Source organism: Herminiimonas contaminans (genome assembly GCF_015645465.1).
In the GTDB taxonomy this organism is placed as follows: domain Bacteria; phylum Pseudomonadota; class Gammaproteobacteria; order Burkholderiales; family Burkholderiaceae_D; genus Oxalicibacterium; species Oxalicibacterium contaminans.
Genome location: NZ_JADOEL010000001.1, coordinates 57672 through 115342, shown reverse-complemented (window position 1 = coordinate 115342; position 57671 = coordinate 57672). Strand labels below are relative to the sequence as shown.

53 protein-coding genes (1 of these 53 only partly in view) are annotated in these 57671 nt (G+C 55.6%); 27 read left to right on the top strand and 26 right to left on the bottom strand.

Annotation, left to right across the window (positions count from 1 at the left end; all coding sequences use genetic code 11):
- Positions 1-203 precede the first annotated feature (203 nt).
- On the top strand, positions 204-1094 hold the full coding sequence (locus IXC47_RS00510; RefSeq protein ID WP_175625236.1) for a DMT family transporter: 891 nt from the start codon (positions 204-206) through the stop codon (positions 1092-1094).
- Between the two features lie 226 nt (positions 1095-1320).
- Positions 1321-2529, top strand: coding sequence for a D-alanyl-D-alanine endopeptidase (gene pbpG / locus IXC47_RS00505; RefSeq protein ID WP_370458606.1), 1209 nt, complete (start codon positions 1321-1323; stop codon positions 2527-2529).
- Between the two features lie 70 nt (positions 2530-2599).
- Here pbpG and IXC47_RS00500 read toward each other — a convergent pair whose 3' ends face one another.
- Complete coding sequence (locus tag IXC47_RS00500; RefSeq protein WP_175625238.1) at positions 2600-3382, bottom strand: IclR family transcriptional regulator; 783 nt, start codon at positions 3380-3382, stop codon at positions 2600-2602.
- 238 nt (positions 3383-3620) lie between these two features.
- On the opposite strand from IXC47_RS00500, the gene IXC47_RS00495 reads away from it, so the two are divergent.
- On the top strand, positions 3621-4022 hold the full coding sequence (locus tag IXC47_RS00495) for a diacylglycerol kinase (RefSeq protein ID WP_175625239.1): 402 nt from the start codon (positions 3621-3623) through the stop codon (positions 4020-4022).
- 77 nt (positions 4023-4099) lie between these two features.
- On the opposite strand, the gene IXC47_RS00490 is transcribed toward IXC47_RS00495, so the two are convergent.
- A complete protein-coding gene (locus tag IXC47_RS00490; RefSeq protein WP_195874390.1) occupies positions 4100-4654 on the bottom strand; it encodes an NADPH-dependent FMN reductase in 555 nt (184 codons plus the stop codon).
- Between the two features lie 58 nt (positions 4655-4712).
- Positions 4713-5762, bottom strand: coding sequence for an NADP(H)-dependent aldo-keto reductase (locus tag IXC47_RS00485; protein WP_195874389.1), 1050 nt, complete (start codon positions 5760-5762; stop codon positions 4713-4715).
- A gap of 208 nt (positions 5763-5970) precedes the next feature.
- Here IXC47_RS00485 and IXC47_RS00480 point away from each other — a divergent pair, with 208 nt between their 5' ends.
- From IXC47_RS00480 to IXC47_RS00440, 9 genes are all read left to right on the top strand, one after another.
- Complete coding sequence (locus IXC47_RS00480) at positions 5971-6975, top strand: sulfate ABC transporter substrate-binding protein (RefSeq protein ID WP_175625242.1); 1005 nt, start codon at positions 5971-5973, stop codon at positions 6973-6975.
- Between the two features lie 24 nt (positions 6976-6999).
- The gene (ssuE, locus tag IXC47_RS00475; RefSeq protein WP_124573421.1) at positions 7000-7590 is read left to right on the top strand and encodes an NADPH-dependent FMN reductase; all 591 of its coding nucleotides are present in this window, start codon (positions 7000-7002) and stop codon (positions 7588-7590) included.
- 147 nt (positions 7591-7737) lie between these two features.
- Positions 7738-8718 carry a sulfonate ABC transporter substrate-binding protein gene (locus tag IXC47_RS00470; RefSeq protein WP_195874388.1) on the top strand — a complete coding sequence of 327 codons (981 nt, stop codon included), beginning with the start codon at positions 7738-7740 and terminating at the stop codon, positions 8716-8718.
- A 53-nt stretch (positions 8719-8771) separates the two neighbouring features.
- Positions 8772-9920 carry an FMNH2-dependent alkanesulfonate monooxygenase gene (ssuD, locus tag IXC47_RS00465; RefSeq protein WP_195874570.1) on the top strand — a complete coding sequence of 383 codons (1149 nt, stop codon included), beginning with the start codon at positions 8772-8774 and terminating at the stop codon, positions 9918-9920.
- A 9-nt stretch (positions 9921-9929) separates the two neighbouring features.
- Complete coding sequence (ssuC, locus tag IXC47_RS00460) at positions 9930-10760, top strand: aliphatic sulfonate ABC transporter permease SsuC (RefSeq protein ID WP_195874387.1); 831 nt, start codon at positions 9930-9932, stop codon at positions 10758-10760.
- A 9-nt stretch (positions 10761-10769) separates the two neighbouring features.
- Positions 10770-11603, top strand: coding sequence for an ATP-binding cassette domain-containing protein (locus tag IXC47_RS00455; protein ID WP_195874386.1), 834 nt, complete (start codon positions 10770-10772; stop codon positions 11601-11603).
- A 45-nt stretch (positions 11604-11648) separates the two neighbouring features.
- Entirely contained in the window at positions 11649-11867 is a 219-nt protein-coding gene (locus IXC47_RS00450; RefSeq protein WP_124573425.1) for a TOBE domain-containing protein, read from the top strand.
- A gap of 80 nt (positions 11868-11947) precedes the next feature.
- Positions 11948-12793, top strand: a complete 846-nt coding sequence (locus IXC47_RS00445) for an EAL domain-containing protein (RefSeq protein ID WP_195874385.1) — start codon at positions 11948-11950, stop codon at positions 12791-12793.
- Positions 12790-13341, top strand: a complete 552-nt coding sequence (locus IXC47_RS00440) for an RBBP9/YdeN family alpha/beta hydrolase (protein ID WP_195874384.1) — start codon at positions 12790-12792, stop codon at positions 13339-13341. Before IXC47_RS00445 ends, IXC47_RS00440 begins: the two co-directional genes overlap by 4 nt.
- Positions 13342-13356: 15 nt before the next feature.
- Here the strand turns inward: IXC47_RS00440 and IXC47_RS00435 are convergent, their stop codons facing one another.
- From IXC47_RS00435 to IXC47_RS00420, 4 genes are all read right to left on the bottom strand, one after another.
- Positions 13357-13725 (bottom strand): c-type cytochrome, encoded by a 369-nt coding sequence (locus IXC47_RS00435; RefSeq protein ID WP_175625248.1) that lies wholly within the window; start codon positions 13723-13725, stop codon positions 13357-13359.
- Between the two features lie 73 nt (positions 13726-13798).
- Positions 13799-14926: an aminotransferase class V-fold PLP-dependent enzyme gene (locus IXC47_RS00430; protein WP_175625249.1), complete on the bottom strand. Its 1128-nt coding sequence runs from the start codon at positions 14924-14926 to the stop codon at positions 13799-13801.
- Positions 14927-15123: 197 nt separating this feature from the next.
- Entirely contained in the window at positions 15124-16278 is a 1155-nt protein-coding gene (locus IXC47_RS00425; protein WP_195874383.1) for an ACT domain-containing protein, read from the bottom strand.
- A gap of 218 nt (positions 16279-16496) precedes the next feature.
- Positions 16497-17408 carry a LysR family transcriptional regulator gene (locus IXC47_RS00420; protein WP_195874382.1) on the bottom strand — a complete coding sequence of 304 codons (912 nt, stop codon included), beginning with the start codon at positions 17406-17408 and terminating at the stop codon, positions 16497-16499.
- 107 nt (positions 17409-17515) lie between these two features.
- On the opposite strand from IXC47_RS00420, the gene metE reads away from it, so the two are divergent.
- The 4 genes from metE to IXC47_RS00400 all read left to right on the top strand — a co-directional run bounded on the left by metE (position 17516) and on the right by IXC47_RS00400 (position 21922).
- The gene (gene metE, locus IXC47_RS00415; protein WP_195874381.1) at positions 17516-19807 is read left to right on the top strand and encodes a 5-methyltetrahydropteroyltriglutamate--homocysteine S-methyltransferase; all 2292 of its coding nucleotides are present in this window, start codon (positions 17516-17518) and stop codon (positions 19805-19807) included.
- Positions 19808-20009: 202 nt separating this feature from the next.
- Entirely contained in the window at positions 20010-20465 is a 456-nt protein-coding gene (locus IXC47_RS00410) for a hypothetical protein (protein WP_195874380.1), read from the top strand.
- A 35-nt stretch (positions 20466-20500) separates the two neighbouring features.
- Positions 20501-21400 carry a DUF2145 domain-containing protein gene (locus tag IXC47_RS00405; RefSeq protein WP_195874569.1) on the top strand — a complete coding sequence of 300 codons (900 nt, stop codon included), beginning with the start codon at positions 20501-20503 and terminating at the stop codon, positions 21398-21400.
- Between the two features lie 12 nt (positions 21401-21412).
- Positions 21413-21922 (top strand): AAA family ATPase, encoded by a 510-nt coding sequence (locus IXC47_RS00400; protein ID WP_195874379.1) that lies wholly within the window; start codon positions 21413-21415, stop codon positions 21920-21922.
- A gap of 61 nt (positions 21923-21983) precedes the next feature.
- Here the strand turns inward: IXC47_RS00400 and IXC47_RS00395 are convergent, their stop codons facing one another.
- Both IXC47_RS00395 and IXC47_RS00390 read right to left on the bottom strand, forming a co-directional pair.
- Positions 21984-23195 (bottom strand): MFS transporter, encoded by a 1212-nt coding sequence (locus IXC47_RS00395; RefSeq protein WP_230089322.1) that lies wholly within the window; start codon positions 23193-23195, stop codon positions 21984-21986.
- A gap of 55 nt (positions 23196-23250) precedes the next feature.
- Positions 23251-23922 (bottom strand): TetR/AcrR family transcriptional regulator, encoded by a 672-nt coding sequence (locus IXC47_RS00390; protein ID WP_230089321.1) that lies wholly within the window; start codon positions 23920-23922, stop codon positions 23251-23253.
- Positions 23923-24048: 126 nt separating this feature from the next.
- On the opposite strand from IXC47_RS00390, the gene IXC47_RS00385 reads away from it, so the two are divergent.
- Positions 24049-24855, top strand: a complete 807-nt coding sequence (locus IXC47_RS00385; RefSeq protein ID WP_195874377.1) for a ParB N-terminal domain-containing protein — start codon at positions 24049-24051, stop codon at positions 24853-24855.
- Between the two features lie 79 nt (positions 24856-24934).
- Positions 24935-25588, top strand: a complete 654-nt coding sequence (locus IXC47_RS00380) for a response regulator (protein ID WP_195874376.1) — start codon at positions 24935-24937, stop codon at positions 25586-25588.
- A 12-nt stretch (positions 25589-25600) separates the two neighbouring features.
- On the opposite strand, the gene IXC47_RS00375 is transcribed toward IXC47_RS00380, so the two are convergent.
- Positions 25601-27400, bottom strand: coding sequence for an ATP-binding response regulator (locus IXC47_RS00375; RefSeq protein WP_195874375.1), 1800 nt, complete (start codon positions 27398-27400; stop codon positions 25601-25603).
- Positions 27401-27500: 100 nt separating this feature from the next.
- Between IXC47_RS00375 and IXC47_RS00370 the strand changes: the two genes are divergently transcribed.
- The 3 genes from IXC47_RS00370 to IXC47_RS00360 all read left to right on the top strand — a co-directional run bounded on the left by IXC47_RS00370 (position 27501) and on the right by IXC47_RS00360 (position 34620).
- Positions 27501-31352 (top strand): two-partner secretion domain-containing protein, encoded by a 3852-nt coding sequence (locus tag IXC47_RS00370; RefSeq protein WP_195874374.1) that lies wholly within the window; start codon positions 27501-27503, stop codon positions 31350-31352.
- Positions 31353-31423: 71 nt separating this feature from the next.
- Complete coding sequence (locus IXC47_RS00365; protein WP_195874373.1) at positions 31424-33121, top strand: ShlB/FhaC/HecB family hemolysin secretion/activation protein; 1698 nt, start codon at positions 31424-31426, stop codon at positions 33119-33121.
- A gap of 128 nt (positions 33122-33249) precedes the next feature.
- Positions 33250-34620 (top strand): putative bifunctional diguanylate cyclase/phosphodiesterase, encoded by a 1371-nt coding sequence (locus IXC47_RS00360; protein ID WP_230089320.1) that lies wholly within the window; start codon positions 33250-33252, stop codon positions 34618-34620.
- Here IXC47_RS00360 and IXC47_RS00355 read toward each other — a convergent pair.
- From IXC47_RS00355 to IXC47_RS00345, 3 genes are read right to left on the bottom strand one after another with little or no spacing between them, the layout of a single operon-like run.
- Entirely contained in the window at positions 34613-35653 is a 1041-nt protein-coding gene (locus tag IXC47_RS00355) for an XdhC family protein (protein ID WP_195874372.1), read from the bottom strand. The genes IXC47_RS00360 and IXC47_RS00355 overlap by 8 nt on opposite strands.
- Before the next feature lie 17 nt (positions 35654-35670).
- Positions 35671-38007 carry a xanthine dehydrogenase family protein molybdopterin-binding subunit gene (locus IXC47_RS00350; protein WP_195874371.1) on the bottom strand — a complete coding sequence of 779 codons (2337 nt, stop codon included), beginning with the start codon at positions 38005-38007 and terminating at the stop codon, positions 35671-35673.
- Between the two features lies 1 nt (position 38008).
- Positions 38009-38470 (bottom strand): (2Fe-2S)-binding protein, encoded by a 462-nt coding sequence (locus tag IXC47_RS00345; RefSeq protein WP_195874370.1) that lies wholly within the window; start codon positions 38468-38470, stop codon positions 38009-38011.
- 169 nt (positions 38471-38639) lie between these two features.
- Here IXC47_RS00345 and IXC47_RS00340 point away from each other — a divergent pair, with 169 nt between their 5' ends.
- On the top strand, positions 38640-39554 hold the full coding sequence (locus IXC47_RS00340; RefSeq protein WP_195874369.1) for a LysR family transcriptional regulator: 915 nt from the start codon (positions 38640-38642) through the stop codon (positions 39552-39554).
- Here IXC47_RS00340 and IXC47_RS00335 read toward each other — a convergent pair.
- From IXC47_RS00335 to IXC47_RS00295, 9 genes are all read right to left on the bottom strand, one after another.
- Positions 39551-40150: a nucleotidyltransferase family protein gene (locus tag IXC47_RS00335; RefSeq protein ID WP_195874368.1), complete on the bottom strand. Its 600-nt coding sequence runs from the start codon at positions 40148-40150 to the stop codon at positions 39551-39553. The genes IXC47_RS00340 and IXC47_RS00335 overlap by 4 nt on opposite strands.
- The gene (locus IXC47_RS00330) at positions 40147-40779 is read right to left on the bottom strand and encodes a response regulator transcription factor (RefSeq protein ID WP_217703441.1); all 633 of its coding nucleotides are present in this window, start codon (positions 40777-40779) and stop codon (positions 40147-40149) included. The genes IXC47_RS00335 and IXC47_RS00330 overlap by 4 nt, the downstream gene beginning before the upstream one ends.
- Entirely contained in the window at positions 40776-41846 is a 1071-nt protein-coding gene (locus IXC47_RS00325; protein ID WP_195874367.1) for a sensor histidine kinase, read from the bottom strand. Before IXC47_RS00325 ends, IXC47_RS00330 begins: the two co-directional genes overlap by 4 nt.
- Before the next feature lie 111 nt (positions 41847-41957).
- Positions 41958-42683, bottom strand: a complete 726-nt coding sequence (locus tag IXC47_RS00320; protein ID WP_195874366.1) for an MgtC/SapB family protein — start codon at positions 42681-42683, stop codon at positions 41958-41960.
- A 34-nt stretch (positions 42684-42717) separates the two neighbouring features.
- Complete coding sequence (locus IXC47_RS00315; protein WP_175625268.1) at positions 42718-43077, bottom strand: hypothetical protein; 360 nt, start codon at positions 43075-43077, stop codon at positions 42718-42720.
- A 13-nt stretch (positions 43078-43090) separates the two neighbouring features.
- On the bottom strand, positions 43091-44407 hold the full coding sequence (locus IXC47_RS00310; RefSeq protein ID WP_195874365.1) for a TolC family protein: 1317 nt from the start codon (positions 44405-44407) through the stop codon (positions 43091-43093).
- 13 nt (positions 44408-44420) lie between these two features.
- Entirely contained in the window at positions 44421-47561 is a 3141-nt protein-coding gene (locus tag IXC47_RS00305; protein ID WP_195874364.1) for an efflux RND transporter permease subunit, read from the bottom strand.
- Complete coding sequence (locus IXC47_RS00300) at positions 47554-48774, bottom strand: efflux RND transporter periplasmic adaptor subunit (RefSeq protein WP_230089318.1); 1221 nt, start codon at positions 48772-48774, stop codon at positions 47554-47556. Before IXC47_RS00300 ends, IXC47_RS00305 begins: the two co-directional genes overlap by 8 nt.
- Positions 48771-49070 carry a hypothetical protein gene (locus IXC47_RS00295; protein ID WP_175625271.1) on the bottom strand — a complete coding sequence of 100 codons (300 nt, stop codon included), beginning with the start codon at positions 49068-49070 and terminating at the stop codon, positions 48771-48773. Before IXC47_RS00295 ends, IXC47_RS00300 begins: the two co-directional genes overlap by 4 nt.
- A gap of 553 nt (positions 49071-49623) precedes the next feature.
- Between IXC47_RS00295 and IXC47_RS00290 the strand changes: the two genes are divergently transcribed.
- From IXC47_RS00290 to IXC47_RS00270, 5 genes are all read left to right on the top strand, one after another.
- Positions 49624-51048 carry an acetamidase/formamidase family protein gene (locus tag IXC47_RS00290; RefSeq protein WP_195874363.1) on the top strand — a complete coding sequence of 475 codons (1425 nt, stop codon included), beginning with the start codon at positions 49624-49626 and terminating at the stop codon, positions 51046-51048.
- 95 nt (positions 51049-51143) lie between these two features.
- A complete protein-coding gene (locus IXC47_RS00285; RefSeq protein WP_175625273.1) occupies positions 51144-51353 on the top strand; it encodes a XapX domain-containing protein in 210 nt (69 codons plus the stop codon).
- 43 nt (positions 51354-51396) lie between these two features.
- Entirely contained in the window at positions 51397-51588 is a 192-nt protein-coding gene (locus IXC47_RS00280) for a DUF1427 family protein (RefSeq protein ID WP_175625274.1), read from the top strand.
- 298 nt (positions 51589-51886) lie between these two features.
- Positions 51887-53338 carry a DUF1254 domain-containing protein gene (locus IXC47_RS00275; RefSeq protein WP_195874362.1) on the top strand — a complete coding sequence of 484 codons (1452 nt, stop codon included), beginning with the start codon at positions 51887-51889 and terminating at the stop codon, positions 53336-53338.
- Between the two features lie 62 nt (positions 53339-53400).
- Positions 53401-54816 (top strand): DUF1254 domain-containing protein, encoded by a 1416-nt coding sequence (locus IXC47_RS00270; protein ID WP_217703442.1) that lies wholly within the window; start codon positions 53401-53403, stop codon positions 54814-54816.
- A 59-nt stretch (positions 54817-54875) separates the two neighbouring features.
- Here IXC47_RS00270 and map read toward each other — a convergent pair whose 3' ends face one another.
- The 4 genes from map to IXC47_RS00250 form a co-directional block, all read right to left on the bottom strand.
- Positions 54876-55667 (bottom strand): type I methionyl aminopeptidase, encoded by a 792-nt coding sequence (map, locus tag IXC47_RS00265; RefSeq protein WP_230089317.1) that lies wholly within the window; start codon positions 55665-55667, stop codon positions 54876-54878.
- Entirely contained in the window at positions 55667-55894 is a 228-nt protein-coding gene (locus IXC47_RS00260) for a ParD-like family protein (RefSeq protein ID WP_175625277.1), read from the bottom strand. The genes map and IXC47_RS00260 overlap by 1 nt, the downstream gene beginning before the upstream one ends.
- A gap of 87 nt (positions 55895-55981) precedes the next feature.
- A complete protein-coding gene (locus IXC47_RS00255; RefSeq protein WP_230089316.1) occupies positions 55982-57412 on the bottom strand; it encodes a Cu(+)/Ag(+) sensor histidine kinase in 1431 nt (476 codons plus the stop codon).
- 1 nt (position 57413) lies between these two features.
- Positions 57414-57671 carry the 3' end of a heavy metal response regulator transcription factor gene (locus tag IXC47_RS00250; protein ID WP_175625279.1) on the bottom strand. Its footprint extends 426 nt past the window's final position, so the window shows 258 of its 684 coding nt (coding positions 427-684); its start codon lies beyond the right edge, outside the window; the stop codon is at positions 57414-57416.

Below are 57671 nucleotides of genomic sequence, written 5' to 3'. Positions count from 1 at the left end.
TGGGTTAAAATTCTGTTGTGCGTCGCAACATGAACTCATTTTTAGTCATTGCAAACGGCATGTCAAGCACTTTTTGTTGCGTTGCACAAAATAAATATCCAGCCTGGAAAACAAAGGTTTCAGCTGCAGTAAGGCCGTTTTCCCGGTAGGGGACGGCACCAAAGATAATGCAGGCGCACATAGACGCCGCACAGAAAGCAGAAATGTCCACAGAAGCACGCAGTACCCCTAGTCCCTGGCTCGCCGCCATGCCGTTTTTCTTCGTACTGATCTGGAGTACGGGCTTCATCGTGGCGAAATTCGGCCTGCCTTATGCGCCGCCGCTGACCTTCCTCGCCTTGCGCTTCATAGGCGTACTCATCATCCTGCTGCCGCTGGTCTTGCTGCTGCGTGCGCCGTGGCCGGTCGGCAGCATGCGGCACATTGCGGTGGCCGGCATCCTGGTGCAGGCGGGTTACCTGGCAGGCGTCTGGTGTGCGATCAAACTCGGCATGCCGGCCGGTTTATCGGCGCTGATCGTCGGCATGCAACCAGTACTGACGGCGTTTGCTGCGCCGCTGATCGGTGAGAAGGTGCGGCCGCGCCAGTGGATAGGCCTGATCTTCGGCCTGTGCGGTGTGGCGCTGGTGGTGGCTAACAAGATCACCGTGATTGGCCTGACCTGGGGCAGCATCGCACTGTGTGTGATGGCACTGCTGTCGATCACGATAGGTACCATGTACCAGAAGCGTTATTGCCCGCATTTCGATCTGCGTACCGGTACGATTATTCAATTCGCGGCGTCTTGCGCCGTGGTGGTACCGCTGGCAATGATCTTCGAGGATTTCTCGCCTGCCTTGCAGACCGTAGAGTGGACCCCCAGCTTCATCGGCGCCTTGCTCTGGTCTGTGGTTGCGCTTTCCATAGGCGCGATCTTCCTGTTGTTTGCCTTGATACGTAAAAGCGCAGCGACCCAAGTCACCAGCCTCCTGTATTTGACGCCGCCGACCACAGCCTTGATGGCTTGGGCGGCGTTTGGCGAGGTTTTCAGCCTGATCGGCATCGCAGGCATGTTGCTTGCTGTGATAGGGGTGGCTTTTGTAGTGAAAAAGTAGGTTTTTTCAGGCGTTTCTCCTATGAAATTCGTTGTTTCAAGGAAACTAATTTTTATCGAAAATCAGCTTATTTCTCATAAAAAATGCACCAAATGTGTGAAAAAAAAGATATCGATAGTTAGAAAATAGATTAATGAAAACAGCTAACTATCTAATTCTCTTGCACATTTTTAGAGATTTGCTAAACTGCAAGCCATATTTCATCGTACGTTTTGGGGAGTCGCAGATGCTTAAGTCCGCGCTGGGGATACTTTTTTCATCATTTATCGTTTTCAACGCCCCCACGGCGCTGGCTAAAGAGCCGAGTTCTGCTGCGACTAAAAAGTCTGCTGCCAAGAAGGCGGCACCAGCTAAAACAGCTTCCAAAGCGCCTGCTAAGACCGCATCCAAAAAGACCGCAGCGAGTAGCAAATCCGCAGCCAGCAGCAAAAAAACTGCAGCGCCAAAAAGTACTGCCAAAGCCAGCAGCAAAAACACCAAACAAGCACGCAACACCACTTCGCTTAACAGCAATGAAAAGCTGGTAAAGAAAGAAGTCGTCGTGCGAGGCAAAAAGAAAGTCATCTACCAACGCGTAGCGAAACCAGTCATGACCGTAGTGCCACCAGTGCTGACAGCTGGCGACATCGCTGGTCTCAACATGACGCGTGATTCCCTGGCACTCGCATCGAACGTAGCGCTGGTACTGGATCAATCGACATCGGCAGTATTGTTTGAAAAAAATGCGAACGTGACTTTGCCGATTGCATCGATCACCAAACTGATGACCGGCCTGGTCGTGGTTGAAGCACAGCAGGATATGAATGAAATCCTGGAAGTGACGGACGAAGATATCGATCGCGAAAAAAATAGCTCGTCGCGCCTGCGCGTAGGTTCGCAATTGTCACGTGCAAACATGCTGCACATTGCATTGATGAGCTCGGAAAACCGTGCTGCATCGGCACTCGGTCGTCACTACCCGGGCGGCATCCGCGCTTTCGTCGCAGCGATGAATGCAAAAGCACGTGCGCTCGGCATGAGCGGTACGCATTATGTGGATTCGACCGGCCTCTCCAGCAACAACGTGGCAAGCGCTGCCGACCTGGCCAAGCTGGTGATCGCAGCTTCCAATCACTCGATACTGCGCCAGTATTCGACCGATACCAAATATGTAGTCGAACCAGGTGGCCGTGCCCTGCAATACGCAAACTCGAATCGTCTGGTCAATAATCCTGATTGGGAAATCGGTATCCAGAAGACCGGCTACATCTCTGAAGCAGGTCGCTGCCTCGTGATGCAAGCCAACATCAATGGTCGTCCTATCGTCATGATCTTCCTGGATTCCAAAGGCAAGCTCTCCCGTCTGGGTGACGCAGCGCGCATACGCAAATGGCTGGAAACCCAGCATCCGCAACCGCAAAATATTGCAGGTAAGCGCAGAGCGGTTGAGAGTTAAGCGCAATACATAATAAAAAAGGCGAACTACGGTTCGCCTTTTTTATTTGCCGCTCAATTCGCTGCGGTCTTTAGTTCGCTTCGCTATAGCCCAGTGCTGCTGAAATCTGCTTCGCAGTTTCCATCAGGTCAGCCAGCCATTCCTCCTGCAAGCGATCGGCCGGGGCCGAGATCGAGAGACCTGCTATCAGCCTGCCAGTGTCGTCATGGATGCCTGCCGCCATGCAGCGTACGCCCAGCTCCAGTTCTTCATTGTCGCGCGCATAGCCGTGCAGACGTACCTGATTGAGTTCGCCTTCCAGCTTCTTCAGGTCGGTAATCGAGTTTTTGTTGTGACCGGCGAGACCGGTGCGGGTCGCATAGGCTTGCACCATGCGTGGCTCATCGATAGACAGGAAGAGCTTGCCGGTCGAGGTCAGGTGCAAAGGGGCACGTCCGCCGACTGCACGTACCACCTGCATGCCGGAACGCTCGGAGAAGGCGCGGTCGATGTAGATGATTTCATCGTTCTGCCGTACCGACAGGTTCACGGTTTGATTGGTTTTGCGATGCAGGTGACGCATCAGGTCGAGTGCCGCTTCGCGCACATCGAGGCGACTTTTGACGATATTGCCCAGCTCAAGCAAACGCATACCGAGCCGGTAGGTGCCGGGTTCGGAACGATCGACAAAGCGTTTGATAACCAGGTCGTTGAGGATGCGATGCGCAGTGGAAGGATGCAAGCCAGTCACGCTGGAAAGCTCTTTCAGGCTGACTGGATCCGGGTACAGTGCCAGGGCATCCAGTAGCGCCACCATGCGTTCTATGACTTGAATCGAGGTTTTGTCTGTCTCTGCATTAATTGCTGTTTTCATGTTCTGGTTTGTGCATTGCAGTCCAGACTTTATATCACATTGTGAAAGATGACAAAAGTCTACTTTCATTTAATTGCGTGGTAACAAGCTTGCTTAACGCCATGTTCACGTCCGGGCGGTGACAATTGACAACTTTGCGGCGCTTGTGCCCAACCTGGCTTGCACCGATAATCGCTGCAGTCTGTTGCGCTGCATTATTCCGCCGCCTGGGCGTTTTTCCACCTACACCGTGTATCGCATGATCAATCAAGAACCACCAGTTAGTGAATTCAAAAGCAAAAGCGGCCTGAAGCGAATTTTTTCCGCGTTCGGCTATTCGATCGCTGGATTCAAGACTGCTTGGAAAGGTGAGCACGCATTCCGCCAGGAGTTGATCGTTGTAGTGATCGCAACGATAGCAGCATTGCTGTTGCCGGTGTCCGCATTACAGAAGCTGGTGTTGATAGGTGTATTCGTGCTGGTGCTGATAGTTGAATTATTGAATTCGGCGATAGAGGCCGTCGTGGATCGCGTCTCGCTGGAGCGCAATCCCTTATCGAAGAATGCCAAGGATCTGGGCAGTGCTGCGGTGATGTTGGCTTTGTTGCTGGCGTGTGCGACCTGGCTGGTGATTTTGTGGCCGGTATTCGTTGGCGCATGAAGCGATTTTAAGCAGCCCCCCAATAAAAAACGGCGTAACAAGGCATCTTCCTTGTTACGCCGTTTTCAGTTTACATATCAAATATTGCGTTCTATCCAGAGATCAAAAGCGATCAGGAATTTTTTCAGGAATTCAGCGGTCGAGGGCTCCGTGATATCACCTTTGTCGTCGAAGAGCTTGCCGCCGTTACCGATGTAGGCTTCTGGCTGCGGCATGGTTGGTACATTGACCGATGCCAGTACCTGACGCAAATGATGGTTGGCACCAAAGCCACCGACTGCACCCGGCGAGACGCTGACCACAGCACCGGGTTTGCCGCTCCACGCACTTTGACCATAAGGACGTGAGCCGGTGTCTATCGCGTTCTTTAGCACGCCAGGAACCGAGCGATTGTATTCAGGCGTTACGAACAACACGGCATTCGCCGATTTGATCTTGTTCTTGAAATCACTGACGGCTGGTGTAGGTGTGCCTTCATGATCCTGATTGAAAAGCGGCAGATCGCCGATTTCCACTATGGTCAGTTTCAATGATTCTGGTGCCAGCTTGGCGAGTGCCTGCGCCATCTTGCGATTCATCGAATCCTTGCGCAGGCTGCCGACAACAACAGCGACGTTATAAGTTTTACTCATGACCTTCCTTTCGTGGGAGAAGTACTGCGTTGACTTATTTACTCATGCATGTCCGACATCATGCTGCGGGATTGGCATGTCGGTTATGAATTTCTTCGATACCGTCCAGTACTGCTGCATCGAGTTCGAGATTGATGCTATCCAGATTGCTCTGCAATTGCTGCAGCGTGGTTGCACCGATAATCGTACTCGTTAAAAACGGTCGTGTGTTGACATATGCCAGTGCCATCTGCGCCGGGTCCAGGCCATGTTTGTGCGCCAGTGCGACATAGGCCGCCACCGCGGTTTCCACTTGCGGTGCCTTGTAGCGCACGAAGCGCTCAAACAGGGTGATGCGGCCATCAGCAGGGCGTGCACCGTTCAGGTACTTGCCGGACAGCACACCGAACGCGAGTGGCGAGTAGGCCAGCAAGCCTATCTGTTCCTGATGCGAGAACTCCGACAAGGCGATTTCAAAATAACGATTCACCAGGCTGTACGGATTTTGGATGCTGACTATGCGCGGCAAGTTCAATTGTTCTGATGCGCGCAGGAATTGCGCGAGTCCCCACGGTGTTTCATTCGACACGCCGATGTAGCGGATTTTCCCTTGTTTGACGAAGTCAGCCAGCACTGACAGCGTCTCGGCAATCGGTACCGTGTCTTCATCCGGGTGGTGTGTGTAATTCTGCCGACCAAAAATATTCACAGTGCGATCCGGCCAGTGCAGCTGATACAGGTCGATGTAATCCGTTTGCAGGCGTTCCAGGTTGCCGTGCAAGGCTTCGGTCAGGCTGGTACGGTCAAAACTGTTTTGGCCATTGCGTACATGTTGTGGCTGGTGGGGCAGTCGGGCAGGGCCAGCGGCTTTGGTGGCGATGATCAATTGATCACGCTTGCCGGATTTCTTGAGCCAGCTACCGAGATAACGTTCGGTCAGACCCTGTGTTTCCGGCTTGGGCGGCACCGGGTACATCTCGGCGGCATCGATCAGGTTGACGCCAGCAGCGATCGCCATATCCAGTTGCGCGTGGGCTTCTGCTTCGGTGTTCTGTTCGCCCCAGGTCATGGTGCCTAGTGCGATATTGCTTACTTTGATATCTGTTTTTCCAAGTTGCTGATACTTCATTGCGCGCATTCCTTTCAGGGTGGTCTTTTTTAGTCTAGCAACAAATGAAGAATGGGGTGCAAGCTGGAAAAGACGGGATTCTTCAGCAGAAGGCGAGATATTCCTTATGCATAAAACGCATAAGGAACGAAGAAACAATTCGTTTTGTTTTTGTCGGCAGCAATTTAATCTTCAATCTCCAGAAACGAAATCGCTCAAGGGGAAGAAAATGTTGCTGAAGAAATTGCTAGGAACCGCATTCGCAATCGCGCTGGTTGCGCCTAGCGTACATGCTGCTGAAGTGTCGTTGTTGAACGTTTCGTACGATCCGACGCGTGAACTGTATCAAGAGTTTAACAAAGCTTTCGCCAAAGAGTGGAAAGCCAAGGCCGGTGACGACCTCAAACTGAAAGCGTCGCATGGTGGTTCGGGCAAACAGGGCCGCGCGGTGATCGATGGTCTGGAAGCAGACGTTGTAACTCTGGCGCTGGCATATGACATCGATGCGATTGCAGAGCACGGCTTGCTGGCCAAAGACTGGCAAAAACGCCTGCCGCACAATAGCTCACCTTACACCTCGACCATCGTATTCCTGGTCCGCAAAGGCAATCCTAAAGGCATCAAGGACTGGAACGATCTGGTCAAACCAGGCGTATCAGTGATCACACCAAATCCAAAAACATCGGGCGGCGCACGCTGGAATCACCTGGCAGCATGGCTGTATGCATTGAAACAACCAGGCGGTACTGAAGCAACTGCGACCGACTTCATCTCGAAGCTGTACAAAAACGTACCAGTGCTGGATTCCGGTGCACGCGGTTCGACCACTACTTTCGTTGAACGCGGTATCGGCGACGTCTTGCTGGCATGGGAAAACGAAGCCATCCTGGCAATCAAGGAACTCGGCCCGGACAAGGTTGAAATCGTTGCTCCGTCCGCCAGTATCCTGGCTGAACCACCAGTTGCAGTTGTCGACAAAGTTGTTGATCGTCGTGGCACACGCAAAGTTGCTGAAGCTTACCTGAAGTACTTGTACTCGACCGAAGGTCAGGAAATCGCAGCGCAAAACTACTATCGTCCTATCGATGAAAAAGTAGCGAAGAAATACGCAGCGCAATTCCCGAAACTGAAGTTGTACACGATTGCGGACGTAGGTGGCTGGACAGCAGCACAGAAGAAACACTTCTCTGATGGCGGCGTGTTCGACCAGATCTATCAACCAGGTAAAAAATAATCTGCATCATTCTTTGGAACAGAAATGAATATTTTGTTGCTCGCGGGTAGTCCTTCAACACCATCACGTTCTACCCGCTTGCTGCATCACGTAGGCGAAAGACTGGCACTGCTGGGACATCGTTATGTGAAGCTGCATGTACGTGATTTGCCTGCCCAGGCACTGGTGCATGCAGATTTCAATGATGAGTTGTTGCGGGTGGCACGGGAACAAGTCGCGCAGGCGGATGCAGTTGTGATTGCTACGCCGGTCTACAAGGCGGCGTATAGCGGAATACTGAAAGCCTTCCTCGACTTGCTGCCACAGGATGGCTTGCGTGGAAAGCTGGTCTTGCCCCTGGCGACAGGTGGCAGCCAGTCTCATATGCTGGCCCTCGATTACGGTTTGCGTCCTGTGTTGTCGGCGCTGGATGCCAAGCATGTATTGCCGAGCATTTATGCGACAGACCTGCAGATCAACTGGTCTGCAGAGCAGGGCTTGACTCTGGACCCGGCGATAGCCAAGCGCGTAAGCGATGGCATAGAGAACCTCTCTGCCAGCTTGTCTGCGCTGAATGAAGTAGCACTCAACGAGTTCGACTCGATTCCTTTCTCCAGCGTGCGTTGCAGTGTTTGATCGAGCGTTAGTTTGAACGCTGCTGCGCAGTTAGCCAAAGCAGCAGTTTAGCCGCACAAATATCTATCCGGTAGTTTGAAAAAAATCGGTGCTACGGCACCGATGGGGAAACTTTTTCTCAAAATTTTGCATAACAAGGAAAACGACATGAGCAATGCGAACGATAAGCGTCAGGCCAAGCGCCGCACCCTGGGATATTTGTCAGCGGCAGCAGTAGGTGCACTCAGCATCGGTTTGCCGAATTTTGCTGGTGCACAAAACAAAACGGTATTACGTATTGGTTATCAGAAGTACGGCACGCTGGTCATCCTGAAAGGCCGCGGCTCGCTCGAGAAGCGCCTGGCAGCAGAAAACATAGAAGTGAAATGGACAGAATTCCCGGCCGGCCCGGTCTTGCTGGAAGGCCTGAATGTAGGCAGCATCGACTTCGGTACCGTCGGTGAAGCGCCACCTATCTTTGCCCAGGCTGCAGGTGCGGACCTCGTGTATGTCGGCAATGAGCCGCCTTCGCCTACCAGCGAAGCCATCATCGTGCCGAAGAACTCGACACTGAAAACCGTGGCCGATCTCAAAGGTAAAAAGGTCGCATTGAACAAAGGTTCGAACGTGCATTACCTGCTGGTCAAGGCACTGGAAAAAGCAGGTCTCGATTACAAGGATATCGAAACCATTTTCCTCGCTCCGGCCGATGCACGTGCAGCGTTTGAGCGCGGCAGCGTCGATGCATGGGTGATCTGGGATCCGTTCCTGGCCGCAGCAGAAAAGCAAATCGGCGCACGCGTACTGACTGACGGTAGCGGCATCGTTGCGAATCACCAGTTCTTCTTGGCATCGCGTGGCTACGCAGAGAAGAACCCCAAAATTATCTCCATCCTGCTGGACGAACTGGATCAGGTAGACCAGTGGAGCAGCAAGAACCTGAAAGAAGTCACGAATATCCTGGCAGCCCAGACCGGCCTCGACCAGCCTAGCGTGGAACTGGCAGCGAGACGTTATTCATATGGCGTCAAGCCAGTGACCGCAGAAGTCATCGCAGAACAGCAAAAGATTGCCGATGTATTCAGCAATCTGAAACTGATCCCGAAAAAAATTACAGTCAAGGATGCGCTGGTTTCGGCCAAGCGTTAAGTAATGCAGCACGGCGCTAGCGCCAGTTTGTTTGAAGGAATGAGATCATGAGTTTGAATGTATTTTGGTTTTTGCCGACACATGGCGATAGTCGTTATCTGGGTACCTCCAAAGGTGCGCGTCAGGTTGATTTCGATTATTTGAAACAGGTCGCTGTATCGGCAGATACGCTGGGTTACGACGGCGTATTGCTGCCGACCGGTCGTTCGTGCGAAGACGCATGGGTGGCCGCATCGAGCCTGATCGGAGTAACCAAACAATTGAAATTCCTGGTCGCGGTACGCCCGGGTTTGAGTACACCAGGTCTGGCCGTGCGCATGGCCGCTACTTTCGATCGTTTGTCGAAAGGCCGTTTGTTGATCAATGTCGTGACCGGCGGTGATCAGGCTGAACTGGAAGCTGATGGCCTGCATGCGAGCCATTCCGAGCGTTACGAAATCACCGATGAGTTCCTGAAAGTATGGCGCGCCTCCCTGTCTGGTGAGGGCGGTGATGCAGGCTACGATTTCGCCGGCAAGCATATACAGGTCAAGGGCGCGAAGACCTTGTACCCGCCAGTACAAAAACCATATCCGCCGCTGTACTTCGGCGGCTCGTCACCAGCAGCGCATGAATTGGCTGCAGAACAGGTGGATGTCTACCTGACCTGGGGTGAACCACCGGCTGCCGTGGCGGAAAAAATTGCCGACATGCGTGCACGTGCCGCTAAACACGGTCGTACCTTGAAGTTCGGCATACGCCTGCACGTGATCGTGCGCGAAACCAATGAAGAGGCATGGAAAGCCGCCGATGAATTGATCAAGTACGTCGATGACGATCTGATCGCGCGGGCACAGGCTTCGTTCAACAAGATGGATTCGGAAGGCCAGCGCCGCATGGCGGCATTGCATGGCGGTAAAAAGGACAAGCTCGAAGTATCACCTAATCTGTGGGCCGGGGTCGGACTGGTACGTGGTGGCGCAGGTACCGCCTTGGTGGGTGACCCGGAAACGGTCGCCGCACGTATGCAGGAATATGCCGATCTCGGTATCGAAACCTTCATCCTGTCCGGCTATCCGCATTTGGAGGAGTCATATCGCTTTGCCGAATTGGTATTCCCGTTGCTCGGTAAAGGCCGGGAGCGTTCGGGTGAGGCGGTCTTGACCGGCCCATTCGGTGAAGTTATTTCCAATGACATCCTGCCTAAAGTTTCACAGAGCTAAGGAATCCTGATGAGTGCCGTTCTCCCTAATCTCGCTACCGGCAGCACTGCCGCAGCCAGGACGCCATCAAGCTGGCGTGCCAGCGGTCTGAAAAAGCTGGTGCCGTGGATAGTACCTGTACTGTTGATCAGTGTGTGGCAATTTGCATCGCAAATCGGCTGGCTCTCCAGCCGCATCTTGCCGGAGCCGTTTGCAGTAGCGAAAGCAGCATGGGAGCTGGCACTGTCCGGCGAGTTGTGGACCCACGTCAAGGTTAGCTTGTGGCGTGCCACTACCAGCTTCGCGGTCGGTGGCGGACTGGGTTTGTTGCTGGGTTTGCTGACCGGTACCTTCAAGACGGCAGAGACATTGCTGGATACCACCTTGCAGATGATACGCAATATTCCGGCGCTGGCTTTGATACCACTGGTCATCCTGTGGTTCGGCATAGAAGAAACCTCGAAGATTTTCCTGGTCGCAGTGGGGGTGTTCTTTCCTGTGTATCTGAATACCTTCCACGGCATACGCTCGGTCGACAAAGGCTTGATCGAGATGGCCAAGAGTTATGGCTTGTCAGGCTGGTCGTTGTATCGCGATGTGATTCTGCCAGGTGCCTTGCCTTCGATCCTGGTTGGTGTGCGCTTTTCGCTGGGTCTGGTGTGGGTATTGCTGATCGTGGCAGAAACCATCTCGGCGCAATCCGGCATCGGTTACATGACGATGAATGCGCGTGAGTTCCTGCAAACCGACATCGTGCTGGTAGGCATCCTGCTGTATGCCTTGCTGGGAAAGCTGGCTGACGTGGTATCGCGCACGCTGGAAGGTTACTGGTTGCGTTGGCATCCTGGTTACCGTCACTAAGGACAGTCCATGCAAATTAATCAAACAGAACAGCAAACGCTATCTACTGCGCCGGAGACGCGCCGTGGCATCCGCGTTGCGGTTGAGAGCCTGTACAAATCCTATGGCGGTCGTGAAGTACTGAAAGCGATCGAACTGACCTTGGAGCCGGGCGAATTCGTCGCTGTCGTTGGTCGCAGTGGTTGCGGTAAAAGTACCTTGCTGCGCCTGGTGGCTGAACTGGAAACAGCAGACAGCGGCACGCTGACTTTTGGCGATGGCAAGACAGCGCCGGAAACCCGCATCATGTTCCAGGACTCGCGCCTGCTGCCATGGAAGCGTGTGCTCGACAACGTCGCACTCGGTCTGCCGAAGAAAGACGATGCGCTGCAAGCCTTGCGTCAGGTCGGGCTGGAAGAGCGTGCCGGTGAATGGCCTGCCGTCCTCTCCGGTGGCCAGCGTCAGCGCGTGGCGCTGGCACGTGCGCTGGTGCATGACCCTGAATTGTTATTGCTGGATGAGCCGCTGGGTGCACTCGATGCATTGACGCGTATCGAGATGCAGCAATTGATAGAAACCTTGTGGCAAAAGCGTGGCTTTACGGCCTTGCTGGTGACGCACGATGTACAGGAAGCGATTGCCCTGGCAGATCGCGTGGTGCTGATCGAAGACGGTCGTATCACACTGGATGAACGCATACCGCTGGCACGACCACGTGCGCGTGGTAACGCTGTTTTTGCGCAGCTGGAAGAAAGAATTCTCGCACATGTATTGCAGATTCCGCCTTCGGCTGACGCTGATGATTCTTCCCTGGGCGATGTTTCGCTGCTGAAAACAGTGAACCAGTTTGCCTGGGCCGTTTAACTTGTTTGATCGAAATACATTTTTAACCCACACGAAGGAAATAGCATGAGCATCGAAAAAATCAACGCACGTAATCAATTCAAAGGAAAAATCAGCACCATTATCGAAGGCCCGGTCGTCTCGGAAGTCGATGTGGAAACACCAGCCGGTATCGTGACTTCGGTCATCACCACACGCTCGGTCAAGGATCTGGAATTGAAGATCGGTACTGAAGTGGTGGCACTGGTGAAAGCGACTGAAGTGTCGCTCGCCAAACTGTTATGAACCTAAGGCGCTTCTGAAAGCGTGCCTGCGATGGGCGCAGGCGCTTTCAGATGTCTCCTTGATGATCAAGGAAGAGCAGTATGACTTTCCCCGCCTTGCAACAATACTTATCGCGCCTGCATGCGGCGCCCCAGGCCGACAGTAGCTTGTGGCTGGACCAGCAGGGACGTGCCCACGGACGCTACTTCAATTCCACGCTGACCAGTGCCTTCCAGCCGATACGCACGCCAGAATCAGGCGGCATCATCGGTGTGCAGGGTTTCATGCGCAGCTATTCCAAGAATGACACCGGCCTGAGTATCTGGAAATTGCTGGATACTGGCGCCACCGATGAACAATCGATAGAACTGGATAGATTGTGCCGCCTGCTGCATGCGGTCAATTTCTATCGTCAGCCGGAAATGGTGGATTACGACCTCTACCTCAGCGTGCACGCGCGCCTGCTGGCAGCGGTCGATAGCAATCACGGCATGTCATTCCGCCGCATACTCGATGTACTCGGTTTGCCGCACAAGAAAATCGTTTTGCAATTGCCGCTGATCCAGCCGGATCAGGCCTGGCTGCTGAACTATGTTGCTGACAACTATCGCCGCAATGGTTTCCGCCTGGCAGTGAATGCTGCGAATGCGCGCCAGGGGCTGGATCTGCTGGAGCAGGTGCAGCCGGATGTGATTAAGGTTGACGTGCGAGAAATCACCGATGAAGCCGCTACCCTGGACTTGCTCAGCGTGGCAGGTGAGAAGAATGTGAAGCTGGTTTTCAAACGTGTAGAATCAAGCCAGATTTACGACAAGCTGCGCAAGCTGGGTGCCCAGGCACAACAAACCATACTGGCGCAGGGTTATTTGTGGGATCAACCCAAGGCTAGCTTTGCGCAGGATGCGAGCGAGCCGGAAGCAATTGCGACGGCAGGCCTGGAATCATGACCCTTCCTTATTTATCCGATTATCGCGTACTGGTGGTGCCGGGCTTGCACGGCAGCGGCCCCGAACATTGGCAATCACGCTGGGAACGTTTGTATCCCGGCTTCCAGCGCGTCGTGCAGGACGATTGGTCGCAACCCGACCTGACACGCTGGGCGCAGCGCATGACCGAAGTCCTGAGTGAGTCGGATCAGCCTACGCTGATCGTCGCGCACAGCTTTGGTTGTCTCACCACCATGCAGGCAGCGAGTCATGGTCGCTTTGACCTGGCAGGAGCCTTGTTGGTCGCACCGGCCGATCCGGAAAAGTTCGGGGTCGATGACATCTTGCGCGATGCGCGCCTGCCATGTCCGTCCATCGTCATCGGCAGCAGCAATGATCCGTGGATGGCAAGCAATCGTGCGGCTTACTGGGCTGATATCTGGGGTTGCGGTTTCCTCAGTGCGGGTGCACTCGGACATATCAATGCGGAATCCAATCTGGGTGATTGGGAGCAGGGCTTGCGCCAGTTACAGACCTTGCTGGACATGGTGCATCCCAGCTGCAACTAGTTTGCTGACGCCTGTTTATTTGAAGGTTTGCAGATAAGCCAGCAAGTCGGTCAGCTGCTTCTCATCACTGATGCCGAAAAAGCGCATCTTGTTACCCGGCACTACATCATCTGTCGATTTAATGAAGGCACGCAGGTTGGCCTCGGTCCATACCACGCGCGAAGAACTCATCGCCTTGGAATACTTATAGTCTTTGGTCGTGCCTGCAGTACGTCCCACGATGCCATTCAATTGCGGACCAAAGTTGCCGCGTGCAGATGGTCCTACCTGATGGCAATTCGCACATTTGGCAAATACGCGTTTGCCAGCGGCGACGTCACCTGCTGCGTGGCTGGTAGAAGCCAGTACGCTGAGCGCGAGCGACATCAATAAATTCTTGTACATGTTTGGATGGGAACTATCGCATGCGTGATGGCTGAATTCCATCACGCATGATCGATAGCGAGGTACGCAGGTTTTAGCCTAAGGTGTCCAGAGCTTTGGACAGATTGGCTACCGTGCGTTCGATGTTGTGCAGCTTGTCGAGGCCGAACAGGCCGACGCGGAAGGATTTGAAGTCTGGGCGTTCATCGCATTGCAATGGCACGCCAGCTGCGGTTTGCAAACCGGCTGCGACAAATTTCTTGGCCGACTGGATGCCGTCGTCGTTGGTGTAGCTGACGACTACGCCTGGAGCCTGGAAGCCTTCGGCTGCCACGCTCTTGTAGCCTTTGGAGGTCAGCAGTGCGCGTACCTTGTCGCCCAGCTCCTGTTGTTCGGCACGGACTTTGTCGAAACCATATGCAGCGGTTTCTTCCATCACGCCACGCAGGATGGTCAGTGCATCGGTCGGCATGGTGGTGTGGTAAGCCACTGCACCTTGCTCGTACGATTCCATGATTTGCAGCCATTTGCGCAGATCGCAAGCGAAGCTGGTGCTTTGCGTGGATTCGATTTTTTCGCGGGCGAGGGAGCTCAGCATGATGAAGGCGCAACCAGCGGAAGCGCTCCAGCCTTTTTGCGGTGCGCTGATCAGGACGTCAACGCCGGTCGCTTGCATGTCGACCCAGATGGTGCCGGAAGCGATGCAGTCGAGTACGAACAAGCCGCCTACCGAATGCACGGCATCCGAAACCTGGCGCAGGTAGTCGTCTGGCAGCATGATGCCGGAAGCGGTTTCTACGTGCGGTGCAAATACGACTGCCGGTTTGATTTCTTTAATGGTCGCAACGACTTCAGCGATAGGTGCCGGTGCGAATGGTGCTTGTGCCGAATCTTCCAGCTGGCGTGCTTTCAATACTGTGGTCGCGGCAGGGATGCTGCCGGTGTCCAGGATCTGGGTCCAGCGATAGCTGAACCAGCCGTTGCGCAGGATCAGGCATTGCTGCTTGGTTGCGAACTGACGGGCAACCGCTTCCATGCCGAAGGTACCGCTACCTGGCATGACGATGGCGGATTGCGCCTTGTAGACATGTTTTAAAGTCTTGGAAATGTCACGCATGACGCCTTGGAAGCGTTCGGACATGTGATTGATCGCGCGATCTGTGTAGACGACGGAGTATTCAAGAAGACCGTCGGGATCGACGTTGGGTAATAGACCTGGCACGTTTGCTCCAGCAATAATAAAGAAATTCGGCCTGAACAGGGATTACCTGGCCAGGCCACAAAAGGCATGAAATGCCGAAAAGGAGAGATTTTACCAAAGTAGCGCGCTGAACTCTGGTTAATGCTCAGAATGTCCGCCGAATTACAACTTAATTAGTTATTTGGCATGTCGGAATGCCAATCCGGCGGATTTCAGTCTCAGGCTGCTGCAGGCTTCTCACCGAGGGCGATATCGACTGTCATTTCGTGGGCCAGTGCGCCCAGTTCCTGACGCAGCTCATCGATCGACAGCTTGCCTGGTACCAGCAGGTGCGCACCGATTTTAAAGGTTTGCTTGCCGGAGACACCACTGCGTACGATTTCGGTGTGGATGCTCTCGATGCTGATATTGCGCTCGGCCAGCATCTTGGTCAGGCTGCTGACGATGCCGACGCGGTCGTCGCCGACCAGCTCAAGCTCGACGCTCTTGATCGAGTCGGACAGATTGGCACCATCGCTCTTCGCCACGACTACTTGCAGGCCGCTGGAATCCAGGCTGCGCAATGCGTTGGTCAAGGCTTCAGCATTTTCGCGTGGCACTTCGAAGTGCACCATACCGGCGAATTCACCGGCCAGGCGTGTCATACGGCTGGCGGCCCAGTTTGCGCCGTAGCGTTCTGCACGTTCTGCCAGCGAACGCACGATGCCGTGACGATCGGTGCCGACGATGGAAACGATGAGGGCTACGGTATTGGATTCGACTTCTTCTGCCAATACGACCGAGCGACGGATCATCGGTGCCTTGGTGGCGAAGCGCTGGTCTTGTTCAAACGCTGGCAGTGCATTGTGTTCCGCTGCGTAGTGGATGACCTGGCTCAACAGTTTCAGGCCCATAGGTGCGAGTGCACGCTCCCACAGTTCACGTGCGCTTTCGCCTTTTTCGACGAAGCACCAGTCTTGCGCCGCGATCGCACCTGCATCCCAACCGTCGGCCAGGTGATAGATGGAGCCGCCAGCGATAGGGTCGCCTTCGAGTATGGTCCATTCGACTGCGGCTATGCCACGGTGTCTAGGCAACAGGGAAGGGTGATAACCGATACCGCCGAGGCGGGCGCGGGCCAATGCTTCATCGCTGACGCGGGCATGGGTGTGGGCGGCGAGGATGACGTCGGTACCTTCGGCAATGGCTTCACCCGGCACGAAGCGCGGGTTTTCCATGATATGCAGCGGTACACCGGCAGCGCGCGCTGCTTGTGCCAGGCGGTCATCTTCCGACGGCGCGACGATGCTGGTGAATTCGATACCTTCTTCCTTGCGCAGCGTCTCAAATACCAAGGCGCCGAAATAGCGCGAACCTACCAATGCACATTTCATTTTTATCTATTCCTCAATTTATCTAAAAGCGTTAAATACAAATTTGAAACACGGCGTGCAAGCTGCGATGCACTGCCTTTAAAACGGTAGTCGTATGACGTATGAACTGCTGCCTGAGGCTACTGGATCTACAGAGAAATCTCACTATACAGCGCGCAAGGATACCAGAAAGGGATCGCCGGTAAGCCACGTCACAGTTGACCATACGGCAAGCAGCCTTACGATTTTTCGCCTTTATTAAACGACGCCACCGGCTCCCGCGCCTGCGCAATAAAGGCTTGCAGGTAGTCGGTATCGAGGTCGGCTTCACGCGCGCCGAGGAAAATCTGTTTGGCAATACCGTCCGCTCCCAGACGTACCGGTACCACGTCCATTTTGCTGGCGTATTCCTGCACCAGCCAGCGTGGCAATGCCGCCACACCACGACCGCTGGCCACCATCTGCAGCATGATGTCGGTGGTCTCTATGGTCTTGTGACGCTTCGGTGTGATGCCCGCAGGCAGCAGGAACTGGTTGTAGATGTCGAGCCGGTCGGTGGCAACCGGATAGGTGATCAGGACTTCGCTCATCAGTTGCTCAGGTTCGACATACTTTACTTTGGCCAGCGCGTGCTTACGCGGTACCACCAGCACTTGTTCGTAGTCGAATACCGGTTCGAAGTGCAGGCCGGGTTTGTACAGCGGGTCTGGTGTGACCAGCAAATCGATTTCATATGCAAACAAGGCACCGATGCCGCCGAACTGGAATTTCTGTTTCACGTCGACATCGACATCCGGCCAGGCCGTCAGGTAAGGCGACACCACTTTCAGCAGCCATTGATAGCAGGGGTGGCATTCCATGCCTATGCGCAAGGCGCCGCGTTCGCCTTGCGAAAACTGACGCAGCCGTTCCTCGGCCAGCGTCAGTTGCGGCAGCACGCGATTGGCGACCGCCAGCAAATATTGCCCCGCTTGCGTCAGGCGCAGCGCACGTCCTTCGCGCACCCAGATATCGGTGCCGAGTTGCTGCTCCAGTTTCTTCATGCTGTGGCTCAGCGCGGATTGCGTGACGTGCAGCACGTTGGCGGCTCCGGTCAGGGAGCCTTGTTTTTCTACTTCGAGGACGACGGCGAGGTGGATGCGCTCTAACATGGTCTAATTCAATGCATGAGTGAAATTCATGTATGTCTGAGATAATACCATTTTACTTCATGAATTGCGCATCCTATTATTCTCGTTCTTGTTTTCTGGAGCGAACCATGACCACCATACACAACCTCGGCTTTCCCCGTATCGGCGCAAAGCGTGAATTGAAATTTGCACTCGAATCCTACTGGAAGGGCGAGTCCTCGCGCGACGCCCTGAAAGATCTGGGTGCACAACTGCGCAAACGCCACTGGGACAACCAGGTCGGTCTGGATCTGGTGCCGGTCGGCGACTTTGCGTTCTACGATCAAATGCTCGACATGAGCTTCACGCTGGGCAACCTGCCTGAGCGTGTGCGTGGTTTCCACGGCGACGCGCTGGACAACTACTTCCGCGTTGCGCGTGGCCGTTCGGCACAAGGTGCAGAAGACCACAGTGCTTGCTGTGGCGGTGTCGCGGCAGGTGAAATGACCAAATGGTTCGATACCAACTATCACTACATCGTGCCTGAGTTCACAGCTGCAACCGAATTCAAACTCGACACCACACGCTTGCTGGAACAACTGGCAGAAGCCAAGGCGCAAGGCGTCAAAGGCAAGCCAGTCATCATCGGCCCTATCACTTACCTGGCGCAAGGCAAGGCCAAAGACGATCTGTACAAACTGGCTTTGCTGCCACGTTTGTTGCCGGTGTATGCGCAATTGCTGGATGCACTCGCAGCACAAGGTGTGGAATGGGTACAGATCGATGAACCTATCCTCGTCACCGAGCTGGACACCGATTGGCAAAACGCATTCAAGGCTGCCTACGATCAATTGAAAAACAGCCGCGTCAAATTGCTGCTGGCGACTTACTTCGGTCAATTGCTGGAAAACCGTGCGCTGGCTGCGAGCCTGCCGGTTGCGGGTTTGCACGTCGATGCGATCAATGGCCGCGATGACGTATTGCCGCTGATCGATTTGCTGGGCGCTGACAAAGTGCTGTCGCTGGGCGTGATTAACGGCCGTAACATCTGGAAAACTGATCTGACTGCCGTGCTGGACTGGGTAGAGCCACTGGCCAAGCGCCTGGGTGAACGCCTGTGGATCGCACCGTCGTGCTCCTTGTTACACGTACCGGTCGATCTGAACAGCGAACAAAAACTGGATGCAGAGATCAAGTCCTGGCTCGCCTACGCGATTCAGAAGCTGGATGAATTGCGCGTGCTGGGTAAAGCGCTGCGTACTGGTCGTGACTCGGTGCAAGCAGAGCTGGCTGAGAACAAGGCAGCGCTGGCAGCACGCCGTGCGTCACCACGTGTCAACAATCCGGCCGTGCAGGCAGCGATTGCGAAGATCGATGCAGGCCTGGGCAAACGCGACAGCACTTATGCGTTGCGTGCGAAGAAACAGGCAGCATTGCTGAAGCTGCCTGCGTACCCGACCACGACTATCGGTTCCTTCCCGCAGACCGCTGAAATTCGTCACGCCCGCAGCGAGTTTAAAGCTGGCCGTCTGGATGATGCGAGCTACAAGATCGCGATGCAGGCTGAGATCGAACGCAGCGTGCGTGAACAGGAAACACTGGGCCTCGACGTGCTGGTGCACGGTGAAGCCGAGCGTAACGACATGGTTGAGTACTTTGGCGAACAACTGCAAGGCTATGCCTTCAGCCAGTTCGGCTGGGTCCAGTCCTATGGTTCGCGTTGCGTGAAACCGCCCATCCTGTTCGGCGACATCAGCCGTCCACAAGCGATGACAGTCGAGTGGAGCACCTATGCGCAATCGCTGACCGAGAAACCGATGAAGGGCATGCTTACCGGCCCGGTCACCATGTTGAACTGGTCTTTCGTGCGTGACGATCAGCCACGTTCGGTATCGTGCAAACAACTCGCGCTGGCGATTCGTGACGAAGTGCTGGATCTGGAAAAAGCCGGTGTACATGTGATCCAGATTGACGAAGCTGCGTTGCGCGAAGGTTTGCCGCTGCGCAAGTCGCAATGGCAGGATTATCTGGACTGGGCGGTGGAATCGTTCCGTATTACTGCAAATGGCGTGGAAGATGAAACCCAGATCCATACCCATATGTGCTATTCGGAGTTCAACGACATCATCGCGTCTATCGCTGATATGGATGCAGATGTGATCACCATCGAAACATCACGTTCGGATATGGAGTTGCTCGATGCATTCGACAACTTCAACTATCCGAACGAGATCGGACCTGGTGTTTATGACATCCACTCGCCGAACATTCCGACCCAGGAGCACATGGTGCAACTGATGAAGAAAGCGGCAGAGCGTGTACCGGCAGAGCGCCTGTGGGTGAATCCGGATTGCGGTTTGAAAACACGTCAATGGGCCGAGGTGCTGCCAGCACTGAACAATATGGTGGCAGCAGCGAAGACACTGCGCGCTGCAGCCTGATCGCAGGTGTTCGATTGTAGTTCTTACAAAAAGCCCGCTGACAGCGGGCTTTTTTCTTTCTAGCTAAATTTAACGGAGATTTAATTCCGCCAGGACGCCGGACAATATAAGATCTAGGCATAGCTTGCTTTGCGAACTCTGCTGCACACTGTGTGGTCAGAGAGCTTATCCCGGTTCGATGAAATCAGAAGGAGTCTCCATCATGAACTTCCCAGTTAGTTTGCGTCTTGCTTGCCTTGCTGCAATAAGCGGTCTCGCCTTCACAGCACATGCTGAGAGTCTGCCGTCATCGGCGTCGAGTGCGGGTTCCGCTTCCAGCGGCAGCGTCTCTGCGTCGCTGCATGAATCCAGCGACAGCTCGAGCAAGGATGAAAAGCGCGCCGACGGTGACTACCGCATCATCGACGTGGCCGAAGCACCGGAACGCGCTGATTTCCGTCGCGTCACCATGCAGGCCGATGCCTCACAGCAACGCATCGTACTCGACCTGCCTGCCAATATCCTCGACAAGCAAGGCCTGGGTCGCGGCGACCTGGTCTATGCACAGAACCGTGTATATGGACTGGAGTTCGCTCGTAGCGATACGCGTGAAGCTTTCTATCTGGTGCTGGCCGACAAATGGCATGAAGAACTCACACCGCGCATAGTTGGTCTGTGAGGTTCGGGCTATCCCTTGTAAGCGCGTTAGCCCTTATTAGCGCGCTTATAGTTACCAGCACTGTTACCAGCGTCGCATATGCCGCTTCCGGCTCATCAGCCGCATCCAATTTCTGTGATCGCGCACATCAACTCACCGCAGCACAGCAAGACCGCATCCTGCGCTTTGCTGGTGTTGTACGTGAAGAGTTAGCTGCTGTTAATTCCGATACGGTCCTGATCAGCCGTTCCGGCCTCGACCTGTCACGTTTCCAGATACGTTATTCGCATGCTGCCATTGCGTGGCGCGATGAAGACAAGGTGTGGACTGCGCGTCAGCTCTACTATGCGTGCGAAGAAGAACGTCCGCGTATTTTTGACCAGGGCATGGCAGGCTTCGCGATGGGGATAGACAATCCATCGCTAGGCTATATCTCTATCGTCAAGTTACCCGAGCAGGCGGCGCAGCGTTTGCGCCAGGCGGCACTGGATAAACAGCGCGCGCTGCGCTTGCTGGCAGCGACCTATAGTGCCAATGCTTATGTCTATGCGCTGAACTACCAGAACTGCAATCAGTGGGTCATGGAAACACTGGCGGCAGGGTGGGGCGATCTGCCTGACGGTGTAGACTTGCGTGCCCGCGCACAGCTCTGGTTGCAGCAGGCGCACTATGCGCCGGAGCCGACAGCTGTCAATTCGCATTGGCTGATGTTTGCCTCCAGCTTTGTTCCCTTGCTGCATCTGGACGATCATCCGGCCGAGGATAGGTATGCACTCAAGCTGAAAATCAGTTTGCCCGCCACCGTCGAATCCTTTGTCCACCAACAGTACCCCGACAGCGAACGGGTAGAGATCTGTCATGACGGCAAGCAAGTCGTCGTACATCGTGGCTGGACGCCTATCGCCGATGGCTGCGTACCCGCAGCGGGTGATCGGGTCGTCCCGCTTGATAGTTAGAACTCATTTCATATGCGCATACTTATTACCGGTGCCGCCGGTTCAGGCACTTCGACCCTGGCTGCGGCCGTTGCTGATGCGACGCAGGCCAGCTGTATAGAGACCGACGATTATTTCTGGTTACCCACCGCTCCGCCGTACCAGCACAAGCGTGATGCGGTGGAGCGCGCGGCGGTCTTGCTGCACGATATACGTAGTCATCCGAATACGGTGGTCGCAGGTTCGCTGATCGATTGGGGGCAGGAACTGGAGCATGCATTTGATTTGATCGTCTTCCTCTACATCCCAACCGAGCTCCGACTGGCACGTCTGAAGGTGCGCGAAGAACGTCGCTTCGGTAAAGCTGATCCGGCATTTCTGGCCTGGGCAGCACAATATGATGCTGGTACTGCAGAAGGTCGCAGTCTCGAGCGGCATAATTTATGGCTGAGTACGCGCAAGTGCGAGGTGCTGCGACTGGAAGGTGACCTGTCACCAGAAACGCGCTTGCAACGGGTGTTGACGGCAAGCGCAGAAAAATAAAAAAGCGAACCCGCGGGTTCGCTTTTTTAACGTACTTACTGCTTGAATTAAAACATGTACTTCACTCTTTTTCCGTTGCGAAGTACAACAAGCCTATCACCGGCAACGACAATCCGACCCACGAAGCCAGTTCCCAGCCGCCGTGTGCATATGCCCATGCACCAACTGACGAACCCAGTGCGCCGCCGAAGTACCAGATGATCATGTACACGCCGCTGACACGGCCGCGTATCTCACTACCTAGGCCGAAGATCACACGCTGACCCAGTACCAGGGTCGCGGTAGCGCCAAAGTCCAGCATGATGGCAGCGACGACCAGCAAGGCCAGCGCCAGTGGCGATCCGGCTTCTGCAATATGCGTGATCAGGAAGGCGATGGCGACGGCCAGCATGCCCAGCGCGGTAGCAGGTTTGGTCCAGCCGCGATCGGAAGCACGTCCGGCAATTGGTGCTGCGATGGCACCGGCGACGCCAGCCAGCGCAAACAAGGCAACACCTGTTTGCGACAAGTGGAAGACCGGGCCAGTCAGTAGCAGAGGCGTGACGGTCCAGAACAGGATGAACGCGGCGAACTGGAAGAAGTGATAAATCGCGCGTCTGCGCAAGACCGGGGTTTGCCGTGCCAGCGTCAGCATCGAGCCGAGCAAATGCCCATAGCTGAATTTACCTTGTGGCCTGCGGGTCGGCAAAGCGAAGTGCAATGAAATCGCCAGCAGTGTCATGACCGCCGCCGACACAATGAATACCGTATGCCACGAACTATGATCAGCGATCAGGCTGGATATAGGACGCGCCAGCATGATGCCCAGCATCATGCCGCTCATCAGGTTGCCGACAGTACGACCACGAACACTTTCCGCTACCAGGTGTGCGGCGTGCGGTACCAGGATGGGGACGGTGACGGAGCCTAGTCCGAGCAATATGCATGCGAACAAAAATCCTTCTGCCTTGGTCGCCAGTGCCGCACCGATCAGGGCAAGTATGCTGACCGCCATCACGCTGATGGTGAGGCGCTTGGTTTCTATCAGGTCGGCCAGCGGCACGACGAAGATGAGGCCGGTGATATAACCCAGTTGTGTCAGGGTCACGATCAGACCCGCTGCCTGCAAGGAGAGACCAAGATCCACGCTGATCAGGCGTATCAGCGGTTGTGCGTAGTAGACATTCGCGGCGATCAGGCCGCAGGCCAGCGCCAGTAAAAATGTCAGCCACGAGGGCAGGGCTTGGGCGGTGACAGGTATCGTGCCGGGTAATGTTTTGCTTAACATGCTCATCCTATCAAATACTTTAAATAAGGAAATAAATATTTCCTAAATTGTCAAAAAAAAATTAATCGAGGGTTTTCATCGCTGCATCGACCACAGCCATTAACTCTTTGCGGGTACGACCTGCCTTGCCGATCACGATGAGACCCTGCATCAGGCACAACATCAGTCGCGCGGTTGCTGCATTGTTGCTGCTGGCGGCGATGCTGCCATCTGCCTCACCTGTCTTGAGTAACTCGGCGATGATGACTTCACGTCGTTTGAAGGAGTCTTTGGCACGATTGGCGATTTCGTCGTCGAAGGTGGCCAACTCTACCGTGGTGCTGACGATGAGACAGCCTTGCTGTATGTCTGCATCGCAATTCGACACGCCTGCATAAAACATCAGCGCGGCGCGCAATTTATCGCGGCCGGATTTTTGCGCGGCGATCATGTCACGCAAGGCGGCTTGCCGTATCGATAGTTGCCGGTCGATCGCAGCGAGGAAGACTCCGCGCTTGTCCTTGAAAGCTTTGTAGATACTGCCTACCGTCAGCTCCATGGATTCCGCGATGTCATTGATGGACGCGCCGTGGAAACCCCGCGCGCAAAACAAAGGGATGGCTTTGTCGAGTGCGTCATCCATATCGAATTCGCGTGGGCGGCCGCGCGGATTGGACAAGTTGCTGGAGTGGGTCGATGGTTTCATGACGCGATTATGGAAGTGATCGTTTCCGAAGTCAATATCCGGTGTCAAATATTTTCCGGATTGTTGAAACAGTAACTATCCGGGTTGGTGACTGATCGTCGCTGCTGTGGAATTACTTTGCGACATCGTCGTGCCTGTGTGTAAACTACCGCCTTACTCATTTTTTGCTGAACCATGACCACCATTACCGTCAACGAAGAACTGAAAGCCTATATAGATCCATTGACCAGCGACGAATATGCGGCGCTGGAGCGTAGCTTGCTGGCGGAAGGTTGCCGTGATGCGCTGGTGTTATGGGGTGATTTGCTGATCGATGGTCACAATCGTTACGGTATCTGCCAGAAACACGGCATTGCCTTTAACACGAGACAAAACGAAACCTTCAAGTCGATGGACGATGTCCACCTGTGGATGATAGATAATCATCTGGGGCGACGCAGCGTATCTGACTTCCAGCGCGGCATACTGGCTTTGCGCAAGAAGGAGATCCTGTCGGCGCGCGTGGCGCAGGTGAAGGAAGCCGCGCCTGCTGAGGCAGATGCGGAAGCCAGCACTGCAAGCGCAGCCGAGCCACCGTTGAAACGTGATGTCATCGCCAAGGAAGCACGTATCAGCAGCGTGACGCTGGGCCAGATAGAAAAAATCCAAAAGACTGCAACGCCAGAACTGGTGCAGGCGGTAAAGACCGGTGTGGTGTCCATCAATGCCGCCGCCGCGATTTCTTCGCTACCGGAAGAGAAGCAAAAAGAAGCGGTCGCCGGTGGCAAGAAGGAATTGCGTCAGGTTGCACGCCAGGTGCGTGAAGCAAAACTGCCACCCAAGCCCGAGCCGGTACCACCACCAGATGATGCGACACCGGATCAAATCACCATTCATAAACTGAATCTGAAAATCGCTGAACTGAACGAAGAACGCGATCAGTTGAAAAAGAAAGTGCAGCACCTGACCATCGCACTCGCTGAAGCACGCGGCGGACAGTAAGCAAATCAGGGCGCAGGCATAGTTCCAATTAAGCGATAATGCGAGTCAGCTAAGGCCAGCGCAAGCCAAGGAGACGCCAGTGTCATCTGTATTACTGATCGACGATCATGCTATGTTCCGCGAGGGACTGACGCTGGCATTGGTGCAGGCTGATCCGACGCTGCAGATACATAGCGTTGCCAGCGGCAACGAAGCCCTACAGCTGGTACAAACGGAAACGGCAATCAGCACCGTGATGATGGATTACTACCTGCCGGATATCGGTGGTGGTGCGCTGCTACAGCGTTTGCGTCAACTCCGGCCCGGCTTGCGCATACTCGCGCTGTCCGCCTCGGAAGATCCGGATGATGTGCGACATGCACTGGCCAGCGGTGCGCATGGCTTCATCCATAAATCAGCAGATAGCAAAACCCTGTTTGCCGCACTGAGCAGTGTGATGCAGGGGCACGGTTATTTGCCGCCGACTTTTGACAGCCTCGCGACTGCGGATAACACGCATGGCAACAACGACGATGATGCATCCCTGCTGAGTCGGCTGACGCCACGGCAGACCGAAGTACTAAGACTGATGTGTGATGGTTTGCGTAACGGCGAAATTGCCGAACAACTGGGTATGACGGAAAAAACCGTGAAAGCCCATGTCACTGCAGTGTTATCCGGACTCGGTGTACTTAACCGTACGCAGGCGACACTGGTTGCACGTCGCGCAGGTTTGCTCGGCAAGCCGCGCTAAATATTCGCAGATTCAGAGCGGTGTATTAACGGCGGCTTCAGTCGCGCCGTGTTCCAGCATTTGTGCCAGCACGCGCCGCAGATGCGCAGCATCCACCGGTTTATGCAGCAAGGGCCAGGCGCGTGCCGAGGCTTCGATCAGGCGTCGCGGGTCGGTATCACCCGTCAACAGCACCGCCGGGATAGTGTCATCCGCATATTCCTCATGCAGGCGGTCTATCACTTCTATGCCGGTTTCATGTGCACGCAGGCGGAAATCACTCAGGATCAAATCAGGCTTGTGCGGGCAATGCGCTGCCGCTTGCAGGATGTCGTCGCCACTATGGCCGGTCACTACTTTGTAGTCCCAGGTTTCCAGCAGCAGGCGCAAGCCTTGCAGATTGTCTGCATCGTCATCAATCACGAATATCCATTGGCCGTCGGCTTTCGGTACTTCCGCTTTATGCGCGACCGGATCTGCAGTGTGCGCATCACCCAGCGGCAGGCTCAGGCTGAATACGCTGCCGCGTCCGGGGCGTGAGCGTAGTGTCAGTGGGTGCTTGAGCAGGTCAGCGGTACGACGCACGATCGCCAGGCCCAGGCCCATCCCTTTGCTGCGATCCCGTTCCGGATTGTCGACCTGGTGAAACTCCATGAAGATGTTTTCCTGTTCGGCTGCTGCAATACCGACGCCGCTATCCCACACTTCTATGCGCAGCGTGTTGCCACGGCGACGGCATCCTATCAGCACTCCACCGTTGCGGGTATGACGTATCGCGTTGTCGACCAGATTGCGCAGGATGCGGTCGAGTAAAACCGGATCAGATTGCACCACCGGCCACGGCCCTCTATGCAGGCGCAGTCGCAAGCCCTGTGCGCTGGCTTGCGGGGTGTACTCGAGCAGCAGTTGTTCGAGTATGGGTGCAAGGCGAAAGTGACGGCGTTGTGGCCGGATCACACCTGCGTCCAGCCGCGAGATATTCAGCAAGCCATCAAACAGACCACCCATCGCCAGCGTGGCGCGACCTATGTGATCGACCAGCTGCCGACTTTTTGGATTCAAATCCTGTTCACGCAAGACGCCAAGGTAAAGACTGAGCGCGTGCACCGGTTGGCGCAGGTCATGGCTGGCAGCGGCGAGGAAGCGTGATTTCGCCAGGTTGCTGCGCTCGGCTGCTTCCTTTTCGATGGCGAGTTTTTTCAGCAGGTCGGTATTTTCAAAACGCATGCGCAGCGAATCGAGTTGGGTGCGATACATGCGATGGGCAAAGGCCAGTGTCACCAGCAGATACAAGGCACCGGCTACTGCCAGGATATGGTGCACGCTACCCGGCAACAGCGCCAGGATCACGAAGGGTGGCGCGAAGTACGGAATCTCGAATGCGTACAGCAGGCGCAGGTGGATGCAGTAGGCGTAGATTGCGCCGGTACCCAGCGTCAGCAAGCCGACGATCAAAAACATTTGTTGCTCGAACGGTGCGTAGTACATCCAGTAGGCGTAGGGCAGGCCCCACAGCAAGCCTGCCGCTGCCGTGCTCCATAACGTCCATCGTTCCCAGCGTTGCAGTGCGCTTACGTCCTGCTCGTCGGCGCTGGCACTGCGATAGCGCAGCACGATGCCGAAACGGCAAGCCAGCAACAGGCAATTAAGTCCCAGCCACAGCAATAAATCGCGCATGGGGAAGACATCATGCAAAACCAGCACGATTAAAACAGCCGTCAACAAGGCGCCCAGTAACGAGAACGGGAAGTTATGGCGCAGCACCGCCATCTGGGCGCGGTAGATCTGATCGGCCTGCAGGCTATTGTTATTGATGGCGGAGGGCTGGCTCATGGAGTGGGATATGGGTAGCGACCGGGATCGAGCTTGTCACAATATTATTTAGATTGCATGAGACTTTAGTCCAATGTGGATATAAAGAAAGTTTTTTATCATGCCAGCCATTACACCATTAAGCGAGGCCGGCATGAACCACATCTATCGCGTGATCAGAAGCAGGACGCACGGCGCATTGGTCGCCGTCTCTGAACTGTCTGGCGGCGGCCGTCGCAACAAGCGTCGTAGCGCACGACGACTGGCGGCACTGCTGTCCGGCCTGCTGCCCGCAGCTCTGGCCTGTGCCGCGCCGGCGGGTGGGCAGGTCAGCGCTGGCAGCGGCAGCATCGCACAAAACGGCAATACCACCACCATCCAGCAAAACAGCGATCGCCTGGCGATCAATTGGAATAGCTTCAATATCGGTGCCAACGAAAGTGTGCGTTTCAACCAGCCGGGTGCGCATGCGATTGCGCTGAACCGTGTGCTGGGGCAAGACCCATCGCAAATCCTCGGCAATCTGTCGGCCAATGGCCAGGTGTTCATCCTGAATCCGAACGGTGTCCTGTTTGGCAATGGCGCACAAGTGAATGTGGGTGGCCTGGTCGCCACGACCATGAAGCTGAGCGACAACGATTTCATGAACGGCAACGGCAAGTATGTATTTACACCGGGCGGTGTGGCCGGAGCTAGTGTCGTGAACCAGGGTGAGATCAACGCTAACGGTGGCTACATCGCCTTGCTGGCACCGAAAGTCATCAACGAAGGCAAGCTGATTGCGGATGGCGGCAATGTGACGATGGCAGCTGGCACTGAAATGACTTTGACGCTGGCGGAGCATAGTTTGCTGACACTCAGCATAGACCAGGGCGCGGTAGATGCACTGGCAGCCAATCACCAATTGATACAGGCCGATGGCGGCGTGGTACTGCTCAGCAGCAAAGGGCAGGATGCGGTGCTGTCCGGTGTGGTTAACAATACCGGTGTGATCCAGGCGCGCACGGTCAGCAATCAGAATGGTGAAATTCGCCTGATGGCACATGGCGGTACTGCCATGGTCGACGGTAAATTGGATGCATCTGCCAGCGCCGGTGGCAATGGCGGCTTCATCGATACCTCCGGCGGCAAGGTCAAGATAGCAGACAGTGTGCAAGTCACGACCGCCGCAGCACATGGCAAGACCGGCATGTGGCTAATAGACCCGAACGACTTCATCATCGCCAACAGCGGCGGCGACATCACGGCCAGCACCCTCAGCACCATGTTGGGTGGCACCAATGTGACCTTCAAGACAGTGAACGATGGTCATGCCGGTAATGGCGATATTTTCGTCAATGACGCCGTGAGCTGGAACTCGGCGAATACCCTGACACTGGAAGCAGAGCGCAATATCAACCTGAATGCCGCGATCAACGCGGGTCAAGGTGGTTTGACGCTGAATGCCGTGAACACCATCAGCGCACCGGCAGCGGTGAACGTCAAAACCTTTACGCTGAATGGTGGCAACTGGATACAAAACAGCAGCAACCTGGCTGCCTTCAGTGCACAGGACTTCCGCATCAACAACGGCAGCTTTTTACGTGCCGCCGGGGGTGATGGCAGCAGCGGCAATGCGTATCGGATTACAGATGTCTACGGTTTGCAGGGCGTGGGCAGCAGTACCGCCTTGCTGGCAGGCAGCTATCGCCTGACGAATGATATCGATGCCACCGGCACCGCGAACTGGAATAACGGTGCCGGCTTTATGCCTATCGGTAATCTCGGCAATTCTTTCAAAGGTAATTTCGACGGCCAGGGATATGTAGTCGCGAACATGACCATCAATCGCCTGTCGCAGAACTATGTAGGCTTGTTTGGCCAGGTAGAAAACGGCAGTCTCAGCAACATCGGCGTCATCGGCGGTAACTTCGTCGGCGCTGCATATGTCGGCGCGCTCGCTGGTTCCTTGCTGAATTCGTCAGTGCACAATGCACACGCCACCGGAAGTGCGAGTGGTAATGAAGGCGGTAGTGACTTTGTTGGCGGTCTGGTGGGCGTCAACTATCAGGGCAGCAGCATCACGAAATCCTTCGCCACCGGCACAGTGAGCGGTATCAATAACGTTGGTGGTCTGGTCGGCTGGAACTATGGGCAGATAGATCAGGCGTATGCCAGCGGCAATGTGAACGGACAGTTTGGTGTTGGCGGTCTGGTTGGGTTGAATGATGGAGGACAAATTCGCAATGCATATGCCACTGGTGCGGTTAGCGGCAACACGGGTGTCGGTGGCCTCATAGGCAATATCCAGGATGGCGGGCAAGTGCGCAATACCTATGCAACTGGAGCTGTCACCGGTAGCGGCAGCAATATCGGTGGACTGATAGGCAGTAATGAAATCCTGACGCCTGGAGCGTCACTTGCCACTATCGATGCCAGCTACTGGAACACACAGACCTCCGGACGTAGTGGTAGTGCAGGTGGTGAAGGTCGCAGCACGCTTGAAATGCAGGGCGGCGGCTCGCGTCCGATTTTTGCAGGCTGGGACTTTGCCAGTATCTGGAAGCAGGAAGCTGCGGCTCCGGTCTTTGCCTGGAATTTTGTTCCCAAGACGGTTGCATCTGTCACAGAGAATCAAGCTTTGACAGAAAACATCAACGCAGTGCAGGCGGCATTGGCACCCGATTTAAAAGGAAACATTAAGCCGATAGACATAGACAGCTTTATAAAGTCCGTTGATCCCAAGATCATTGAAACTATATTAAAAAGCCAGGCTGAGATATTTGCGGAGAATATGAAATTGCTCGCAGAGCAGTTGGCGAAATTCAAGGACTCGGTAGACATTAGCGATGCTCAGGCCCTCGCGAGTATTAACGGCATGATCGATAGTTTGATGGGTGATTTTGTGAAAACCGCGTTGGCAAATAGTGCAGTAAGCCCGGCTCAGTTGGCAGCCATGATTGCCGACTTAAACAAAAAAATGCCTGACGGCGTGCCTCCTGATTTGAGCAAAGCCCAGCCGCTGGATAAAACTCAGCCTAACTCATCTGCAGAGGCTGCCAAAGCGGCCAAGCAGGCAGAACTGGATGCCAGAAAAAATGCCCTCGGCGAGCGTAACGCGGAGCGCGATAAAGCGGTCGCCGAGCTCAAGGCGCAAGGCGCAACCATGACGGCTGCGGCTGATCAGATGATGTCGGATGCGGTAGCTAAGCTGTTGACGAGCATTGCAGACGCGAGATCAAAATTCCTGAATGCACAGGCCGCAACCCAGAAACCGGAAGTGGACAAGGTCGCTACCAATGGCACGACTAATGGGGCTGTTCCCTCCTCGCAGACTGATTTGGCGCGACTGGATGGCCTTAATCAGAAGAGCAGGGATTCGTACAATCAGGCGACGAGCTTCATCGCCGAAATGAGTGAGGTGATGAAAAAAATAATAGCTGAAATGGGTGACGTTGCACCTCCAGGCGCAACGTCCGCAACTCCGACACCAAGCCCGGTCGTTACTGATGGGACTGCCGTGTCAACCATGATAGCGGACATGATGGCAAAAGTGCAGGCAATGCGGCAAGCTGAGATTGCCCAAAAGCTGGGCGACACGAAGGCAATGCTAGATGCGGGAACCGCAGCTGCTGATCAGGCAATGGCTGCGGGGCAGCAGAAGTTTCAGAATGCAATCACCGCGGCAGCAGCCAGCATCGCAAACGGAGCAGTCAGTGCGTCCGGGGCAGCTACAGGTGCAGCGCTTGCAGCGACGAACGCCGCAGCTACGCAGGGCAGCAGAGCTAATGCAGTCCGGCCTAATCTGCGCGATGTCATGACTGCTCAGGCTACGAGCCCATCTACAGGCAGACCGGCGACTGGTGCAGGCTCGACAGCCAATGCGGTGGCTAGTGGATTGCAAGAGGCCGCCGCTTTAATCCAAAAAGGCCGGGTAATGGAGGCAGAAGCTGCGCAACGCCCGAACCGGGTTTCAGATTTGCTGGGTAAGTAGGCTTCCCTGTATATCCAGACGATGATGAAAATGTTTAAGTGTGTATGTCTATCTGTATGAAGAAAACCCGTATGTCGTTTGATCGTGCTTATGCACCATCCGGTCTGGTCCTGGCCTTGTGTTTAAGCAGTAGTGCAGTTGCGCTAGCGCAGGTCTTGCCGAATGCGGGCAGCACCCTGCGCGAGTCGCAGCAATCAGCTCCGGCCTTGCCCATGCCCGCGACGGGCACGATACAACTGCCACCGGAGCCGCAGGCACCCGTGCCTGCGGTCGATAGCATACGCTTCCAGGTGCAGGCATTTCGCATCACTGGGAATCTATCCATAGATAGCGCGCTGCTGCTGCCGCTGGTGCAGGATGTCATTGGTCCCGAGCGCAGCCTGAGCGAACTGGAGTCTGCGGCGGAACGCATTACCAGCTACTACCGCAAGCACGGTTATCTGGTTGCGCGTGCCTATATTCCGGCACAGGACATACAGAACGGCGTGGTCGAAATCGCGGTGCTGGAAGGGCATTACGACAAGGTCAGGCTGGAGAACCAGTCGGGGTTTTCCGACGCCATCCTGCAGCGCTACCTGACACCGCAACAGCTGGGTGAGACCGTCAGCGACGCAGAGCTGGAGCGTGCGATCCTGCTGATACAGGACGTCACGCAGGCGTCCCAGGCTGGCGGTAATTTGCAAGCGGGTGCTGTACCGGGCACTACCGATCTTACCGTCAAGGTAGGTGCGGCACCGCGTGTATATGCACGACTGGAAGCCGATAACTATGGTGTGCGCAATACCGGCCGCAACCGTTTCGGCGGTGCCGTGCAGTGGAACAATCCTACTGGTAATGCCGATCGCCTGGACGCACGCGTATTTACTACAGCCGACGGACAGGACTATGCACGCCTCGGCTATAGCATCGCAGTCGGTGGTGATGGCTTGCGCGTGGGTCTGGCCTATGTCGAATCACGCTATCAGGTGGGCGGCAATTTCGCGTCGCTGGATGCATACGGCCGCGCTGGTGTATGGTCAGCGACTGCCAGCTATCCGTTGCGACGTTCACGCGATTTCAATCTGAACCTGGAAGCCGGACTGGATCAAAAGTCCTTGCAGGATAATGTCGGTGCCTTTGCCAGCAGCACGCGCAAAACCAATCAGGTCGCGGGCCTGGGCTTGAGCGGTGATGTGCGCAATCGCATAGGTTCATCGGAAGGTACGACCACGTTCAGCCTGCGTGCCGAAAGCGGACAACTTGATATCGAGACGCCGCTGGCGCGCGAGATAGATGATTTGTCGGCGCGTACCAATGGTACTTACCAGCGCTACACCTATACGCTGGCGCAATATCAATGGCTCAATAACAGCACTATGTTGCTGCTCTCGGTCAACGGCCAGCAAGCGTCGAAGAATCTCGATTCGGCCGAAAAGATGTCCTTGGGCGGGCCCTTCGCAGTGCGCGCTTATCCCAGTGGCGAAGCATCGGGCGACCAGGGCTATGTGGCAACGGCTGAAATCCGCCACACCCTGGATCAACAACTGTTACCAGGTCAATTGATGCTGAGTGGCTTTATCGATAGTGGCATGGTGAAGACCAACGCGCAGCAGTTTATCCAGGGCGACAATCAGCGTCGCTTGTCGGGTGCGGGTGTCGGTGTTACGTTCGCGATGCCAAACCGGCTGGAACTGCGCGTGATGTACGCGCATAAAATCGGCAGTGAACCGGCGCGCAGTGATACCGATCGCTCCGGTCGCCTCTGGGGCATGCTGGCCCTAACCTTCTAAGCGTCGTTCTGACATAGCAGTTGATCATCCGGTTTCCGTTTTTTCTTGCTGTCAACATTGCTCCGGCGTAGACTTTTCTCCAATCGGCCTTGAATTCAAACTGGGAGCCGGACAGGGAGAAGCTATCTATGGATATGTCGGCCAACTTCATCAGCAAGCAGTCGCTACGCATGCGCCGTGCCTTGCTGCTGAGTTCCCTGGTGCTGGCTATCATTTCCGTGGTGTGGGGCGTGTATTTTGTCGCGCGGGGTAACTGGGATGTCTGGCCGCTGAATGTCGTTTCGGTTGCTGTTGCTGCTGCCACTGCGGCGCTGACATTGCGCGGCCATATACGCGCGGCTTCCATCACCATGTTTTGCGCGGTCTATCTCATCCTCTGTGTGTTTTGTACATTTCTCGATGTGCCGACGCCGGACGCTCCGCGCTCCAATCAAAATTACTTCCTCGTAGTCGCCTTGTTTGCCTGGCTGGTATTTAAGGGTGACAAGCGCTGGCTCAGGCATGGCATGGTATTCATGGCCTTGCTGGGCTTTGTCTTCTTTGCCAGCACTTCCTGGGTGCCGACGACCGCTTATGCGCTGGGGCCGGATGTCCGGGTAGCGGGCACTTGGATACACAACATCCTGGTGACCGGTTTGCTCTGGACCCTGCTGTGGGTGATGCAAGCCGATCTGTCTGAGCGCAATGTGATGGAAGCAGATTTGCGCAAGGCCGTGACAGCGAACCAGTTGATGCTGTATTACCAGCCACAGACCGGCAATGATGGCCGCATCGTCGGGGCTGAAGCGCTGCTGCGCTGGCAGCATCCGGTCAAGGGCATGGTGTCACCGGCAGACTTCATTCCACTGGCCGAGCAAACTGGTTTGATCCTGCCGATAGGACATTGGGTGCTGGGCATGGCTTGTGCGCAGTTGCGTAGCTGGGCAGCAAATCCGGAAACCGCCCATCTGTGCCTGGCGATCAATGTCAGTGCACTGCAGTTCAAGCAACCGGATTTCGTCAGTCAGCTGGTGTCGGTACTGGATAGATCCGGTATAGACCCGACCCGGCTCGAACTTGAATTGACCGAAAGCATGCTGGTCAACGATGTGAATGACATCATCAGCAAAATGCATGCGATCAAGGAAAAAGGCGTACGTCTGTCACTCGATGATTTCGGTACCGGTTATTCATCGCTGAGTTATCTGAAGAAATTGCCGCTGGACCAGCTCAAGATCGATCAATCCTTCGTGCGTGATATGTTGTTTGATTCAAATGATGTGACCATCGTACGTACAGTCGTCGAACTGGCACGCGGCATGGGTTTGCATGTGATAGCAGAGGGCGTAGAAACACAGGAACAAAGACAGTTCCTGGCTGCGCTAGGCTGCCTTTCCTATCAAGGCTATTTGCTGAGTCGGCCGGTGCCGAATGCCGAGTTTGAAGTGGTGGTGCGGGCCCATAATGCAGCGGCCCGTCTCGCAGATCAGGGCCCGCTTACCGCAGCATTAATCAGTTGACCTGCTGCGGCACGTGCTCCTGTTCTGCCACCGTCCACAGCGGCATTTCGATTTCATCTTTCGCTGCTGCCACGCTCATCTTGTCCGGCAGGGCGACACCATTCCGTATCGCGGTCAGTTCGGCGAGGATAGAGATCGCGATTTCTGCCGGTGTCTTGCTGCCTATATACAGCCCGATCGGGCCGTGCAGACGCTGCAATTGTGTATCGCTGAGATCGAATTCCTTCAAGCGTTCACGACGGCGCGCATTGTTGATGCGAGAACCAATAGCGCCTACATAGAATGCTTCCGATTTCAGTGCTTCCATCAATGCCAGGTCATCCAGCTTGGGGTCATGCGTGAGTGCGACCACCGCAGTGCGGCTGTCCATTTTCATTTCCAGTACCAGGTCGTCCGGCATCGCATGGATGACTTCTACATCAGGTACTTGCCATGCCAGGCGATACTCTTCACGTGGATCACACACCACCACCTGGTAATCCAGGCCGGTCGCGATCTGCGCCAGGAATTGCGACAGCTGCCCGGCACCTATGATCAGCAAACGCCAGCGCGGACCGTGGATAGTGGTCAGCACACCGAGTGTGAGATCCAGTGTCGCGCCAGTTGTGGCCGGGGCGAGGCGTACGGCGCCACTGTGCAGGTCGAGCTGACGCATGACCAGTTCGTGGCGCGTGACGTGTGCCAGCAATTGCTTGATCTTGCTCTTTTCCGCCAGTGGTTCGATGGCCAGTTTGATAGTGCCACCGCAGGGCAGGCCGAAACGGTAGGCTTCTTCCGCACTGATGCCATAGGTGACCAGCTCGGGTGCGCTGCGTTTTACTTCAGCACCGCGCACCCGTGCGATCAGGTCGTCTTCGATACAGCCGCCGGAGACCGAACCTATGATGCGTCCATCCTGCCGTATCACCATCATGGCGCCGACCGGGCGAGGACTGGAACCCCAGGTCTGCACCACGGTGACCAGTTCGCAGGCATGACCTTCATCCAGCCAGGCATCGGCAGCCTTGAGTACTTCGAGATCGATGCTATCCATAGCTATTCCTTATCTGCTCAGGATGTTTTTGCCTGCAGCTGATTCCGCACAGGCAGGTCGCGTATGCGTTTGCCGGTAGCCGCAAAAATGGCATTGCACAGCGCCGGAGCGATCGGTGGTGTTGCAGGTTCGCCAACACCGCCCAAAGGCACGTCAAAATCATGTTTGACAAAGTGCACACGGATTTCACGTGGTGCATCCATCGAGCGTATGACTTCATACTCATGGAAGTTACCTTGTTCGGCACGGCCATCCTTGAAGGTGATTTCACCCGTCAATGCCAGGCTGAGTCCCATGATGCAGGCGCCTTCCAGTTGCGAACGGATGCGATCCGGATTGATTTGCGGGCCGCAGTCAACGGCGATGTCGACACGCGGGATCGATAGCTCACCCTTGGCGTTGACGACTGCTTCGATGACGACAGCGACATAGGTGACGAAGCTGTAACTGACAGCGAGGCCGAGTCCATGTCCTTTCGCCAGTTTGCGGCCCCAGCCTGCTTTTTCGGTGGCGAGCGTAATGGTTTTACGCATGCGACCGGTATCCAGTGGATAGCGCTCCGGCGATTCACCGTAGTTCCATTCATCGGCCATATCCTTGGGATTGATTTTGCGCGACGGGCCGATCAGGTCCAGCAGGTAATCGCGATGGTCACGTTTGGCCGCTGCCGCCAGTTCGGCGACAAAGGATTGAATCGCAAACACGTGCGGGATGTTCGAAACCGAGCGGAACCAGCCTATGCGGGTATGCGCTTCGACTTCCGGTGCTTCAACCCGGAAGTTGGGTATGACAAACGGGATGTTGACAGCGGACATGCCGAGTTCGAATGGTTGTTCGCCTTTGGCTCCTTCCGCAAAGATGGAAGCAATCGTCGGCGCGGCAGTACGGTGCAGCCAGGCCGTCGGTTTGCCCGCTGCATCCAGTGCTACTTCCAGTCGTTCGACCGAGACAGTGTGGAAGTAATCATTGTGGATGTCGTCTTCGCGGGTCCATGTCACTTTGACCGGCACACCTTTCATCGCTTGTGACAACAAGGCCGCTTCTGCCGCGAAGTCGGGTTTGGACTTGCGACCGAAGCCACCGCCCAATAGCGTGACGTGTACGGTGACATCTTCCGGTTTGATTTTGAGATGAGTAGCGATGATTTCACGCGTCGCTTGCGGTGCCTGTACACAGGCCCACACTTCACACTTGCCATTGCTGACTTGTGCGGTTGCGGCTGGCGGCTCCATCGTCGCGTGTGCGATATGCGGCAGATAGTATTCCGCTTCCATACGACGCGATGATTTGGACAGCGTGCTCATGGTGTCGCCATTGTTGCGCACTACCTTGGCCGGTTTGCGCGCGGCTTCCTGCAATGTCTTTTTATATTCCACCGAGTTGTAGCTGGCGTGCTTGCCATCATCCCAGGTGATCTTCAGTGCTTCGCGCCCCTTCATGGCCGCCCAGGTATTGCTGGCGATGACCGCGATGCCGCCGAGCGGATGGAAGCCGGCGGGTGCCGGGCTGCCTTTCAGTTCGACGACCTGGATGACGCCAGGTACTTTGAGTGCTGCCGATGCATCGTAGCTGCTGACTTTGCCACCCATCACCAGCGGGCGTGCGATGACTGCATACAGCATGCCGGGCAGGCGTGTGTCTATGCCGTAGTGTGTGTTGCCGGTGACGATGTTTTTGAAATCGATACCGCGTGTGCTTTCCTTGCCGATGTAACGGAATTCGGCAGGTTTTTTCAGGCGTAAATCCTTGGTTGCTGGCGGCGTGATCTTGGCTGCGGCTTCGGCCAGTGCGCCATAGCCGAGACGACGGCCGGATTTGGTGTGTACCACTTCATGGTTTTTCGCACGGACTTCATCCGGTTTGACATTCCATTGCTGCGCTGCTGCGATTTCCAGCATCTGGCGTGCGGCTGCACCGACCCGGCGCATAGGCTCAAAGGAGTGACGCATGCTGCGTGAACCATCGGTGTTCTGGTTGCCGTATTTCTCTTCCAGCCCCAGCGCCTGGACGACCTTGACCTTGCTCCAGTCGGCTTCCAGTTCATCGGCCACCACCATAGGCAGGCTGGTGCGCACGCCTTGTCCCATTTCGGAACGATGCGCGACGATGGTGACGATGCCATCTGCACCTATCGATACAAAAGCCAGTGTGTCATCGACCAGACCGCCGGGCATGGCATCGCCGCCGTATTTCTTGATCTCGTCGCTGGTAGCGGCACGTACTATGCCGGAAGTGCCTATCGTAAGCGCCAGACCGGTGAGCGCACCGACGCCTTTGAGCCAGGTACGGCGGCTCATCGATGGCAGGGCAGGCAGCTGGGCTTCGTTGTTGTCGTTTTCAAATATGGTGCTCATCTTATGAACCCTTCTTGGCGGAGGCTTGTTTGATTGCAGCGCGTATGCGTGTGTAGGTACCGCAGCGACAGATGTTTCCGCTCATGGCCGATTCAATTTCGGCATCGGTAGGATGCGGCGTGGTTTTCAGCAGGGCGGCGGCGGACATGATTTGTCCCGACTGGCAGTAGCCGCATTGCGGTACGCCCAGATCTGTCCACGCCTGTTGCACGCGCTGGCCTACGCTGTCTTCCGCCATCGCTTCGATGGTGGTGATCTTTTGCCCGACCGCAGCAGAAACCGGTGTGATGCAGGAACGTATTGCCTGACCGTTGAGATGGACGGTGCACGCGCCGCACAAGGCCATGCCACAACCGAACTTCGTTCCCGTCATTCCCAGGTGGTCGCGTAATGCCCACAGCAAGGGGGTGTCGTCAGACAGGTCCATTTGATGTTGTTTGCCGTTGATAGTGAGAGTCGCCATGATTTTTTGGAGTGAGGTGGGATGAAATGCGGGTGACCAAAATTGCGCTATTAGTATCTGCAGTCCTGAACGCACAATAAATGAAAATGTTAAGATTTGAGAATTCCAAAATATGGAATTCGCGTCAGCGCTATCTGAAAAGCGCATAACGAACAAAAAGGGTGCAAAAGTGCTGAATCGCCTCGAAATGCTTAGACTTTTTTGTGCCGCAGCAGATTCAAGCAGTTTCAAGGAAGCAGCCGCCCGCCTCGGCACTTCGCCGCAGGCGATTACACGCGCGGTGAAGGAGTTGGAAGAAGCGGTAGGCGAGGTACTGTTCCATCGTAATACGCGCGGTATGCAGATTACGGAGTTCGGTACCCAGCTGGCCGAGCATGCGCGTGAGATGGTGACGGGTGTGGACAGCCTGTTTCGCCCCAGTGACAGCCATTCTGATCGTGACCTGGCCGGGGTGGTGCGCATTACCGCGCCGAGCACGATAGGGCGGCGCTATCTGTTGCGCTCCCTGCTGCCTTTATTAAGCCAGCATCCCGGCATCAAACTCGAGTTGAGTGTGACCAATCTGGTGACACATGTGGTCGATAAAAAGATCGATATCGGTGTGCGCATAGGCTTGCCGCGAGATAACCGCTTTGTCGTGCGTCCGGTCGCAAAAGTTGATTTCTTTGTGGTCGCTACGCCGGAATTTATCGCCAAGTGGGGCGTGCCGCGCAATCCGCAGGATTTATCAGCAGTGCCGACGATAGAGTTGACGGATGGTAATACCGGACGGATATGGCCGTGGTATTTCTCGCGAGGCATGCAATTTACACCCAGCATGCCGGTACTGGTGACCGATGATCCGGAAGTGGAGTGCGACGCCGTACTGGCCGGCATGGGCTATGGACAAATATCGAATCACCTGGCCGAGCATCACATACGTGCGGGTCGCCTGGTGACAGTATTGGATAGCTATCAGCCTGAGCCGTGGGAACTGTATGTCTACCGTCCACAGCGCGGTCCGGTACCGGCGCGTATCAGGCTGGTGTTTGACCGCATCGTAGAGATATTGTCAGACCCGGATACGTTCAATGAGGGGCGTTAAACCGCGGCCTTGAGGTCGGCCGAGGTATCGATGTCGTGATGTATGCCGGGATCGTCGACTTCAATTTGGGTGAGCGGATGCGCTTTTAATAGGGTGCGCGCACCCTGATCACCGCCCAGCAACAGTAGTTCAGCTATGTGTTTGCTACTGAAAGCAACCGGATTGCCGCGTTGTCCCTGATAAAAGGGCGCGACCATATCGGCTCCTTGCTTCAACGCCTCAGCCAGTGCGGCTATCGTCGTTGCCTGCACATGCGGCATATCCGCCAACGCGATGACCCATCCCGCTGCATGTCGACGTTGCGTCAACGCGCATACCAATGACACGCCCATACCCTGATCAGCGTCCGGGCAGATCGCAAGCTGACAGCCCAGTTCCGCCAACTCGTGCGCGACGGCGTCATCCGCATTGCGTACAACGGCCGTGACTTGCGGTAACGCGGCGAGCAGCTTGCTCGCCGCTGCTACGACGACCTTGTCGCCCTGGCGGGTAGTTTGCAGCAATTTGTTTTGCGCACCGGACGGATCAAAGCGCGTGCCCCGGCCTGCTGCCAGCAGGATGCCGACGATCTGATCGTGATCTGGGGATCGCTTCATATCTTGAGCTTCTCGGAAATCTTGACGAGGTCGGCCAGCGATGAAGTTTCCATCTTGCGCATGGCAGCGCCGCGGCGCACCTTGACTGTCACCTCGCTGATGTTCAGGGCTGCTGCAATTTGCTTATTCAGCTGGCCTTGCACGACCAGTTGCACGACTTGCTTTTCACCTGCAGACAGCGAGTTCCAGCGTTTTTGCAGTTGTGCGCTGATCGCATGCTCGGCACGTGCCACGCGATTGATTTCTATACCGTGCTGGATCGCATCGAGCAAATCCTGGTCACGGAAAGGTTTGGTCAGGAATTCGATCGCGCCATTTTTCATCGCCTGCACACCCATCGCGATGTCGCCGTGGCCGGTGATGAAGATGGTAGGTAGTTGTATGCCCAGCTCTGTCATCTGGCGATGGAAATCCATGCCGCTTTGACCCGGCATGCGGATATCCAGTACCAGGCAGCCCGGTGCATCTGCCATTTTGTGTTTGAGGAATTCCATGGTCGAGCCAAAGCAGGCTGACTGCAATCCTACCGATGCCAGCAAATCCTCCAGTGCGGCGCGCACCGAACTATCGTCATCGATGATGTAGACGATGGCTGCTTCCATCCCGCTTGTCGATGCCGTTGCATTCATGCTGCGTTCCCTTCTGCGAGCGGCAGGCTGAATTTAAAAATGGCGCCGCCGTCAGTATGCTCTTCGGCCCATATGCGGCCGCCGTTGGCTTCTATGATAGTGCGGCTGATCGCCAGTCCGAGTCCTATGCCTGTGCCTTTGGTGGTCCAGAACGGATCGAATATATGTGCAATGCTGCCTGCGGCAAATCCGCCGCCGCTATCGATGATGCTGAACTGTACTGTGTGCGGCGCACTCAGCGCTGATTGAATCCTGATTTCTTTCTTTTTGTCCTGATAGTCTGCCATCGCTTCACTGGCATTGAGCACCATATTAACGATGACTTGCTGGATCTGCACGCGGTCTGCCAATACCTGTGGCAGGTTTTCATCGAGACTGAGGTCTATGCTTATGCCTTGTGCCTCGACATCCGTGCGCGAGATGGCGACGACTTCGTGTATCGCCTGATTCAGGTCAAAGTGACTCTTGTGTGGCTGTTCGCCCTGAGTCAGGCCACGCACACGCGCAATGATGTCGCTGGCTCTGTGTGCGTCACCGAGTATGCGTTCGACTGCCTGTTTTGCCTTATCCAGATTAGGTGGTTGCTGATCGAGCCAGCGCTGGCAGGCATTGCCACTGGTGGCGATCGCAGCCAGCGGCTGATTGACTTCGTGCGCGATCGACGTGCTCAATTCGCCCAGACTGGTGACGCGGGCGATGCGCAGCAGTTGTGCCTGTGCCTGCTGCGCGGCAGCTTGTGCCGCATTCATTTTCAGCGCCAGGTAAGTGGTGATGGCGATTGCCACTATGCTGATGCAGGAATTGATCAGGCCAACCTGGTAGGAACCGAATTTGGTCAGGGCAAAACTGAATATGGTCAGGAAGATGCAAAGACCGGCGAGGAGGATGAGTGCGCGCGCCGATATCAGGCGTGCCGCGACCAGGATCACTGCCGTGTAGAAACCGGCGGCGGCAACTGCATAGTCGGTAACCGTGTCCGCCACAAAGATGACGGCCATGGCGACGAGCAGGCCTGCCATGCTCAGGACGCGATGGGAACGTAAAGGTCTGCCGATGTCGTGTTTCATATTGAATAGCTCTAGAGGGTGATCAGCCGCTTATGTCTGCTCCGACAGTAATATAACCGTATCTGATCCTGCATAGGGTGGGGCAGGAGGATGGCTGGTTTTATTCTTCCCTTACTCTTCTGAACTGGCATTCCAGAACGCTTGTTGTACGCCGTGCTCCTGCAGCAGGACGGTCATGACATCGTCCAGCTCCCCTGCCTCGATCGCAGTCGCGTACAGGGTGGCTTCGATTTCCACGTCATTGTTACCAAAGGGATGCTGGTCGACTGCGCGTACCGGATAGTTGGATTCCTCAAGCAGTGCCACCATCTTTTCATGGACTTCTGCCTGGTAGTCACGTTCGCAGATGACGTAGACGGTATAGGTCGCTTCGCTGAATTCTTCCTGCAGCGGACGACGGTTGATGCGGTTGACGACAGGGCGCAGCAAGGTATTGGCTGCCAATACGAACATCGCGGCCAGCACGGCTTCCGGAAACATTTTCGCTCCGGCACAGGAACCGACCGCAGCCGAACCCCATAGCGTGGCGGCCGTATTCAGGCCGAATACATTCGAGCCTTCTTTCATGATCGCGCCTGCACCGAGGAAGCCGATGCCAGACACCACATAGGCGACGACTTGCAGCGGGCCGGGTGAGCCGCCATGTACATCATGAAAGCGTACGGCCAGATCGACGAAGACCGCCGCACCGACTGCCACCAGTGTGTTGGTACGCAGACCTGCGGTACGTTGCCGTATCTGGCGTTCGAGGCCGATGACGGCGCCGAGTATGAAGGCGACGCTGAGGCTGGCGAGGGAAGCCAGCCAGACCGAGAATTGAAAAGTGGGCCAAATCATGATGTGCCCCGCTTGCGATAATGAGTATGAATATTCAGTTTTTATGACGAGTGGGAAGTACGGCTTCCAGTGTTGCATCGCGTATGTTGATGTAGACCGTGTCACCTGTTTGTACCGGAGCAAGCGCAGGTATTTTTACGATGCGCTTACGCTTGCCTTTCAGCACGCGATACGTGACGAGCGCAAAAGTGTTATCGACTGTGGGTGTGACGCGCTCAGGATGATCGTCCTGGATTAGGCAACTCAAGCCATCGCGCTGCGTGCTTAGCTGTTCCACGATTGCCGCACGCCAGCCATCTGAATAATCGTATTTGCCTTCGTACAGTGTCGAGCAGGCGGTTGCTAGCGGCAGCATGATGGCGAGAACTATCATGCCGAGTTTGCTGTGAGTCATCGACGTCATCCAATCAGAGCGATGGTTGCTCACCAATGGCAAGCTGGAGCTGTACGGTAGCGGTCGCCATGTCCGCTTCAGATTGCAGATAGGCGAGGTAGGCTTCATCCGCCGAACGCTGCGCCGCCAACAATTCCAGCAGCGAGGCTGCGCCATTACGATAGGACAGGCGTATGCCATCCAGCATGCGGTTCGCGTTTACTAGTACGTCCTTGCGGTAATGATCGACGTTTTCACGGGCGGCGATGAAGCGCTGATGTGCGGTGCGTACGTCCGATTCCGCCTTGAGTTCAGACTGGTTCAGACCGAGCATGGCTTGTGTGACGGCAGATTCTGCTTGCACGATGTCGCCACGATTGAGGCGCGACAGCGGGATGGGAGTGCTGATGGATAAGGCCAGTACATTGGAGCGTGAAGTACCGTCTATCGCGTTGCCACCCTGGTCGAAACCACCCGGATAGCCACGGGTAGAGGTGACGCCCAGTGACACGGTCGGATCGACCGAGCGGTTTGCGCGTGTCAGCGAGGCGTTGTCGTGTGCATGCTCCAGCGTGGCGCGTGCAATCAATACATCCTGGCGTGATTGCAAGGCTTCCGGGATCAGGGCTTCGATATCGTTACCACGCTCGAATGGCGTAAAGCCGCATTCCAGGGCGGCCATGCCGAATACATCCTCAACTCGTCGTCCCAATGTGAGCGAGAGCGCCAGTCGTGCTGATGCAGCATCTGCGCGCGACTGCGTGACATCGGCCTGGAACTGGTCGCGTTCCACGCGTGATTGCAGCAATTCGATGCCGCCTACATCGCCAGCCTTGCGTCGTACCTCGTTGACCCGCACGATGTCGGACAGGGCTTTGAGTGTATTCTCCTTGCGCGCCAGTACGTCGCGGGTGCGGCATGCCTCGGCGAAGGCGATGGCCGAATCGCTGTATAACTGTTGTTTGAAACCGGCGACTGTGGCTTCAGTCAGCATCACATTGCTGCGTGCTGATTTGATGCGCGCATCGCGTTTGCCGCCAGTCTCTATCGTCATACTGAGCGATGGGCCACGGCTGACGGGACGCGGATGGATCGCACTGACAGTTTCACGCGAGGCGCTATAGGTGAACTCTGGGTCTGGGCGTATGCCAGCTATGCCGACGCCTGCTTCAGCAGCGACGATGGTCTCGCGTTGTGCTGCCAGCTCCAGGCTGTTGGTTTCGACTGCGGTCAGGTAATTTTTAAAATTCAGTTTTGTGGCTGGCGCATTCTGGGCGCGCACGGTATGTACCGTCAGTCCGCCCAGCGCCAGTATCAGCATCTGGCTGATGGCGATTTTCTTGAATGTCATGTTCAGCTCCGATTCAGCTGTTAGGCAGTGAGCCAACTTCGTCGCTGGCACCGTCTGTTGCTTGCGCTTTTTGCGCACGCAGCAAGGCTTTGGTTTCGACGCTGGCTTCTATCAATTGGTAAAGGGCGGGTAGCATCAGCAGCGTCAATGCAGTCGCGCTGATCAGGCCGAACACCACGACGGTCGCGAGCGGGCGCTGTACGTCGCTGCCTAGACCGGTGGCCAGCATCGCCGGGGTCAGGCCGAAGGCGGCGACGGTGGCGGTCATGAGTACCGGACGCATGCGACTGGTCGCGCCTTCGAGCACAGCCTCATGCAGTGATTTCCCTTCATCGCGCCGCAAGCGATTGATTTGGGCGACCATCAATACGCCACCGAGTACCGCGACGCCAAACAGAGCGATGAAGCCGACCGCGCTCGAAACGTTCAATGTCATGCCGCGCAAATGCAGCCCGGCAAAACCTCCGACCATGGCTAGCGGTACGACGCCCAGCACCAGCAAGGGCTGGCGCAGGTTGCCAAATTCACCGAACAGCAGCAGGAGCATGATGCCCAGCGTCAGCGGCAGGATCACGAACAGGCGTGCTTCGGCACGTTGCAGGTTTTCGAACTGTCCACCCCATTCAATGTGCAGGCGCTGTTTGTCGTATTCGACCTCGCGCTCTATGGTTGGCTGCGCTTCGGCCAGAAAGCTGGCCAGATCGCGGCCGTGTACATTCAGCTTGACCAGGATGTGGCGTTCGCCACGTTCACGCACGATGACACTCTGGCCGGTGGTGGTACTGATACGCGCTACATCGGCCAGCGGTATCTTGGCACCATTGACAGCGGTCAGGCGCAGGTCGGCGATCGCTTGCGGGTTGGCGCGGGTCTCCGGCGAGAAACGCACGGTCATGTCGTAGTTCTTTTCACCGACATAGAGTTGCCCGATGGAGGCGCCACCGATACCGGTGGAGATCAGCTGCGCGACGTCAGAAGCATTGATGCCATAGCGTGCCGCTGCCGCACGATCCAGGTCTATGCGCAAATTCGGCAGTGGTGGTTCAACGTCGACTACCACGTCAGCCGCACCGGGCACCTTGCGCAAGGTGGTAGCGACATGCTCGGCGATACGGCGGTCTTCTTCCAGATCAGGGCCAAAGATCTTCACTGTCAGGTCGCTGTGCGCGCCGGATAGTTTGTCTTGCACGCCATCTATCATCGGTTGCATGAAGCCGATGGCGTAGCCGGGCATTTGCGCATAGCGTTCACCGAGCCGACGTATCAATTCCTGCTTGCTGATACCAGACTTCCAGCTGTCGTAAGGATGCAGCGCAATGCTGGCCTCGATATGCGAAGGCGTCCAGTAGTCGGTACCGTCATCGTTGCGGCCGGTTTGCGTGACGACGCTGGAGACTTCGGGGAATTCCAGCGTAGCTTTGCGCAGCTCGGTCGCCATTTCGCTGGCTTTGTCCAGCGTGATGCCGGACGGCATTTGCACTTGTAACCAGATTGAGCCTTCATCCAGATAGGGCAGGAAGTCGCGCCCTATGGTTCCGGCCAGCAGCAATAGCGTGACCAGCATGGCGGCTATGCTGGCTGCCAGCCAGCGCCACTGACCAACAGTGCGATTGAGGAAGGCGGCGTAAGCTGTGTTGAGTTTTTCCAGTACCGGGTTGTGGAAGATCTTGCGCGGGCGGCGGAATGCCAGCCATGCCAGGCCGGGCGTCAGCATCAGCGCCACTGCGAGTGCACCGACGAGCGCAGCACCAACTGCATACGCCATAGGCGAGAACAGCTTGTACTCGATGCGTTCAAACGCAAACAGCGGCAGGTAGGCAGCGGCAATGACACTCATGCCAAAGAAGATGGGGCGTGCGACTTGCAGCGTGGCGGTGATCGCATCACGCGGTGTCAGCGCTTTGCCTTCCTGCTTTTCACGGCGGCGCAAGATGTTTTCCACTACCACCACTGCACCATCGACCAGGATGCCAAAGTCGATCGCACCCAGCGATAGCAGGTTGGCCGGTACCTTGGCGTGATGCATGAAACTGAAGGCAAATAGCAGCGCCAGCGGTACCGTGAGTGCGACGATCAGCGCCGCACGCGGGCTACCGAGGAAGAGCAGCAGTACCAGCGTGACGACTATCATCCCTTCCAGCAGCGTCTTGCCTACCGTATGCGTGGTCGCTTCGATCAGGCTGCTGCGATCCAGATAGGGCACTAGTTTGACGCCGCGCGGCAATAGTTTGTCATTGATCTCGCGTACTGCTTCATGGATGCCGTTCAGGGCGATCGATGGATTGCTGTCCTTGAGCAGCAGGATGACGCCGGAAATCGAATCCGCCTTGTCGTCCTTGCCGAGGATACCGCGTCGTTCCACATTGCCGTAGGTGAGCTTGCCCAGGTCTTTGGTAAGGACTGGCACGCCGCCTACGCTTTTGATGACGACGTTGCCCATATCGTCCAGTGAGCGCAGCAAGCCGACGCCGCGCACGACATAGGATAGTTCGCCGCGATCAATGACGCTGCCGCCGCCGCTTTGATTATTGGCGTTAATTGCATCGATCACTTCACTCAAGGTGAGACCATACTGGGTCAGGCGTGCCGGATCGAGTTCCAGCATGAACTGGGTCGTGAGGCCACCATAGTTGGTCACATCGACCACGCCCTGTATTTTTTTCAGACGCGGGATGACGCTCCAGAACTGTAGTTCGGATAGTTCACGCAAGCTGTGGGTATTGCTTTCCAGCGTGTAGCGATAAATTTCGCCGGTCGGCGAGGTGTACGGATCCAGGCTGGCTTTGGCGTCATACGGCAGATCGACTTCATTCAGCCGTTCCTGCAGGCGCTGGCGTGCCCAGTAACCATCAACGCCATCCTGGAACACGACGGTGATGAGGGACAGGCCGAACAGGCTGCGCGAGCGCAGTACATGCATGCCGGGCGTAGCCAGCAATGCACGTTCCAGCGGTACCGTGATTTGCTGTTCTATCTCCTCCGCTGCGAGGCCGGGTACTTGCGTGACTATCTGCGAGGTCACGTCGGCGATGTCGGGGTAGGCTTCCAGAGGTAGTTGTTTCCAGCTGAAGACGCCATACAAGGCGGCGAAAGCAAACACCAGCCAGACGATGCCGCGGCGATGAAAGCAGGTATGGACGATGCGTTCAATCATTGAGCAGCACTCCATCCTTGATGACGATGCGGTCGCCGAGTTTCAGGCCGGAAGTCACTTCCACGCGATCATGCAGTTGCGCGCCGACAGTCACGGTACGCGGCGTGTAGTGGTGCGCTCCCTGTTCGATGAAGACACGCACTTCCAGTCCGTTCTGCTGGATGGCTGACAGCGGTATCGTGAGCGCTTCCTGTTTCTGTCCGTCAAACGCTACATGCGCAAACATGCCAGGACGGAAACGTCCATCTGTGTTGGTCACAGCGACGCGTACTTTGACGCTGCGGGTTTCCGGGTCCAGTATTTCGCCGACGTAGCGCACGATGCCTTCGACTTGCTGATCGGGGTAGGCATTGAGTGTGATGTGCGCTTTTTGTCCGACGAACACTTGCCTGAGATCGCGTTCCGCCACATTGGCGGTGAGCCAGACGGTGGACAGGTCGGCCACCGTCATGATCGGTGCATTGATGTCATTCCAGTAGCCACCTTGTGAACCTGCCATCTCAATCACACGGCCGCTGATAGGCGAGCGCAGTACATATTCGCTGCGGGAGTGGGTTTGCTTCGCGACGCCCAGTTGCGCCAGCCGATCCGCTGCCGCATGGGCATCGCTGTCGGCGCTATCCATGGTCAGCTGTGCTGCTTCGTAATCCTTCTTTGCCGTGATGTCAGCATCAAACAGCAACTTCTGGCGTGCGAAGTCACGCTGTGCCTGTGCTTGTGCGTTACGGGCTTTCGTATATTCGGAACGGGCGCTGGAGATTTCTGCCGAGTCGAGTGTGAAGAGCGGATCGCCAGCCTTGACCGGATCACCCAGCGTACGCTGCAAACGGATGATGCGGCCGGGTACCGGTGGCGCAACCTTGACCAGTTTTTCCGCGACGGCTTCGATGACGCCGGGTGCAGTCAGCGAGCGTTCGATCTCGCTGAGCTCTACCGCTTCGACCACCAGGCGTGCGCGCAGTGGCGACGCTTCCGATACTTCTATCACGCTGCCTTTGCGTATGACTGCTGTGTCCTTGTCTTTATGCGTTTCCGCCTTTGCGGGCTGTTCATTGCAACCTGCAAGGGCGATACACAGCAATACCAGCGTAATGACAGCGATGAATGGGCGCGTATGTTTTTTGACATAGGTATGCGGGCCGCTCCCTTGAGTCGCGTTGTGCGTGACTTGGGATAGTTCGGTGTACACACCGGTGACGAGTAGGGACATCATGCGAATTGCCTCCGGAGTTGGTGCGCCGGAACGCGGCAGGGATTAGTGATGTTTTGCTCCAGCTGAAAACCCATAGGGCGCAGTTTTTCGCGTGCGCTCTGCGGCAGGTGACGCAATATCGAGGTGCGTTCCGACGCGGAGAGCAGGGACAGCGCATCGGCTGCCACACGTGGCGAGCAGTTCAACAGTGCCTCGGTGAATGCGAGTACACCGTGTTCGGTGAAGAGCTGTTGCAGGTTGCCGATGCGACGGCTGGCGACGGCTGCGCGTAGTGCGAGGTAGATGTGGTGTTTCATGAGCAGCTTCCTTAAGTACGGACCCGGCAGGAAGCTGGCTCAGTGATCAGGCGATGAGCGGCCTCCGGCCAGGAGCCAGATGAATGGAAAGTGGTAAAGAAATAGGGAGAGTGTTGTGACTACAACTAGAGTCGGGGTCCATGCTCAGCTCCTGGGCAAATAAAAAATGAGGGCGACTAACGAGCCCGCGGCGATATTGCGATGCCGCATAAATGCTTGCGTTCCGGTATTTATGCAACGGCATGAATTTTGCCATTCGCGTCGGCTTAGAACCAGTGTGCCTTAGACCCTATTTACTGACTATACGCATACCCCGGATATACCAAGGTATATCTGCAAAATTGCAAGGGATGGTCGTGCGGGCATGAGGATGTTGCAGGTGCACAGGGAATAGTCTTTTTCGGCTCCGGATCCTCGTTTAACGCGCTTGAGCGCTGGATTTGACAACAAATCGTACGCTTGCAGACAAGATTCCGAAATCAGGCGCTCCTATGATCTGAACCAGACCACAACACAGTGGCATATCAGAATAAATAATTAGGAGACGAGCATTATGTCAGACCATATTTGCAGTGCTGGATGCAACCACTTTTCGCATCTGAACGATCCCGATTTGATGGGCGAATTTGCCGAAGCCCGTAAGAACCTGCGCACCGCGATAGGCGGCACGCCAAGTGCAGGTACCCTGGGCCTGGCCGGTGTCACCCAGCGTGCACTGCCATCCAAGAAAGCGGGCGAACAAGTCAGTCACTACTACGTTCCAGCCAACGATAAAACCGTGCACTGGGGCTTCTTCAGCAAAAAGATGGATCCGCTGCTGAAGGTGGAATCCGGTGACTACGTCACGATAGAAACCGTGACCCATCACTCGAATGACGATATTGACCGTATGGTCAAGGGCGACAAGGGCGTCGAAGCCATTTTCCATTGGGATGCCAAGAGCAAGGCCGTCGACCGTCGCGGCATGGGTCCTATGGATCATCCACTCGGCGCAGGCGGTGGTATCGGCGTGCACGTTTGTACCGGCCCTATCTTTATCAATGGTGCGGAACCGGGTGACGTGCTCGAAGTGCGCATCGTCGATACCATGCAACGTCCATCGGGCAACCCTGACTATCGCGGCAAAACTTTCGGTTCCAATGCTGCGAGTAACTGGGGTTTCCACTACAACAATCTGATCACCGAGCCTAAAGGCCGTGAAGTCATCACGATTTATGAAGTCGACGCCAAAGGCGAGCAATCGTGGGCCAAGGCTGTATATAACTATCGCTGGACACCGCAAACCGATCCGTTCGGCGTCGTCCATCCGATCATCGACTATCCAGGCGTACCAGTCGACAAGAACTCGATCAAACCGAACTATGACGTACTCAAGGGTTATGAAATCCCTGTGCGTCCGCACTTCGGCATGATAGGTGTGGCACCAGTTGAAGCAGACATCGTGTCGTCGATTCCACCGGGCTATACCGGCGGTAACTTCGATAACTGGCGTATGGGTAAAGGCGCGACTGCGTTCTTCCCGGTCGCAGTGGCAGGCGGTATGTTCTCGGTCGGTGATCCGCATGCATCGCAAGGTGACGCGGAGCTGTGCGGCACGGCGATCGAATGCTCGTTGACCGGCTTGTTCCAATTCATCCTGCACAAGAAAGCGGATCTGCCAGGTACCAAACTGTATGGCCTCGACTATCCATTGCTGGAAACAGCAAGCGAGCTGGTTCTGCACGGCTTCAGCTTACCTAACTACCTGAAGGAACTCGGCGACAATGCAGAAACCAAGATCCTCGAGAAATCCTCGCTGGATACCGCGATGACTGATGCCTTCAACAAGACCCGTCGCTTCCTGATGGATACCCGCGACCTGACCGAAGACGAAGCAATCTCGCTGATCTCGGTATCGGTCGACTTTGGTATCACGCAGGTGGTGGATGGCAACTGGGGCGTACACGCCATCATCAAGAAAGCCATTTTCCCGAAGTAAAAGAGTTGAGCCGGCACTGACGCAAGTCAGGTGCCAGCCAGATGCAAAAATTTTAAGCGGCAACTATTGCCGACCAACCAGGAGGAGAAGTAAACATGCAAGTAGAACACGTCTATGTAGGCAGAAATGAAATCGTGGCGCTGGTCGTCGGTCTCATCACAGGCACCCTGTACTCATGGCTGAGTTTGCCGATTCCAGCACCACCGGTGCTCGGCGGCATCTTCGCGATCATCTTTACCTACATCGGTTACCTGATCGTGCAGCGCGTACGTAAAGCGGTAGTCTTCGGCGCGCCGAAAAAATAAGGCACTTACGCCATCACTCATTTAAAAAATACAGGAGACTATCATGGTTGAAATTGGCTTCGGTCAAACCGAAATTCTGGCGTCCGTTGTCGGACTTGTTACCGGCCTCATCTACACATCGGTGCGCGCACCTATCCCGGCACCGAACGTGCTCGGCGGTATTTTCGCTATCCTTGGTACCTTCATCGGCTACGTCTTCGTCGCCGCGATGCGAGGGCAACTGGTGTTTGTGTAACTAGCCAGCGGCTGCTAGCCGTTCGCATAAAAGCCCGCATCTCATATCAGGATGCGGGCTTTTCCTTTTTCGCGCTCCATGTTCATGGGGTGTTCCCACGCCAGTCTGCAAAAAGTTCTGCCCTAAAGGGCAATGCCACTAGTCCCTACAGGCAATAGCACTGCCTCTTTCATTTTGCTATTTTGAGTTTCGCTACATGCTGCGGCATCGCGGTGTGTCTCGCTGGTCGCCCGTAAACTGCACTCCTGCTGTTTATTTTCCTGCTTGTTTGTGTCTAACAAAGTGAAAGGAACATCGCATGAAAACCGGAATTTCATTGTTTGCCATGACGCTGCTGGGAGTGCTTGCAGGTTCACCTGCATATGCAGATGATTACAAATTCAAGGGTGGTTATCCGACGCCAGAAACTGTACGCAAGGCATACGACAGCCTGGACCTGAATCGCGCTATCCAGACCTATCGCATTTTTTATCCGACGGTATCCGGATATGCAATGCTCAAGGGGAATGAAAAGATTGGTATCTTCCCCAACAAGGTGTCCGGCACCCTCGATACGCAGCCTAAGCATATAGGTTACACACTCAATTCCGACACGCCTTACGCACCACTGTTTCTCGATCTGAGCAACGGGCCTATGGTGGTGGAACTGCCGGCTGGGCCGCTCATCTGCATTGCTATGGACATCAACCAGCGCTGGGTCGCGGATCTGGGAGTGCCTGGTCCGGCAGCGGGCAAGGGTGACAAAGTCGTGTTCCTGCCGCCCGGCTATAAGGGGGAGGAACCTAAAGGTTATCGGATCGCGCGTTCAACGACGTATCAAATGCTGGTAGGTATACGCTCACTACCGGTAGCGGGTGACGTGCCTGGTGCGATTGAGCGTATCAAGACCATCAAGGTACGACCACTCAATCCGGATGCGAACTGGACGGAGTGGAACGCATCAGCATGGAAAGACCTGACGCCCCAGCCACAAGATTCGACGCCGCTGGCCTGGGAAAACAATTTTAAATATTGGGAAGCGCTGAACGAAGTCGTACAAAAAGAAGCGCCATTCGACGGCTATCGCGATGCCTATGGCGAACTCGCGGCCCTGGGTATTGATAAGGGCAAACCGTTTCAGCCTGATGAACGCAGCAAACGCATCCTGACCGAAGCTGCAAAAATTGCCAATGCCCAGATGCGTGTCGAGTCCTTTGCCGACCGTCGGGCAGATCGCATCGTATGGCCGGATCGTAAATGGGAATGGGCTGCGCTGCGCTTTGAGGATGGTGACTTCAATGCCGCCAACTATGTTGATACCTATGCACGCGACAAATGGTACTTCCAGGCCATAGGTTCGTCACCGGCCATGTTCCGTCGTGATCCGCAAGCAGGATCGCTGTACTGGCTCGCCCAGCGTGATGGCTCCGGAGCTTTTCTTGATGGCAGCAAAAATTACAAGCTAGTTGTCCCGCAGCCTGTGCCGGGTCATTTGTTCTGGTCAGTCACTGTCTACGATGCGGAAACACGCAGCCAGGTAGTCACGGACCAGGGCAAGGCTGCACTGCGTTCCCTCTTTGAGTTGAAGGACGTACCCAAGACTGGTGCGACCGAACTCTATTTCGGTCCCAAGGCACCCAAGGGCAAAGAAAACCACTGGATACAGACCAAACCGGGCAAGGGCTGGTTCGTCTATTTCCGGATTTATGGTCCGGAAGCTGCCGCTTTCAATGGTTCTTGGAAACCGGCTGACTTTGAATTGGTGAAGTAGGGTGCCACGCATGCATGTCGATCTGACTGATGTTTTGTACGCAAAGTAAAGGGAGCATCATCGTGAAAAAACTAGTCGCATTCCTGACCGCGCTATGTGCCATGTGCTCGACTTCGGCGTGGAGCGCAAACTCCCCGTCCGTGGAAAAAAAGGCCGACCTAGTCGAGCGAACGATCTACCGCCGGGCAGTGGAAGCTGTCATGTGGGGCATGCCTGCTGTGAATTACGAGCGCATGCTGCAGGCGGCGTCCGATAACGGTGCCAAGCTGAATCAGGTGGTCTATTGGTCGCGACCGGTGAATTGGAAAAACCAGACGCTGACGCCCAATCCGGACACGATCTACCTTAACCCTTTCTATGACACGAAGAACGGCCCGATAGTGGTGGAAATTCCACCGGCTGATGCCGGCCATGTGATCGTTGGCAGCTTCGATGTGGCGTGGCAGAACGCGCTGGCTGATGTCGGTCCGGCTGGTATGGATAAGGGCAAGGGTGCCAAGTATTTGATCACGCCACCGGGATACAAGGATAAAGCGCCGGATGGTTACATCGTGCTGCCATCCGAAACTTACCGTGGCTTCGTGATCCTGCGCTCCAACTTCAAGAGCCGCAGCGACGTCGACATCAAGTCTGCTGTCGATCACGGCAAGAGGGTGAAGGTTTATCCGCTGGGTGGCAATCCGGATGCGACGGTGTTTGTCGATGCTTATGACCAACCGTTTGACGCCACGATTCCTTACGATGCGAGTTTCTTTGAATTGCTCAACCGCTTCGTGCAGCAAGAGCCGTGGCTTACGCGCGACAAAGTCATGATAGATACATTGAAGACGCTGGGCATAGAAAAGGGCAAGCCCTTCAAGCCGGATGCAAAGACCAAGGCCATCTTGAGCAAGGCTGCGCAAGAGGCGCATGCTGTCATAGACGTGAAATACGAAGGGGGTTTCGTGCCGCCATTCTTTGAGCGGACGCACTGGTCGGTGCCTGTTCCACCAGAAACGCGCGATGGCCTGGGCAACAACTTCGCAGATCCTAATGAATACGGACTCGACGGTCGTGCGGTGATGTACCACATGGCTTACTTCAGCGCGAAAGTGCTAGGCGCAGGCCAGTTCTATCTCATCAATATCGTCGATCGTGCTGGCAAGCCCTTGCAGGGAAAAAATACCTATCGCCTCAGGGTTCCGCCTAACGCGCCTATCGAACAATACTGGTCGGTGACTGCCTATGATCGCGGGACGCACGCACTCATCAAAGGCGTGTCACGTCCTAGTCTTGCTTCGAATGACACGACAGTGCAAAAGAATGCAGACGGTTCGACCGATATTTACTTTGGTCCGACGGCACCTGCAGGCAAGCAATCCAATTGGGTGCCTACCGATGCTAAGCGACAGTTTGAGTTGTTATTCCGACTGTATGGGCCGAAGAAAGAATTTGCCGAGAAAACCTGGGTGTTGCCCGATGTCGAGCAGCTCAGGTAAAGAGCGGTGATGCCGCTATCAATCCAGACCTGCACTGCCATGGCGGCAGTGCAAATTGGTCAAGCGGAGATGGGGGAGTATACGCCGTAGCCGTCTGGCCACGGCGTCAGGACTTCAAATCCGGTTTCCGTCACCGCCACCATATGCTCCCATTGTGCCGAGAGCGAGTGATCCTTGGTCACCACGGTCCAGCCATCTGCCAATTCCTTTGAATGGCGTTTGCCTGCGTTAATCATTGGTTCTATCGTGAACACCATCCCGGGCTGTAACTTCACCCCCGCACCCGGCTGACCGTAGTGCAGCACCTGCAAGTCTTCGTGATAAATCCGGCCTATGCCATGTCCACAATATTCGCGCACGATGCTGAATCCTTCACGATGCGCGACCGATTGAATTGCATAGCCGACGTCACCTAATGTCCCACCGGGTTTGACTGCAAGTATCCCTGCGCGCATGGCTTCATAAGTCGTTTCGACCAGGCGCTTCGCGAGTATGCTGGGTTGGCCTACGTAATACATGCGGCTGGTATCGCCATGCCAGCCATCCTTGGTCAAGGCCACATCGATATTGATGATGTCGCCATCCTTCAATACTTTATCGGAAGGGATGCCGTGGCAGATGACATGGTTGACCGACGTGCATATCGTTTTTGGGAAGCCGTGATAACCGATGTTGATAGGCACTGCATGCAGCACATCAACGATGTAATCGTGGCATAGCTTATCCAGCTGATTGGTGGTGACGCCGGGTTTGACGTGTTCGCCTATCATGCGCAGGACGTCTGCCGCCAGGCCACCGGAAATACGCAGCATCGCAATGTCGGCTGCGCTCTTGATTTCAACTTTAGGCATCAGCTTTTTTCCAGTGAGAGATTGATGTCACGACTGGATGCTCCCGCCTGCTGCTCGGCCTCTATCAATTTCTGACAGATCTCGTTGTAGCAAAGCCCGGGATTCAATTCTGCAATCATGCCTACGCGCAGCCAGTGTTCGGCTTGCGAATTGATGGAGCGACTCATCGCGCCGCTGGTCAGGCGCAGATTGGTATGCATTTCTTCGGTGATTTTGACGATGCCCATGATATTGGTGTTTATATAAAATATGTATAAAACGTATATGAAACGTATACTATCATGGGCCGCGATAAAGTGACAGCTGTCACCGCATTAAGTCTTTTGGATATGCGGCAAGCTGAGCTCAAACTTAATCCGCGCCTGCTCCGATGTAGCCTGCACCGTCCCACCATGCGCTTCGGCTATGGACTTGACGATAGCCAGACCCAGCCCGGCACCCGATGTTTTACGCTTGCGCGAAGGATCGGTGCGGAAGAAGCGATCAAACAGTTTCGGCAAGTCTTCCTTGACGATCTGTTCGCCCGGGTTCTCTACGCTTACTGTGGTCTTTTGTTTGTCTTGCGACAAACGCACGATGACGGTGGAACCGGGGGCAGAATACTGGATGGCGTTGGAGATGAGGTTGCTGAGTGCGCGCAGCATCATTTCGCGGTCGCCCTGTACAGGCATCGCATGTCCTTCCAGTTTGAGCGTGATGCTGGCTTCTTCGGCCAGCGCTTCAAAGTAGTCGAACAAGTCCTGGATCATGGCTGCGATCGAGATTTCCGACAGATGCAGATTGTGCGGATCGTTCTCGGTCTGTGCCAGGAACAGCATGTCGCTGATCATGCGGCTCATGCGTTCGAATTCTTCCAGGTTGGAATACAAGATTTCGCGGTATTCGGTTGATGAGCGGCTTTGACTGAGTGCGACTTCGGTTTGCATGACGAGGTTGGTGACGGGGGTGCGCAGCTCGTGGGCGATGTCGGCGGAGAAGTTGGCCAGTTTCGCAAAACCATCTTCTATGCGTCCCAGCATATCGTTGAACGATGCCGCGAGTTCTTCCAGCTCGATTGGGACTTCAGTCGGATCGAGCCGCACATCCAGGCGTGACGAACGGATGGCGCGGATATCGCGCGACACCTTGCGGATCGGCCTATGGCCCCATTGCACCGCGCACCAGGCGACGATGAGTGCGATGACGGAGACGATTAGCGTGGCCCACCATAAGATGGTCTTGAACATCGTCAGGAATTCCAGATGGAAGTCGATGTCCATCGCGATCGCGACGATGAACGGGGTGCCGCCAGGTGTCGCTTCAGGTCCGACTTCCAGCGCTGCGCCACGATACGATCTGCCATTGTCTTTCCAGATGACGACGTCCTCGTCGTTGATGGCAGAATCGAATTTGTCGCGCTTGAGCAAGCGGCTCAGGTCTGCACCATGACCGATGTAGACCGGGCTGCCTGACTTGGTGTACACGCTATAGGCGACGCCGTGACGGCCGATGGCGATGGCGGCAAGCTGTTTTGCCATCGCGGAATCCTTGCCTTCCTGATGCGGCACTTCGTTCAGAGTCTTGACCACGGCTCCGGCGACCGCTTGCAGTTCGGTGGTGTCCTGCTCGGCGAAGTGCATTTCCAGTGAACGCACGATCACCCAGTTGAAAGCCATGAACACCAGCGTGGTGGTGATGCCGACCAATATGGTGACCCGCAGCGCGAGTGAAGCGGGGCGGCGTTTCTCGGCGCTGGTACCAGTCATATCAGTTCTCATCCGGAATATCTAAGGTGTAGCCCATGCCGCGCACGGTATGGATGAGCTTGGGCTCATACGGTTCGTCCATCTTGGCACGCAGGCGGCGTATCGCAACGTCGATGACATTGGTGTTGCTATCGAAATTCATATCCCAGATTTGCGACGCGATGAGCGAGCGCGGCAGTACTTCACCACGGCGCCGTGCCAGCAGTTCCAGCAAGGCAAACTCTTTATTCGTCAACACGATGCGCTGGCCCATGCGCGT

Excerpts from the sequence above, each read along its gene's own strand:
- IXC47_RS00410 (WP_195874380.1), top strand. The coding sequence starts at position 20,010 with ATGAACTTCCCAGTTAGTTTGCGTCTTGCTTGCCTTGCTGCAATAAGC.
- IXC47_RS00305 (WP_195874364.1), bottom strand. The coding sequence starts at position 47,561 with ATGATTGAACGCATCGTCCATACCTGCTTTCATCGCCGCGGCATCGTC.
- IXC47_RS00365 (WP_195874373.1), top strand. The coding sequence starts at position 31,424 with ATGTCGTTTGATCGTGCTTATGCACCATCCGGTCTGGTCCTGGCCTTG.
- IXC47_RS00375 (WP_195874375.1), bottom strand. The coding sequence starts at position 27,400 with ATGAGCCAGCCCTCCGCCATCAATAACAATAGCCTGCAGGCCGATCAG.
- IXC47_RS00350 (WP_195874371.1), bottom strand. The coding sequence starts at position 38,007 with ATGAGCACCATATTTGAAAACGACAACAACGAAGCCCAGCTGCCTGCC.
- IXC47_RS00345 (WP_195874370.1), bottom strand. The coding sequence starts at position 38,470 with ATGGCGACTCTCACTATCAACGGCAAACAACATCAAATGGACCTGTCT.
- IXC47_RS00435 (WP_175625248.1), bottom strand. The coding sequence starts at position 13,725 with ATGTACAAGAATTTATTGATGTCGCTCGCGCTCAGCGTACTGGCTTCT.
- IXC47_RS00510 (WP_175625236.1), top strand. The coding sequence starts at position 204 with ATGTCCACAGAAGCACGCAGTACCCCTAGTCCCTGGCTCGCCGCCATG.
- IXC47_RS00300 (WP_230089318.1), bottom strand. The coding sequence starts at position 48,774 with ATGATGTCCCTACTCGTCACCGGTGTGTACACCGAACTATCCCAAGTC.
- IXC47_RS00470 (WP_195874388.1), top strand. The coding sequence starts at position 7,738 with ATGAGCAATGCGAACGATAAGCGTCAGGCCAAGCGCCGCACCCTGGGA.
- IXC47_RS00285 (WP_175625273.1), top strand. The coding sequence starts at position 51,144 with ATGCAAGTAGAACACGTCTATGTAGGCAGAAATGAAATCGTGGCGCTG.
- IXC47_RS00485 (WP_195874389.1), bottom strand. The coding sequence starts at position 5,762 with ATGAAGTATCAGCAACTTGGAAAAACAGATATCAAAGTAAGCAATATC.
- IXC47_RS00445 (WP_195874385.1), top strand. The coding sequence starts at position 11,948 with ATGACTTTCCCCGCCTTGCAACAATACTTATCGCGCCTGCATGCGGCG.
- IXC47_RS00295 (WP_175625271.1), bottom strand. The coding sequence starts at position 49,070 with ATGAAACACCACATCTACCTCGCACTACGCGCAGCCGTCGCCAGCCGT.
- IXC47_RS00480 (WP_175625242.1), top strand. The coding sequence starts at position 5,971 with ATGTTGCTGAAGAAATTGCTAGGAACCGCATTCGCAATCGCGCTGGTT.
- map (WP_230089317.1), bottom strand. The coding sequence starts at position 55,667 with ATGCCTAAAGTTGAAATCAAGAGCGCAGCCGACATTGCGATGCTGCGT.
- ssuE (WP_124573421.1), top strand. The coding sequence starts at position 7,000 with ATGAATATTTTGTTGCTCGCGGGTAGTCCTTCAACACCATCACGTTCT.
- IXC47_RS00420 (WP_195874382.1), bottom strand. The coding sequence starts at position 17,408 with ATGTTAGAGCGCATCCACCTCGCCGTCGTCCTCGAAGTAGAAAAACAA.
- ssuC (WP_195874387.1), top strand. The coding sequence starts at position 9,930 with ATGAGTGCCGTTCTCCCTAATCTCGCTACCGGCAGCACTGCCGCAGCC.
- IXC47_RS00495 (WP_175625239.1), top strand. The coding sequence starts at position 3,621 with ATGATCAATCAAGAACCACCAGTTAGTGAATTCAAAAGCAAAAGCGGC.
- IXC47_RS00325 (WP_195874367.1), bottom strand. The coding sequence starts at position 41,846 with ATGAAACACGACATCGGCAGACCTTTACGTTCCCATCGCGTCCTGAGC.
- IXC47_RS00360 (WP_230089320.1), top strand. The coding sequence starts at position 33,250 with ATGGATATGTCGGCCAACTTCATCAGCAAGCAGTCGCTACGCATGCGC.
- metE (WP_195874381.1), top strand. The coding sequence starts at position 17,516 with ATGACCACCATACACAACCTCGGCTTTCCCCGTATCGGCGCAAAGCGT.
- IXC47_RS00280 (WP_175625274.1), top strand. The coding sequence starts at position 51,397 with ATGGTTGAAATTGGCTTCGGTCAAACCGAAATTCTGGCGTCCGTTGTC.
- IXC47_RS00385 (WP_195874377.1), top strand. The coding sequence starts at position 24,049 with ATGACCACCATTACCGTCAACGAAGAACTGAAAGCCTATATAGATCCA.
- IXC47_RS00400 (WP_195874379.1), top strand. The coding sequence starts at position 21,413 with ATGCGCATACTTATTACCGGTGCCGCCGGTTCAGGCACTTCGACCCTG.
- IXC47_RS00370 (WP_195874374.1), top strand. The coding sequence starts at position 27,501 with ATGCCAGCCATTACACCATTAAGCGAGGCCGGCATGAACCACATCTAT.
- pbpG (WP_370458606.1), top strand. The coding sequence starts at position 1,321 with ATGCTTAAGTCCGCGCTGGGGATACTTTTTTCATCATTTATCGTTTTC.
- IXC47_RS00490 (WP_195874390.1), bottom strand. The coding sequence starts at position 4,654 with ATGAGTAAAACTTATAACGTCGCTGTTGTTGTCGGCAGCCTGCGCAAG.
- IXC47_RS00455 (WP_195874386.1), top strand. The coding sequence starts at position 10,770 with ATGCAAATTAATCAAACAGAACAGCAAACGCTATCTACTGCGCCGGAG.
- IXC47_RS00275 (WP_195874362.1), top strand. The coding sequence starts at position 51,887 with ATGAAAACCGGAATTTCATTGTTTGCCATGACGCTGCTGGGAGTGCTT.
- IXC47_RS00310 (WP_195874365.1), bottom strand. The coding sequence starts at position 44,407 with ATGACATTCAAGAAAATCGCCATCAGCCAGATGCTGATACTGGCGCTG.
- IXC47_RS00315 (WP_175625268.1), bottom strand. The coding sequence starts at position 43,077 with ATGACTCACAGCAAACTCGGCATGATAGTTCTCGCCATCATGCTGCCG.
- IXC47_RS00450 (WP_124573425.1), top strand. The coding sequence starts at position 11,649 with ATGAGCATCGAAAAAATCAACGCACGTAATCAATTCAAAGGAAAAATC.
- IXC47_RS00355 (WP_195874372.1), bottom strand. The coding sequence starts at position 35,653 with ATGGATAGCATCGATCTCGAAGTACTCAAGGCTGCCGATGCCTGGCTG.
- IXC47_RS00320 (WP_195874366.1), bottom strand. The coding sequence starts at position 42,683 with ATGATTTGGCCCACTTTTCAATTCTCGGTCTGGCTGGCTTCCCTCGCC.
- IXC47_RS00330 (WP_217703441.1), bottom strand. The coding sequence starts at position 40,779 with ATGAATGCAACGGCATCGACAAGCGGGATGGAAGCAGCCATCGTCTAC.
- IXC47_RS00260 (WP_175625277.1), bottom strand. The coding sequence starts at position 55,894 with ATGGGCATCGTCAAAATCACCGAAGAAATGCATACCAATCTGCGCCTG.
- IXC47_RS00335 (WP_195874368.1), bottom strand. The coding sequence starts at position 40,150 with ATGAAGCGATCCCCAGATCACGATCAGATCGTCGGCATCCTGCTGGCA.
- IXC47_RS00440 (WP_195874384.1), top strand. The coding sequence starts at position 12,790 with ATGACCCTTCCTTATTTATCCGATTATCGCGTACTGGTGGTGCCGGGC.
- IXC47_RS00290 (WP_195874363.1), top strand. The coding sequence starts at position 49,624 with ATGTCAGACCATATTTGCAGTGCTGGATGCAACCACTTTTCGCATCTG.
- IXC47_RS00395 (WP_230089322.1), bottom strand. The coding sequence starts at position 23,195 with ATGAGCATGTTAAGCAAAACATTACCCGGCACGATACCTGTCACCGCC.
- IXC47_RS00255 (WP_230089316.1), bottom strand. The coding sequence starts at position 57,412 with ATGACTGGTACCAGCGCCGAGAAACGCCGCCCCGCTTCACTCGCGCTG.
- IXC47_RS00500 (WP_175625238.1), bottom strand. The coding sequence starts at position 3,382 with ATGAAAACAGCAATTAATGCAGAGACAGACAAAACCTCGATTCAAGTC.
- IXC47_RS00425 (WP_195874383.1), bottom strand. The coding sequence starts at position 16,278 with ATGAAATGTGCATTGGTAGGTTCGCGCTATTTCGGCGCCTTGGTATTT.